Origin of the sequence: Streptomyces alfalfae, assembly GCF_004127445.1 — a bacterium.
Classification (GTDB): domain Bacteria; phylum Actinomycetota; class Actinomycetes; order Streptomycetales; family Streptomycetaceae; genus Streptomyces; species Streptomyces alfalfae.
In genome coordinates, this window is the sequence record NZ_QEXM01000043.1 from 172,199 (window position 1) to 229,253 (window position 57,055).

The 57,055-nt window shown below is 72.9% G+C and carries 48 protein-coding genes and 1 tRNA gene (2 of these 49 cut by a window edge); 20 read left to right on the forward strand and 29 right to left on the reverse strand.

Features of this window, described 5'->3' with window-relative positions; translation table 11 throughout:
• Positions 1-1,159 carry the 3' portion of a glycoside hydrolase family 3 protein gene (locus DCW30_RS23720; RefSeq protein WP_076683325.1) on the forward strand. 353 nt of this gene lie to the left of the window's left edge, so 1,159 of the gene's 1,512 nt are visible here — the last part of the coding sequence; the start codon falls outside the window, past its left edge; its stop codon occupies positions 1,157-1,159.
• Positions 1,160-1,173: 14 nt separating this feature from the next.
• Here the strand turns inward: DCW30_RS23720 and DCW30_RS23725 are convergent, their stop codons facing one another.
• Positions 1,174-3,504, reverse strand: a complete 2,331-nt coding sequence (locus DCW30_RS23725; RefSeq protein WP_076683327.1) for a collagenase — start codon at positions 3,502-3,504, stop codon at positions 1,174-1,176.
• A gap of 250 nt (positions 3,505-3,754) precedes the next feature.
• Positions 3,755-4,894, reverse strand: a complete 1,140-nt coding sequence (locus tag DCW30_RS23730; RefSeq protein WP_076688621.1) for an MFS transporter — start codon at positions 4,892-4,894, stop codon at positions 3,755-3,757.
• A 416-nt stretch (positions 4,895-5,310) separates the two neighbouring features.
• Between DCW30_RS23730 and DCW30_RS23740 the strand changes: the two genes are divergently transcribed.
• The 7 genes from DCW30_RS23740 to DCW30_RS23770 all read left to right on the forward strand — a co-directional run bounded on the left by DCW30_RS23740 (position 5,311) and on the right by DCW30_RS23770 (position 12,004).
• The gene (locus tag DCW30_RS23740) at positions 5,311-6,069 is read left to right on the forward strand and encodes a helix-turn-helix transcriptional regulator (protein ID WP_076683331.1); all 759 of its coding nucleotides are present in this window, start codon (positions 5,311-5,313) and stop codon (positions 6,067-6,069) included.
• 75 nt (positions 6,070-6,144) lie between these two features.
• A complete protein-coding gene (locus DCW30_RS23745; protein ID WP_076683333.1) occupies positions 6,145-7,332 on the forward strand; it encodes an NAD(P)/FAD-dependent oxidoreductase in 1,188 nt (395 codons plus the stop codon).
• 71 nt (positions 7,333-7,403) lie between these two features.
• A complete protein-coding gene (locus DCW30_RS23750) occupies positions 7,404-7,724 on the forward strand; it encodes a (2Fe-2S)-binding protein (protein WP_076683335.1) in 321 nt (106 codons plus the stop codon).
• Positions 7,708-9,204, forward strand: coding sequence for an NAD(P)/FAD-dependent oxidoreductase (locus DCW30_RS23755; RefSeq protein WP_076683337.1), 1,497 nt, complete (start codon positions 7,708-7,710; stop codon positions 9,202-9,204). Before DCW30_RS23750 ends, DCW30_RS23755 begins: the two co-directional genes overlap by 17 nt.
• Positions 9,201-10,124 (forward strand): dihydrodipicolinate synthase family protein, encoded by a 924-nt coding sequence (locus DCW30_RS23760; RefSeq protein WP_076683339.1) that lies wholly within the window; start codon positions 9,201-9,203, stop codon positions 10,122-10,124. The genes DCW30_RS23755 and DCW30_RS23760 overlap by 4 nt, the downstream gene beginning before the upstream one ends.
• Before the next feature lie 46 nt (positions 10,125-10,170).
• Positions 10,171-11,175, forward strand: coding sequence for a proline racemase family protein (locus tag DCW30_RS23765; RefSeq protein WP_076683341.1), 1,005 nt, complete (start codon positions 10,171-10,173; stop codon positions 11,173-11,175).
• Positions 11,176-11,326: 151 nt separating this feature from the next.
• Entirely contained in the window at positions 11,327-12,004 is a 678-nt protein-coding gene (locus DCW30_RS23770; protein WP_076688623.1) for a GntR family transcriptional regulator, read from the forward strand.
• 64 nt (positions 12,005-12,068) lie between these two features.
• Here the strand turns inward: DCW30_RS23770 and DCW30_RS23775 are convergent.
• From DCW30_RS23775 to DCW30_RS23860, 18 genes are all read right to left on the reverse strand, one after another.
• Positions 12,069-12,156 (reverse strand) — tRNA-Leu (locus tag DCW30_RS23775).
• Between the two features lie 153 nt (positions 12,157-12,309).
• Positions 12,310-13,350 carry a sugar phosphate isomerase/epimerase family protein gene (locus tag DCW30_RS23780; protein ID WP_076683343.1) on the reverse strand — a complete coding sequence of 347 codons (1,041 nt, stop codon included), beginning with the start codon at positions 13,348-13,350 and terminating at the stop codon, positions 12,310-12,312.
• 208 nt (positions 13,351-13,558) lie between these two features.
• Positions 13,559-14,962 carry an alkaline phosphatase family protein gene (locus DCW30_RS23785; RefSeq protein WP_076683345.1) on the reverse strand — a complete coding sequence of 468 codons (1,404 nt, stop codon included), beginning with the start codon at positions 14,960-14,962 and terminating at the stop codon, positions 13,559-13,561.
• Entirely contained in the window at positions 14,959-16,128 is a 1,170-nt protein-coding gene (gene eboE / locus DCW30_RS23790; RefSeq protein WP_076683347.1) for a metabolite traffic protein EboE, read from the reverse strand. The genes DCW30_RS23785 and eboE overlap by 4 nt, the downstream gene beginning before the upstream one ends.
• Positions 16,129-16,131: 3 nt before the next feature.
• Positions 16,132-16,980, reverse strand: a complete 849-nt coding sequence (locus tag DCW30_RS23795; protein ID WP_076683349.1) for a TatD family hydrolase — start codon at positions 16,978-16,980, stop codon at positions 16,132-16,134.
• 8 nt (positions 16,981-16,988) lie between these two features.
• Entirely contained in the window at positions 16,989-17,672 is a 684-nt protein-coding gene (locus tag DCW30_RS23800; protein ID WP_076683351.1) for an EboA domain-containing protein, read from the reverse strand.
• On the reverse strand, positions 17,669-18,781 hold the full coding sequence (locus DCW30_RS23805) for a sugar phosphate isomerase/epimerase family protein (protein WP_237283330.1): 1,113 nt from the start codon (positions 18,779-18,781) through the stop codon (positions 17,669-17,671). Before DCW30_RS23805 ends, DCW30_RS23800 begins: the two co-directional genes overlap by 4 nt.
• Complete coding sequence (locus DCW30_RS23810; protein WP_076683353.1) at positions 18,778-19,692, reverse strand: SCO3242 family prenyltransferase; 915 nt, start codon at positions 19,690-19,692, stop codon at positions 18,778-18,780. The genes DCW30_RS23805 and DCW30_RS23810 overlap by 4 nt, the downstream gene beginning before the upstream one ends.
• Positions 19,689-20,987, reverse strand: coding sequence for an inositol-3-phosphate synthase (locus tag DCW30_RS23815; protein ID WP_076683355.1), 1,299 nt, complete (start codon positions 20,985-20,987; stop codon positions 19,689-19,691). The genes DCW30_RS23810 and DCW30_RS23815 overlap by 4 nt, the downstream gene beginning before the upstream one ends.
• A gap of 267 nt (positions 20,988-21,254) precedes the next feature.
• Positions 21,255-22,691 carry a ThuA domain-containing protein gene (locus tag DCW30_RS23820; protein ID WP_076688627.1) on the reverse strand — a complete coding sequence of 479 codons (1,437 nt, stop codon included), beginning with the start codon at positions 22,689-22,691 and terminating at the stop codon, positions 21,255-21,257.
• A 16-nt stretch (positions 22,692-22,707) separates the two neighbouring features.
• Entirely contained in the window at positions 22,708-25,215 is a 2,508-nt protein-coding gene (locus DCW30_RS23825; protein ID WP_076683357.1) for a PQQ-dependent sugar dehydrogenase, read from the reverse strand.
• A gap of 192 nt (positions 25,216-25,407) precedes the next feature.
• Positions 25,408-26,412: a sugar phosphate isomerase/epimerase family protein gene (locus DCW30_RS23830; protein WP_076683359.1), complete on the reverse strand. Its 1,005-nt coding sequence runs from the start codon at positions 26,410-26,412 to the stop codon at positions 25,408-25,410.
• A 111-nt stretch (positions 26,413-26,523) separates the two neighbouring features.
• Positions 26,524-27,750: a Gfo/Idh/MocA family protein gene (locus DCW30_RS23835; protein WP_076683361.1), complete on the reverse strand. Its 1,227-nt coding sequence runs from the start codon at positions 27,748-27,750 to the stop codon at positions 26,524-26,526.
• Between the two features lie 48 nt (positions 27,751-27,798).
• The gene (locus DCW30_RS23840; RefSeq protein ID WP_076683363.1) at positions 27,799-28,839 is read right to left on the reverse strand and encodes a substrate-binding domain-containing protein; all 1,041 of its coding nucleotides are present in this window, start codon (positions 28,837-28,839) and stop codon (positions 27,799-27,801) included.
• Positions 28,840-28,854: 15 nt separating this feature from the next.
• Entirely contained in the window at positions 28,855-29,874 is a 1,020-nt protein-coding gene (locus tag DCW30_RS23845; RefSeq protein WP_076683365.1) for an ABC transporter permease, read from the reverse strand.
• A complete protein-coding gene (locus DCW30_RS23850) occupies positions 29,871-31,388 on the reverse strand; it encodes a sugar ABC transporter ATP-binding protein (RefSeq protein WP_076683367.1) in 1,518 nt (505 codons plus the stop codon). Before DCW30_RS23850 ends, DCW30_RS23845 begins: the two co-directional genes overlap by 4 nt.
• A gap of 293 nt (positions 31,389-31,681) precedes the next feature.
• Entirely contained in the window at positions 31,682-32,863 is a 1,182-nt protein-coding gene (locus tag DCW30_RS23855) for an ROK family transcriptional regulator (protein WP_076683369.1), read from the reverse strand.
• A gap of 212 nt (positions 32,864-33,075) precedes the next feature.
• Positions 33,076-33,672 (reverse strand): GNAT family N-acetyltransferase, encoded by a 597-nt coding sequence (locus DCW30_RS23860; RefSeq protein ID WP_062777568.1) that lies wholly within the window; start codon positions 33,670-33,672, stop codon positions 33,076-33,078.
• 108 nt (positions 33,673-33,780) lie between these two features.
• Between DCW30_RS23860 and DCW30_RS23865 the strand changes: the two genes are divergently transcribed.
• Positions 33,781-34,206 carry a PaaI family thioesterase gene (locus DCW30_RS23865; RefSeq protein WP_062777570.1) on the forward strand — a complete coding sequence of 142 codons (426 nt, stop codon included), beginning with the start codon at positions 33,781-33,783 and terminating at the stop codon, positions 34,204-34,206.
• Between the two features lie 8 nt (positions 34,207-34,214).
• Here the strand turns inward: DCW30_RS23865 and DCW30_RS23870 are convergent, their stop codons facing one another.
• Positions 34,215-35,162: a beta-ketoacyl-ACP synthase III gene (locus DCW30_RS23870; protein WP_076683371.1), complete on the reverse strand. Its 948-nt coding sequence runs from the start codon at positions 35,160-35,162 to the stop codon at positions 34,215-34,217.
• 365 nt (positions 35,163-35,527) lie between these two features.
• Between DCW30_RS23870 and fdhD the strand changes: the two genes are divergently transcribed.
• From fdhD to DCW30_RS23885, 3 genes are all read left to right on the forward strand, one after another.
• Positions 35,528-36,376, forward strand: coding sequence for a formate dehydrogenase accessory sulfurtransferase FdhD (fdhD, locus tag DCW30_RS23875; RefSeq protein ID WP_076683373.1), 849 nt, complete (start codon positions 35,528-35,530; stop codon positions 36,374-36,376).
• 251 nt (positions 36,377-36,627) lie between these two features.
• Positions 36,628-38,523, forward strand: coding sequence for a sialidase family protein (locus DCW30_RS23880; RefSeq protein WP_076683375.1), 1,896 nt, complete (start codon positions 36,628-36,630; stop codon positions 38,521-38,523).
• Positions 38,524-38,533: 10 nt separating this feature from the next.
• A complete protein-coding gene (locus DCW30_RS23885; protein ID WP_076683377.1) occupies positions 38,534-39,787 on the forward strand; it encodes a DUF4185 domain-containing protein in 1,254 nt (417 codons plus the stop codon).
• On the opposite strand, the gene DCW30_RS23890 is transcribed toward DCW30_RS23885, so the two are convergent.
• Positions 39,723-40,772 (reverse strand): bile acid:sodium symporter family protein, encoded by a 1,050-nt coding sequence (locus DCW30_RS23890; RefSeq protein ID WP_076688629.1) that lies wholly within the window; start codon positions 40,770-40,772, stop codon positions 39,723-39,725. The genes DCW30_RS23885 and DCW30_RS23890 overlap by 65 nt on opposite strands.
• Before the next feature lie 162 nt (positions 40,773-40,934).
• Here DCW30_RS23890 and DCW30_RS23895 point away from each other — a divergent pair, with 162 nt between their 5' ends.
• Both DCW30_RS23895 and DCW30_RS23900 read left to right on the forward strand, forming a co-directional pair.
• Complete coding sequence (locus DCW30_RS23895; RefSeq protein WP_076683379.1) at positions 40,935-41,804, forward strand: LysR substrate-binding domain-containing protein; 870 nt, start codon at positions 40,935-40,937, stop codon at positions 41,802-41,804.
• Positions 41,805-42,125: 321 nt separating this feature from the next.
• Complete coding sequence (locus DCW30_RS23900) at positions 42,126-43,925, forward strand: AMP-dependent synthetase/ligase (protein WP_076683380.1); 1,800 nt, start codon at positions 42,126-42,128, stop codon at positions 43,923-43,925.
• Positions 43,926-43,963: 38 nt separating this feature from the next.
• Here DCW30_RS23900 and DCW30_RS23905 read toward each other — a convergent pair whose 3' ends face one another.
• Entirely contained in the window at positions 43,964-44,617 is a 654-nt protein-coding gene (locus tag DCW30_RS23905) for a maleylpyruvate isomerase N-terminal domain-containing protein (RefSeq protein ID WP_076683382.1), read from the reverse strand.
• 213 nt (positions 44,618-44,830) lie between these two features.
• On the opposite strand from DCW30_RS23905, the gene DCW30_RS23910 reads away from it, so the two are divergent.
• Entirely contained in the window at positions 44,831-45,622 is a 792-nt protein-coding gene (locus DCW30_RS23910; RefSeq protein WP_076688631.1) for an aldo/keto reductase, read from the forward strand.
• A gap of 58 nt (positions 45,623-45,680) precedes the next feature.
• Here DCW30_RS23910 and DCW30_RS23915 read toward each other — a convergent pair whose 3' ends face one another.
• From DCW30_RS23915 to DCW30_RS23930, 4 genes are all read right to left on the reverse strand, one after another.
• Positions 45,681-46,079 carry a CU044_2847 family protein gene (locus DCW30_RS23915; protein ID WP_232626926.1) on the reverse strand — a complete coding sequence of 133 codons (399 nt, stop codon included), beginning with the start codon at positions 46,077-46,079 and terminating at the stop codon, positions 45,681-45,683.
• Between the two features lie 100 nt (positions 46,080-46,179).
• Positions 46,180-47,157 carry a class I SAM-dependent methyltransferase gene (locus tag DCW30_RS23920; protein ID WP_119271202.1) on the reverse strand — a complete coding sequence of 326 codons (978 nt, stop codon included), beginning with the start codon at positions 47,155-47,157 and terminating at the stop codon, positions 46,180-46,182.
• Between the two features lie 143 nt (positions 47,158-47,300).
• Positions 47,301-48,056, reverse strand: a complete 756-nt coding sequence (locus DCW30_RS23925) for a class I SAM-dependent methyltransferase (protein ID WP_076683384.1) — start codon at positions 48,054-48,056, stop codon at positions 47,301-47,303.
• Positions 48,057-48,065: 9 nt separating this feature from the next.
• On the reverse strand, positions 48,066-48,371 hold the full coding sequence (locus tag DCW30_RS23930) for a 4a-hydroxytetrahydrobiopterin dehydratase (protein ID WP_076683386.1): 306 nt from the start codon (positions 48,369-48,371) through the stop codon (positions 48,066-48,068).
• Positions 48,372-48,459: 88 nt separating this feature from the next.
• Here DCW30_RS23930 and DCW30_RS23935 point away from each other — a divergent pair, with 88 nt between their 5' ends.
• Complete coding sequence (locus DCW30_RS23935) at positions 48,460-49,314, forward strand: helix-turn-helix domain-containing protein (protein WP_079249913.1); 855 nt, start codon at positions 48,460-48,462, stop codon at positions 49,312-49,314.
• 53 nt (positions 49,315-49,367) lie between these two features.
• On the opposite strand, the gene DCW30_RS23940 is transcribed toward DCW30_RS23935, so the two are convergent.
• Entirely contained in the window at positions 49,368-49,799 is a 432-nt protein-coding gene (locus DCW30_RS23940; protein ID WP_062777593.1) for a hypothetical protein, read from the reverse strand.
• 259 nt (positions 49,800-50,058) lie between these two features.
• Here DCW30_RS23940 and DCW30_RS23945 point away from each other — a divergent pair, with 259 nt between their 5' ends.
• Genes DCW30_RS23945 through narI form a run of 4 tightly spaced genes read left to right on the forward strand, consistent with a single transcriptional unit; the run spans position 50,059 to position 56,696 of the window.
• Positions 50,059-53,742: a nitrate reductase subunit alpha gene (locus DCW30_RS23945; RefSeq protein WP_076683388.1), complete on the forward strand. Its 3,684-nt coding sequence runs from the start codon at positions 50,059-50,061 to the stop codon at positions 53,740-53,742.
• 1 nt (position 53,743) lies between these two features.
• Positions 53,744-55,402 (forward strand): nitrate reductase subunit beta, encoded by a 1,659-nt coding sequence (gene narH, locus DCW30_RS23950; protein ID WP_076683390.1) that lies wholly within the window; start codon positions 53,744-53,746, stop codon positions 55,400-55,402.
• A complete protein-coding gene (gene narJ, locus DCW30_RS23955) occupies positions 55,399-55,974 on the forward strand; it encodes a nitrate reductase molybdenum cofactor assembly chaperone (protein ID WP_076683391.1) in 576 nt (191 codons plus the stop codon). The genes narH and narJ overlap by 4 nt, the downstream gene beginning before the upstream one ends.
• On the forward strand, positions 55,974-56,696 hold the full coding sequence (gene narI, locus DCW30_RS23960) for a respiratory nitrate reductase subunit gamma (RefSeq protein WP_076683393.1): 723 nt from the start codon (positions 55,974-55,976) through the stop codon (positions 56,694-56,696). The genes narJ and narI overlap by 1 nt, the downstream gene beginning before the upstream one ends.
• Here narI and dnaK read toward each other — a convergent pair.
• Positions 56,693-57,055: the final stretch of a molecular chaperone DnaK gene (gene dnaK / locus DCW30_RS23965; RefSeq protein WP_076683395.1), read on the reverse strand. 1,512 nt of this gene lie beyond the right edge of the window; 363 of the gene's 1,875 nt are visible here — the last part of the coding sequence; its start codon lies beyond the right edge, outside the window; its stop codon occupies positions 56,693-56,695. The genes narI and dnaK overlap by 4 nt on opposite strands.

The following is a 57,055-nucleotide window of genomic DNA, read 5'->3' on the forward strand; positions in this document are numbered from 1 at the left end:
GGCGGGTGTCTCGCTCAACTTCGCGCCGAGCGCCGACGTCAACTCCAACCCGCTCAACCCGGTGATCGGCGTCCGCTCGTTCGGCTCCCGCACCGACATCGTCTCCCGCCACACGGCCGCCTGGGTGCGCGGCCTCCAGGGGGCGGGCGTCGCGGCCTGCGCCAAGCACTTCCCCGGCCACGGCGACACGGTCGTGGACTCGCACTACGGCCTGCCGCAGGTGCAGGGCTCGGCGGAGGAGATCGCGCTCACCGCGCTGCCGCCGTTCATCGCGGCGATGGAGGCGGGCGTCCGCGCGGTGATGACCGCCCATCTCCTCGCCCCCGCCTACGACCCGGACCTGCCCGCGACCCTCAGCCACCGCATCCTGGTGGACCTGCTGCGCGGCGAACTCCGCTTCGACGGGCTCCTCGTCACCGACGGCATCGAGATGGGCGCCGTCACCGACCGCTACGGCATCGACGGCGCCACCGTACGGGCGCTCGCGGGCGGCGTCGACGCGGTGTGCGTGGGCGGCGAGAGCGCCGACGAGGCCACGGCCGACCTGCTCTCCACCGCCCTGGTGAAGGCGGTCCACGAGGGCACGCTCCCCGAGGAACGCCTCGCCGAGGCGAGCGGGCGCGTACGGGAGTTCGCGGCCTGGTCCGGCGAGCGGTCGCGGGCCGTGGCGCGGGCCGCGGAGGACTCCGGGATCGGCCTGGTCGCGGCGCGCCGCGCGATCCGCGTACGGGACCGCGCGGCGGCGGCGCTGCCCCTGACCGGCGCACCGCACGTGGTGGAGCTCTCCCCCACCATGAACCTCGCGGTGGACGGCCGCACCCCCTGGGGCGTCGCCGAACCCCTGCGCGACCTGCGCCCCGGCACCACGTCCGTCCGTCTGACGGAGCCGGAGGTGGCCCACGCCGGTGATCTCCTGGACCGCGAGGTCCTGACCCCGGCGGCGGGCCGCGCCCTGGTGGTCGTGGTCCGCGACGCGGCCCGCCACCGCTGGATGACGGACACGCTGACCCGGCTCCTGCGCAGCCGCCCCGACGCCCTGGTCGTCGAGATGGGGGTACCGGCGGGCGACTCGCTGGGAGCCGCCCACCTGATCACACACGGGGCGACCCGCGTCTCGGGCATCGCGGCGGCCGAGCTCCTCGTGGGCGCGACCGCCTGACAGGGGCTGCCGGGTCAGCTCCGCAACGGACCCTCGCAGGCGAAGTCCGCGCTGCCGGCCCGGCCGTCGCTCCAGACGTCCACCTCGCCGAACGAGCAGTTCATGTCGGTGAGGTTGTTGTGCCGCCCACCCGCGGCGGCCCGGTCGAGCAGGTAGTGGTCGACCGTCTCGGACATGTCCTCGAAGACGGCGTCCGGGTCGTCGGAGGCGCTGAGGTTCGCGGTGACGCGGCCGCCGCAGAGGTAACGCGGCCGGTCCGGCGCCCCGTTGGAGCGGCACTCGGGCGTGACACCCGTCGCCGACCTGAACGAGGTGCGGACCTGGGCGGCGGTGCTGTCCCGCAGCTCGCCGACCGGGACGTACGTCGTGTCCGGCACGAAGAGGTCGTCGACGTGCGCGATCTGCTCGTCGAGGAAGGCGTCGTACGCGCGCTGCACCGCGCCGTCCCCGCCGAGCCGGTCGCGCCAGGCGTCGAAGGCCGCCGGGTCGTCGGCGCGCAGGTGCCGGTACATCTCCTTCAGCAGGCTCGGCCGCTCCGCCCACAGGAACTCGAAGAACGTCCCCGCGTAGTCGTAGAAGCGGAAGCCGTCGCCGTCGTACGTGGCGTGCAGGATCTGCCGGACGGTCATCCGGGGACCGCCGTTCGCCGTGTCGTCGATGATGCCCCGCACCAGCGCCTTGCGGACCTTCACGCCGTCGTCGCGCGTCGCTCCGGCGAAGAACTCGGCCGTCCCCTCGTCCATGGCGGTGGTCCGGTCGTTCTCGTACCAGGGGCCCTCGCCGAAGAAGCCGGGGACCGCCCAGCGGCCGTTGAGGTAGTGGGTGTACTCGTGGCGGAAGAGTTCCTCCAGCGTGAGCGTGGAGTCCTGGGGCACGCGCCGCTGGTAGGTGTAGAAGGTCGCGCCCCGCTCGATGTACACGCCTCCGTTGTCGGTGCCCATGCCGGTGAGCAGGGGGTGGTAGTTCTCGTAGTCGGCGCGGGAGGCGTAGAGCACGGTCGTCAGGCCGGTGTTGGGGTCGCCCGCCAGTGGCTCATCGGCGCCGAGGACGCGGTGGAACTGCGCCTTGACCTGCTTGCTCGCGTAGTAGAGCTGGTCGACGGCGCCCCGGCCCAGCGCCGTGCGGACCTTCATGCCGCCCTTGTCGTAGGTGTACGTGTGCGGGAAGATGCGGCGCTCGATGTCCGCCCGGCAGACGCCGTACGGCGCGCAGGCGTCGTACTCGTTCAGCCAGGTCGCGACCTTCACCCAGGGCCCGCTGCCCTCGCCGAAGTCGCGTGCGGTCACGGCGACGAGGCCGCCGAGACCGCTGACGGTCTCGCTCCTGACCCCGTCGATCTGCCCGAACCTGCCGTACTCACTGAGCGCGTCCCGCACCACCGAGGCGTTGCCCGTGCCCTTGAGATGGGTGTGCCCGGCGAACGCCTTGAAGGCCGCGCGGTAAGCCGGGTCCGCCTTGGCCGCCGCGTGGAAGGCGGTGTCCCGGTTGCCGGGGTAGACGCCGAGGTAGTTCAGGGAGAGCGCGGCGAGCGCGGACCCGCCCCAGGCGGCGTCCTTCGCGGTGCCGGGGTGGTCGGCGTCCATGGTCGCCAGGACCTTCTTGACGAGCGGCAGTTGGTGCTGCCGCAGCCCCGGAGCGCTCGCCGCGTACAGCGCCTCGCGCAGGCAGTCGGCGTTGGCGCCGGTCGCGTCGAACGTGCGGGGCGCCGCGCCGAAGGCGGCGACGGCGCGGCGCATGGCGTCGACGGTGGGGCCGTCGGTGACGTCGATCTCGTCGTGCGAGAAGTCCTGGTAGGCGACGGCGTGCAGGTAGGTGAGCAGTTCCAGGAGGTTGGTGCCGTTCCTGCCGTCGTGCGTGGCGGCGAGCCGGCTGACGCGTCCGGACACCGCCTGGACGTGGGCGTCCGACATCACGGGGGCGAGCCGCCGGTCCCAGGTCCATATGAGGGTCCGCAGACAGCCTTCCGCGGTGACGGCGGGATCGGCGAGGAAGTCGGCGAACGCCTCGGGCCCGAGCGAGGTGACGCCGTCGAGAGTGCAGGGCGCGGTCGCGGGCCCGTCCTGGCCCTTGGCCCGCTGCTCGGCCTTCGGCTTCGGCGTACGGGGCCCGGGGACCTGCCCCTTCTTGAGGCGACCGGGCGCGGCCAGCGCGCGGGCGGCCGGATCGGGGGCGGACGCCCTGCGCTCGACGACGTCACGGGAGTCGGGCTCGGCAGCCGTCGCACGGGCGGGGGCGGCGCTGTCGGCCGCGTGGGCGGAGAGGGGCGCGGCCGTGACGCAGAGGCTCGCGGCGAGAACGCCGGCGAGGACGGATCTGCGCAGGGTTCTTGGGCGTAACCGGAACATCGGGGCTCCTGTGTGGGAGGTGTGGGGTGTGACGGCCCGAGGGCGCACAACTGCCGCGCCGGGCAGCACGTTTGGCGGCTCCGGGACGGCGGCCTCGCGAGGACCCGTCCGGGCCATGTGATGCGTAACGTAGTAATGTGAAATTGCACTGACAACCCCTCAGACACCGAATTCGCTGGGGCGCGAGGTCCTTGCGGTGCTTCGGGGGCGGGGACCGAAAGGGTCCGCGCTTCAGGCGCGACGCGGGGCTTCAGGCGCGACGCGGGGCTTCGCCGTCCGGTTCGCGCAGTGTGCGCAGGAGGAGCCAACCGAGCGCGGGCAGCGCGATGAGCGGCGCCAGGGCGGTCCGCAGGGACGTGGCGTCGGCGAGGGCGCCGATCAGCGGGCTCGCGAGGCCGCCCACGCTCACGGTGAGGCCGAGTGTGACGCCACCCGCGGTGCCCACCCTGCGCGGCAGGAAGTCCTGGCCGAGGGTGATGTGCAGGGAGAACGGCACGTAGAGCCCGGCCGAGGTGAGCAGGACGAAGACGTGGAACAAGGGTCCGGGTACGAGGACGACGCCGGCCACCGCGGGGACCGTCAGGGCGTACGACCACCGCACCACCGGGACGCGCCCGAACAGCGCGGCGAGCCTGCCGCCCGCGACGGTGCCGAGGGCGCCGCCGATGTAGAGCACGAACAGGGCGGCCGTGCCCGCGGCTTCGCCGCCCCCGGTGCGCTGGCGCGCGTACAGCGAGATGAAGGCGCCGAGCCCGACGAAGACGATCGAGCGGCAGACGATGGCCCCGGAGAGCCGGAGGAAGGAGGGCCAGTCGTCGGCGCCGGGCTCCCGGTGGACCCCCTTGGGCGTCGCCGCCTCGACGGCCTTCACGCCCCGCAGCGCGGCGACGCAGAGCACGGCCCCGGCGAGGGCGGGCACCACGAGGAGCGGTGAGGCGCCGAGGCCGCCGGAGGCGGCGATGGCGGAGACCAGCAGCGGAGCGGTCGCGAAGCCGAGGTTGCCGCCGAGGGAGAACCAGCTCATGGCCGCGTGGCTGCCGCGGCTCGCCCGCCGGGCCACGCGGGCCGCCTCGGGGTGGTACGCGGCCACGCCGATGCCGGAGAGGCCGACGACCGCGAGCGTCAGGGCGTAGCTGCCGGTGAGCCCGGCGAGGGCGACGCCTATGCCGCCCACCAGCGTGCTCACGGGCAGCAGCCAGGGCATGGCCCACCGGTCGGTGAGCGCCCCGAACACCGGCTGCACCACGGAGGAGAGCAGCGAGGCGGCGAGGACGACGCCGGAGGCGGCGGCGTAGGTGTAGGCGCGCTCGGCCACGAAGAAGGGGACGAGGGCGGCGACGGCGCCTTGGTAGAGGTCCACGCAGGCGTGGGCCAGGGCGAGGAGGACGATGGGGCGACGGGCCGGCGGGGCCTTGCCCTCGGGAGGCGTGGGGGCCTCGGTGCCGGGAGCGGCCGAGGCTCCGGTTGCCGCCACGGCCGGGGCCGGCCTCGTATCCTCCGGGTGAGTGCACGTGCCGACCTCCGGGCGAAGGGCCTTGTCGGCCTCCGGGCGAGGGCCCTTATCGGCCGCCGGGCGAGGGCGCGTGCCGGACTCCGGGCGAGGGCGCGTGCCGGACTCCGGGTGAGTGCGCGTGTCGGCCGCCGGGCGAGGGCGCGTGCCGGACTCCGGGCGAGGGCGCGTGCCGGACTCCGGGCGACGGGCCTTGTCGGCCTCCGGGCAGGGCAGTTCGCTCGTGGGTTCCATCGTTGACATCACTCCATCGTCGCCACGCGACCCCTGGCGCGCTTCCGATAAAGTGCCGACCCATGCCGGAAAACCGCCGCACGATCCGCCACACCCCCGAGGCCCCCACGGACACCCGGTCACTGGCGCCCGGCGAGTCCATCGACGCGCACCGCCACGACAACCACCAGATCATCTACGCGGGTTCCGGCGTCGTGGCCGTCACCACCGACGCCGGAACCTGGTTCGCGCCGGGCACCCGGGCCATCTGGGTCCCCGCGGGCTGCGTCCACGCGCACCGCGCCCACGGCCACCTCGCCCTGCACCTGCTCGGCCTGCCCGCCGACGCCAACCCGCTCGGCCTTGACGCCCCGGCCGTCCTCACCGTCAGCCCGCTGCTGCGCGAACTGATCCTCGCCTGCACGCGTGCCCCGCACGAGGACACCCCGGAGCGCCGGCGCCTGCGCGCGGTGCTCCTCGACCAGCTCCGCGTCTCCCCGCAGCAGCCCGTCCAGCTGCCCACCCCCAAGGACCCCCGCCTCGCCGCCGTCTGCGGGCAACTGCACCGCGACCCCGCCGACCCGCGCGGCCTCGCCGAACTGGCCGCAACCGCCGGAGCGGGTGAGCGCACCCTCAGCCGCCTCTTCCGCCGCGAGCTCGGCATGACCTTCCCCCAGTGGCGCACCCAGCTCCGCCTCTACCACGCCCTGCGCATGCTGGCCGACGGCGTGGCCGTCACCACGGTCGCGCACCGCTGCGGCTGGGCGTCGGCCAGCGCGTTCATCGACGTGTTCCGCCGCTCGCTCGGTTACACCCCGGGCGCCCACCAGCGCGGCGACTGAAGCGACCGCCAGACCCCAACTCCTCGTGGCGCACGCCCTCTTGGCAGCCTTAGTGCCATGTGAAATATTACTGCTGTGCTCACGAGACACCCCTCCGGACCACCGGATTTCTCGGACGTCATCGTCGTGGGAGCAGGGATGATCGGCGCCGCCTGCGCCCACTACGCCTCCCGCGCCGGCCTCCACGTCACCGTCGTCGACCGCGGCCCCGTCGCGGGCGGCACCACGGGCGCGGGTGAGGGCAACCTCCTCGTGTCCGACAAGGAACCGGGCCCCGAGCTGCGACTCGCGCTGCTCTCCACCCGGCTGTGGACCGAACTCGCCGCCGAGTCCCCGCCGGACATCGAGTACGAGCGGAAGGGCGGCCTGGTCGTGGCCTCGACGGAGGCGGAACTGACCGCCCTGCGGGCCCTCGCGGCGGAGCAGCGGCGCGCGGGCGTGACGGCGGCCGACGTCCCCGCCGACCGCCTCGCCGACCACGAACCCCACCTCGCGCCCGATCTCACCGGCGGCTGCCACTACCCGCAGGACGCGCAGGTGCAGCCGGCCCTGGCCGCGGCCCACCTGCTGCGCGCCGCGGTCGGCACGGGACGCCTGTCGCTGCGGCTCGGCGAGGAGGTCACGGCGGTGCTGACGGAGAAGGGCGGCGCGGTGCGCGGCGTCCGGACCGCGAAGGGCGAGATCCGAGCCCCCCACGTGGTCAACGCGACCGGCGCCTGGGGCGGTCGACTGGCCCGCATGGCGGGCGTGGAGCTGCCGATACGCCCCCGCCGCGGCTTCGTCCTGGTCACCGAACCCCTGCCGCGCCTGGTGCGGCACAAGGTGTACTCCGCGGAGTACGTCGCCGACGTGGCGAGCGGGTCGGCAGCCCTGCAGACGTCCGCCGTGGTGGAGGGCACCCAGGCGGGCCCGGTGCTGATCGGGGCGAGCAGGGAACGGGTCGGCTTCGACCGCGCGCTCTCGGTGGAGGCGCTGCGGCGCCTGGCGTCCCAGGCGACCCGGCTGTTCCCGGCCCTCGCCCGGGCCCGCGCGCTCCGCGCCTACGCGGGCTTCCGCCCCTACCTCCCCGACCACCTCCCCGCCATCGGCCCCGACCCCCGGGTCCCCGGGCTGCTGCACGCGTGCGGCCACGAGGGCGCGGGAATCGGCCTCGCCCCGGCGACCGGCCTGCTGATCACCGGTTTCCTGACGGAAGCCGAGCCCCCGCTCGATCCGTCGCCCTTCGCCCCGGAACGCTTCGCCCGCGAGCCGGCGCCGCCGTGAGGCGGCTCCGGGAGACGAGCACGCCATGGCCGCCACAGCGGGGAAGCCGCCGCATGAGAGGAGCCGCCCCCATGGGGCAAGCCGACAGGACGACGCCCGCGGACCTCGTGGGCGCGACCGACGCCACCCACTTCTTCACCTTCGACGGCCGCCGCGTCGCGGCCCGGCCGGGCCAGTCCATCGCCGCCGCTCTCTGGACGGCGGGCATCCTCGCCTGGCGGGAGACCCGGGGCGCCGCCCGGCCGCGCGGAGCCTTCTGCGGGATCGGCCAGTGCCACGACTGCCTGGCCACCGTCAACGGCCGCCCCAACCGCCGCGCCTGCCTGGTGACCGCCCGGCCCGGCGACGAGGTCACCACGCAGAAGGGCCACGGCCATGCCGAGCCCCGGTGACCCGTACGACGTGGCGGTCCTCGGCGCGGGGCCGGCAGGCCTCGCCGCGGCGGTCACGGCCGCCGAACAGGGCCTGACCGTGGCCCTGTTGGACGCCGCCCAGCAGCCCGGCGGCCAGTACTACCGGCATCCGGCCCCGGCCGCGCGCGCCACCCGCCCCGACGCGCTGCACCACGACTGGCGCGTCTTCGCCGGCCTCCGCGAACGCCTGGACGCCGCGGAGGGCGTCACCCGGCTCTACGGTCACCACGTCTGGTCGATGACGCGCGAGGCGCCGGGCTCCCCGTGGTCCCTCCACGCCCTGACCGGCGAGGGGGACGATGACGACGCGAGCGCCCCGGGGACGGGTACGACGGTCCAGGCGCGCGCGATGCTCCTGGCCACCGGCTCCCACGAACGACACCTCCCCTTCCCCGGCTGGACCCTCCCCGGCGTCGTCAGCGCGGGCGGCGCCCAGGCCATGCTGAAGTCCGGCCTGGCCCTGCCCGGCACACGTGTGGTCGTGGCGGGCAGCGGCCCGCTCCTGCTCGCCGCGGCCACCTCGCTCGCCGCCGCCGGAGCCGACGTCCCCGAGGTGATCGAGGCCTCCGGCTACCTCGGCTACGCCCGCCACCCGGCCGCCCTCGCCGCCAACCCCGGAAAGCTGACGGAAGCCGCCCGCCACGGCGCGGCCCTGCTGCGCCACCGTGTGCGCCCGCGCACCCGCAGCGCGGTCACCGAGGCACACGGCGCCGACCGCGTCGAGGCGGTGACGGTCTCCCGCCTCGGCCGCGACTGGCGCCCGGTCCCCGGCTCGGAACGCCGCGTCGCCTGCGACGCCCTGGCCGTCGGGCACGGCCTGGTCCCGCGGACCGAACTGGCGACCACCCTCGGCTGCGCAACCCGCCGCGCCGCCGACGGCACGTACGCCCTGGAACTGGGCCCGCTCCAGGAGACCTCGCTGCGCGGCCTGTGGGCGGCGGGCGAGACGTCCGGCGTCGGCGGGGCGCAAGCGGCGCTCGTGGAGGGCGAGTTGGCGGCCCTGGCGATCACCGCCAGGCTGACGGGGCGGCGGCCTGCCCCGGCCCGCCGCCTGCGCGCCCTGCGCCGCCGCCGCGACCACCTGCGCGCCTTCGCCGACGCCATGGCCGCCGCGCACGCGCCGGGCCCGGGCTGGACACGGTGGCTCGGCGACGACACGGAGGTGTGCCGCTGCGAGGAGGTGACGGCGGCCCGGGTCCGCGAGGCGGTGGCGGACTACGGCGCCCGCGACCCCCGTAGCGTCAAACTCCTCACGCGCGCCGGCATGGGCTGGTGCCAGGGCCGCGTGTGCGGCACGGCCGTGGCCTGCCTGGCCGCCGCCGCGCCCGACGCCACCCCCGCGCCGCCGGACCGCCGCCTCCTCGCCACGCCCGTCCCTCTGGGCACTCTCGCCTCACTCACCCCAGCGGACCCACCACCCGCAGCTCCCGACGACCCCTCGGAAGGGCACCCTTCATGACGACGACGCACCCCCTGACCGCCGCGTGGTCCCCGTCCCGCCCCTGGCGCGGCATCATGGTCGCCACCGCGCTCCCCCTGCGCGATGACCTCTCCGTCGACTACGACGCGTACGCCGCACATGTCGCCCACCTCCTCGCCAACGGCTGCGACGGCGTGGTCCCCAACGGCTCCCTCGGCGAGTACCAGACCCTCACCGACGACGAGCGCGAGCGCGTCGTGCGGACCGCCGTCGAGGCGGCGGGCGACGGGGCCCGCGTCATGCCGGGCGTCTCCGCCTACGGCAGTGCCGAGTCCCGCCGCTGGGCCGAGCAGGCGGCCGACGCGGGCTGCGGTTCCGTGCTGCTGCTGCCGCCGAACGCCTACCGCGCCGACGAGCGGGCCGTACGCGCCCACTACACCGAGGTCGCCGGGGCCGGCGTGCCCGTGGTCGCGTACAACAACCCCCTGGACACCAGGGTCGACCTCACGCCGGAGCTGCTGGCCCGGCTCCACGGCGACGGAGCCGTCGTGGCGGTGAAGGACTTCAGCGGCGACGTGCGCAGGGCGTACGAGACGGCCGAACTCGTCCCGGATCTCGACCTCCTCGTCGGCGCCGACGACGTGCTCCTCGAACTGGCCCTCGCGGGCGCGGTCGGCTGGATCGCCGGTTACCCGAACGCCTTCCCCGCCGCCTGCGCGGAGCTCTACCGCGCGGCCTGCGCCCACGACCTGGAGACGGCGCTGCCTCTCTACCGGGCCCTGCACCCGCTGCTGCGCCAGGACTCCGGGACCGAGTTCGTGCAGTCCATCAAGCTCTCGATGGACCTGGCGGGCCGCCGCGGCGGGCCCACCCGACCGCCGCGCCTCCCGCTCGGCGGACCCGCGGAAGCACTGGTGCGCGCGGCCACCGAGAAGGCCCTGGCGGCAGGCCACCGCTGAGCCGGCCGAGACCCCCGGCGCTCCCACCGACCGACGAAGGAGCCGTATGCGCACCCGTCACGTCTTCCACGCCGTCGATTCGCACACCGAGGGCATGCCCACACGCGTGATCACCGGCGGCGTCGGGGTGATCCCCGGCGCCACCATGGCCGACCGCAGGCTGCACTTCATCGAGCACCTGGATCACCTGCGCACCCTTCTGATGCACGAGCCGCGCGGCCACTCCGCGATGAGCGGCGCGCTGCTCCAGCCGCCGACCCGCCCCGACGCCGACTACGGGGTCCTCTACATCGAGGTGTCCGGCGTGCTGCCCATGTGCGGGCACGGCACCATCGGCGTGGCCACGGTCCTGGTGGAGACCGGCATGGTCCCGGTCACCGAGCCGGTCACGACGGTCCGCCTCGACACCCCCGCCGGACTGATCCGGGTCGACGTGAGCGTCACCGACGGCGCGGCGACCTCGGCCACGCTGACCAACGTCCCCGCGTTCTGCGTCGCCCTCGACCGCAAGATCGACGTGCCGGGACACGGCACGGTCACCTACGACCTGGCCTTCGGCGGCAACTTCTACGCCTTCGCGCACCTCGACGCCCTGGGGCTGCCGTTCACCCGCGACCGCAAGGACGACCTGCTCGCGGCGGGCCTCGCCGTCATGGCGGCGATCAACGCCTCACCCGACCGCCCGGTCCACCCCGAGCAGCCCGACATCGCCGGACTCAAGCACGTCTACCTGATCGCGCCCGGTTCGGACGCCCACCGCTCCCGGCACGCGATGGCGATCCACCCCGGCTGGTTCGACCGCTCCCCCTGCGGCACGGGCACCTCGGCCCGCATGGCACAACTGCACGCCCGCGGCGAACTCCCGCTGGAGCGCGACTTCGTCAACGAGTCCTTCATCGGCACGGAGTTCACGGGGCGGCTCATCGGCCGGACCGAGGTGGCGGGCCTGCCCGCGGTCGTGCCACGGATCACCGGACGGGCCTGGCTCACCGGCACGGCCCAGTACTTCCTCGACCCCGACGACCCCTTCCCGGCCGGCTTCGCCCTCTGAGCCGCCCGCCGGGCCCTCTCCCGCGGCCCGTCCCCGCGCCCTGTCCCGGGCCCTGCCCCAACTGACAACGTGACATTGTACGTTGGTGCTCCGCGCGGGCACGGGCACAGGCGCAGGCACCACGGGCGCGGGCATCACCGGAGGGGACACCATGGGCCATCTGAAGCAGAAGAACCTGATCACCGCCAGGGAGCGGCTGCGCGACCAGGTCGCCCACGCCTTGCGCGCCGCCCTGATCTCCGGCGAGCTGCGCCCCGGCGAGATCTACTCCGCACCCGGCCTCGCGGAGGACTTCGGCATCTCGGCGACGCCCGTGCGCGAGGCGATGCTCGACCTGGCGCGGGAAGGCCTGGTCGAGCCGGTCCGCAACAAGGGGTTCCGCGTGACCGAGGTGAACGAGCGCGACCTCGACCAGTACACGGAGATCCGCCTCCTGATCGAGGTGCCCATGATCGGCAGGATCACCCGCACCGCCGCCCGCGAGGACCTGGAGGTGCTGCGCCCGATCGCCGACGAGATCGTACGGGCCGCCCGCGAGCACGACCTCATCGGCTACCTGGAGGCCGACCGCCGCTTCCACCTCTCGCTGCTCGCCCTCTCGGGCAACGACCGCCTGGTCGAGACGGTCGGCGACCTCCGCAAGCGCTCCCGCCTCTACGGCCTGACGACCCTCGACGCCCGCGACCAGCTCACCCCGTCCGCCGAGGAGCACGGAGAACTCCTCGACCTGATGCTGACGGGCGACGCGAACGCGGCGGAGGAGTGCATGGCGCGCCACCTCGGACACGTACGGTCACTGTGGGCGCAGGGCGCGGCAGAAGGAGCGTAAAACACAGAAGACCCCTGGTGAACAGGGGCCTCAGCTGAGCTCCAGCGGTCTTGCCGCTGGTTGCTGGTGTCCGAGGGGGGACTTGAACCCCCACGCCCGATAAAGGGCACTAGCACCTCAAGCTAGCGCGTCTGCCATTCCGCCACCCGGACCAGGTGTCTGCCGCCTCGCGGGGTGTTCCCCGCGGCGACATGGACAACAATACCAAGGTTTCGGAGTGCCTTTCACCTGCGTATCCGTCCACCGGCGGCGCCCGGGCACGGAGGGGCCCCAGGCCCTGCCCCTCCGCGCCCGGGCGCGCGGGGTCAGTCCCCGCAGCGTCCGGAGCGCAGCGAGTGCAGGTGCTCGCTGGACTTCCGGGCGAAGGCGAGGGAGTCGACCGGGTTGTCGTGCTCGGTCTGCCAGTGGTGGTAGCGCCGCCCCTGGGGGGTGCGTGCCGTCACCTTCGACAGGAACCTCTTGTAGTCGATGTCGCCGTCCCCGACGTCGCTCATGCGGTAGCCGTCACGGGTCGTCTCGTCGCGGACGCCGTCCTTGACGTGGAAGAGGGGGTAGCGGTGCGGCTGCTTGAGCACGTAGTCCAGGGGGTCGAGACGCGCCGGCCTGCCGTCGGGGCGCTTGCTGAAGCGGAACTGGGCGCAGAAGGCCCAGTAGATGTCCATCTCCAGGTACACGAAGTCGGGGTCGGTCTCGGCGAGCAGCACGTCGTAGAGGCGGACCTTGGGCTTGTCCGTGGCGAAGGAGAACTCTTCGGCGTGGTTGTGCTGGTAGAACTTCATGCCGCGCTTGCGGGCCGCCTCACCGTACGTGTTGAAGTCCTCGGCGGCGCGCTTCCACCCGTCCACCGTCGAGCCGTAGCGGAAGGGTCCCGACGCGGTCCCGATGTGCTTGAGGCCGAGCGCCTCGGCGTCGTCGAGGACCTTGTCCAGGTTTTGCGCGAAGGTGTACGCGCCGGGGTTGTTGTCGTCGTAGTAGCCCACGTGGGACCCGATGGGGTGCAGGCCGTGGTCGCGGGCGAGCGCCTTGAGCTGGGCGAGGGTGATGGCGCCCGCGGAGCCCTGGGTGTAGCCGGCGAACTCGATCTCGTCGTAGCCGTACTTCTCCAGCTCGGCGAAGACGGGGGCGAAGCCGAGGGTCGAGATCTTGTCGCGCAGGCTGTAGAGCTGGATGCCGAGCCGTCCGGGCGGCAGGACGGGGCGGCCCCGGCCCTTCTCCCCCGCGGCGGCCGGGGCGGCGGCGCCGCCGACGAGGGCGGCTGCGGTGGCGCCCGCCGCGACACCGAGCATGCCGCGCCGGCTGAGTCTGTGTGCGAGCTCGGGGTCGGCGGACGTCGTCTTGCGGTTCATGCGGTTCTCCTCGGCCAGGTCAAGGGTTTGTCAGGGGCGCGTCAGGTCACGTCGGTGGTGGGTCGGGGTGGGGTCGGGGTCGTGTCGGGGATGGGTCGGGGATGGGTTCGAAGAACGCATCAGGGATCACTCGGGGCCGGACCCTGATGGCAGGGCCCGGACCCTCTGGTTCAGTGGGAACCAGGTGACTTCAGCGACGCGCGGCCTCTCACTGCAGGCCCGCGAGGTGGAGCAGGAGCGATTTCACATCGGTGGCCGCGACGCGGCCGGCGACGGCGCGGGGGGTGGAGCACAGGATGAGCGGACTTTCGTCCTCGTTCGTGGGGAGGCGGCCGTGGCTGCCGCGAATAGGTGAGGGGTCCAGGGGCACGACCGCCATGCGGTAGCGCATGCCGAGTTTCTTGCGGGCCAGCGCGCTCGCCGCCCTCACGCGGACGTAGGGGTCCTCGGGGTCCATGAAGAGTTCGACGGGGTCGTAGCCGGGTTTGCGGTGGATCTCGACGAGCTGCGCGAAGTCGGGCGCACGGTCGTCGTCGAGCCAGTAGTAGTACGTGAACCAGGCGTCGGGCTCCGCGACGGCGACGAGCTCGCCGGCGCGGGGGTGGTCGAGCTGATGCGCCTTCTTGCCCTCGTCGTCCAGGAGCCGCTCGATGCCGGGCACGTCGGCGAGTGCGGCGCGGGTGGCTTCGAGGTCCTCGGGGCGGCGGACGTAAACGTGGGCGATCTGGTGGTCGGCGACGGCGAAGGCGCGGGAGGCCATCGGGTCGAGGTATTCCATGCCGTCCTGGGTGTGCACGTCGAGCAGCCCGGCGCGGCGCAGCACGCGGTTGATGTCGACGGAGCGGTTCACCCGCGTGATGCCGTACTCGGAGAGGGCGACCACGGTGCGGCCCTCGGCCCGGGCGTCGTCGAGGAGTGGGGCGAGGGTCGCGTCCAGGTCGGCGGCGGCCCGGAAGGAGCGTGGGTCGTCGGGGCCGAAGCGCTGCAGGTCGTAGTCGAGGTGGGGGAGGTAGCACAGGGCCAGGTCGGGGTCGCGGGTGTCGATGATGTGCCGGGTCGCGTCCACGATCCACCGGCTGGACACGAGGTCGGCGCCGGGGCCCCAGAAGTGGAAGAGCGGGAAGGTGCCGAGCTTGTCCGTCAGCTCGTCGTGGAGCTCGGGGGGCCGGGTGTAGCAGTCGGGTTCCTTGCGGCCGTCGGCGTAGTAGACGGGGCGGGGGGTGACGGTGTAGTCGGTGTCCGCCCCCATCGCGTACCACCAGCAGATGTTGGCGACGGTGTAGCCGGGATGCGCGCGGCGGGCGGCGTCCCACAGCTTGTCGCCGGCGACCAGGCCGTTGTGCTGGCGCCACAGCAGTACGTCGCCGAGTTCGCGGAAGTACCAGCCGTTGCCGACGATGCCGTGCTCGGAGGGGGTGGTGCCGGTGAGGAAGGTGGACTGGGCGGCGCAGGTGACGGCGGGCAGGACGGTGCCGAGCGGCGCCCGGGAGCCGGACTGGCCGAGCGCCTTCAGATGCGGCATGTGGTCGAGGAGACGCGGGGTGAGGCCGACGACGTCCAGGACGAGAAGGGGGGTGGGCCGACCGTGCCGGCCGTGGGTGAGCTGGCTCATGGGAGTTCCTTCAGGCCGAGGTCCGTCAGGAGGTCGCGGGCGAGGGTGAGCTCCGCGGCGATGCCCTCGGCGAGCTGGGAGCGGCCGCGGGGGCGGAGCGCGGGCGGCAGGGCCTGCCAGGTGTAGGTCTCGACCTCCAGGTGGCGGGTGAGGGGTGCGGGCCCGCCGACGAGCCGGGCGAGGGCGTCCCGCAGTACGGGGAGTGTGGAGGTGAGCGGCGCGGCGGGGGCCGCGTGGAGCGGGACGTGGAAGTGGGCGCGCCAGGGGCCCGTGTCGGGCAGCGCGCCGGAGGACAGGGCCTCGCCGAGGTCGTCGGTGCCGCGCAGGCCGGTGGCGGTCAGGGTGCGGGTCTGGTGGAGGAAGCGGGGCTCGTCGAAGGCGGCGAGTGCCTCGCGCACCTCGGGGAGGTGGGGGTGTTCGGCGTGCAGGGCGGCGGAGAGCTGGGATTTGACGACGGGGACGCCCGCAGTGGTCAGGGCGTCGAGGGCGGTGGCGGGATCTTCGAAGGAGGTGGCGAGGTGGCAGGTGTCGACGCACACGCCGATGCGGTCGTGCCCGACAGCGGCGAGGGGGGCGATGGCGTCGGCGGTCGTCTCGACGGTGCAGCCCGGCTCGGGTTCGAGTCCGACGCGGATGGAGCGGCCGGTCAGCTCCGCGAGGGCGTCGAGGCGCTGCGCGAGCGCGGTGAGGGCGGTGCGGGCGGACTCGGCGCGGCCGGCGTCGAAGGGCGTCCGCCAGGCGAGCGGAAGGGTGGAGATGGTGCCTTCGGTGACGTCGTCGGGGAGCAGGGAGGCGAGCAGCCGGGCGAGGTCCGTGGTGTGGGTGAGCCGTTCGGGGTCGGTCCAGTCCGGCTTGTAGACGCGGTATTTGACCTCGTCGTCGCCGAAGCCCTCATACGGGAAACCGTTGAGGGTGACGACTTCGAGGCCGCGCCGGTCGAGTTCGGTGCGCAGGCCGCGCAGCGCCGACGGGTCGGTGACGAGGGCGCGGGCGGCGTCCTTGGCGAGCCACAGTCCGATGCCGATGCGGTCCCTGCCGAGCCTCTTGCGCACGGGTTCGCAGTGGTCGCGGAGCTGGGCGACGACTCCGTCCAGGGTCTCGGCCGGATGGACGTTGGTGCAGTACGCGAGGTGGACGGTGGAGCCGTCGGGGTGCCGGAAGCGCATGGTTCACGCACCGCCGCGCAGGATGGAGTTGCCCTCGTGGGTGGCGTCGGTGCCGGTGACGTCGAGGGCGAGGCGGCCGCTGAGCCCGTAGAAGGCGACGGGGTTGCGCCACAGCACCAGGTCGACGTCGTCCTCGTCGTAGCCCACCGCGAGCATGGCGTCGGCGACCTTGCGGGTCTTGAGGGGGTCGCTCTTGCCCCAGTCCGCGGCGGAGTTGACCAGGACCCGTTCGGGCCCGAAGTCCCGGAGGATGGCGACCATCCTGTCCTCGTCCATCTTGGTGTCGGGGTAGACGGAGAAGCCGAGCCAGCAGCCGCTGTCCTTGGCCTCCTTCACAGTGGTCTCGTTGAGGTGGTCGATCAGGACGCGGTCCAGCGGCAGGGCGGACTCCCGCACGACGTCGATGGTGCGCCGCAGGCCCGTGAGCTTGTCCCGGTGCGGAGTGTGCACGAGAGCGGGCAGCTCGTGATCGGCCGCGAGCTGCAGCTGGGTCGCGAGCGCGGTGTCCTCGGCCGGCGTCATGGAGTCGTAGCCGATCTCGCCCACGGCGACGACGTTGTCCTTGACGAGATAGCGCGGCAGTTCGTCGAGGACCGGTGTGCAGCGCGGGTCGTTCGCCTCTTTGGGGTTGAGGGCGATCGTGCAGTGGTGGGCGATGCCGTACTGGGCGGCGCGGAAGGGTTCCCAGCCGAGGAGGGAGTCGAAGTAGTCGAAGAAGGAGGCGGGGGAGGTGCGGGGCTGGCCGAGCCAGAAGGCCGGTTCCACCACCGCGCGGACGCCCGCCGCGTACATCGCCTCGTAGTCGTCGGTGGTGCGGGACGTCATGTGGATGTGGGGGTCGAAGATGCGCATCGGGGCTCTTACTCCTCGCCGGTCGAAGGGGCCACAGGGCCGGAGGGCGCGGTCGGGGCCGCAGCGCCCGCCGGGTCGGTGAGGGACAGCACGCGGCGCAGGTCGTCGGGTACGGCGCGCCCGGCCGCGGTGCGTTCACCCGCGAAGTCGGTGAGCATGCGGGCGAGCTCCCTGTCGCCTCGGGCCCGCCGGGGAAGATCGGCGACGGCGTCCACGGGGACACCGGTGAACAGGCACTTCAGGACGGCGTGGCGCCAGTCGTGCGGAGCCAGGTGCCGCGCGGCGTACGGGCCCACGGCCGCCGCGACGAGCCGTGTGTCATTGGTCCGCAGGGCGTCCTCGACCAGCGGCAGGGCTTCGGGCCCCGGCACCAGGTGCGGCAGGGCGCGGAGCACGGCACGACGCTCGGGGGCGGTGCCCTGACCGTAGACGCGGGCGAGGGTGGCCGGGTCCGCGGACGCCGCGTGCAGGAGCAGGACGCGGGCGGCGTCGGCGTGGTCGGCCCCGCAGCGCCGCCCGGCTTCGGCGAGCCGCAGCTCCCACGTGGGCATCGGCCCCCGCGTCGGCTGCTCCGGACGCCGGGCGTGGGCCGCGGCTTCGGCGACTGCCTGGTCGAGCCAGGCACGGGCGGCTCCGCCGAGGTCGGCTTCGAGACGCGTGCGGAGGGCGGCGACCCCGGGGGTGTCGGTCACGGTGTTCCTCCTTCGGCCGAGGCGAGAACCCCGTTTCGTCGCCCCGGGGCCACGGCCTCGCGCAGGAACGCGATGGACTCCGTGGCGAGCTGCGGCCCGGCGTGGGAGTGGCGGGGCAGTTCGACGACCGTCAGGCCTCGGTAGCCGGTGGCGGCCAGGGCTTCGAGGACGGGCGGGAAGTCGATCTCCCCATCGCCGAAGGGCAGGTGCTCGTGGACGCCGCGGCGCATGTCCTCGATCTGGACGTGGTGCAGCCAGGGAGCGGCGGCGCGTACGCAGTCGGCGGGGGGGAGCGGTTCGAGGCACTGGCAGTGGCCGATGTCGAGGGTGAGGCCGAGGAGGCCGGGGTCGGGGGCGCCGAGTTCGGTTCGGAGTCGGTGGAAGTCGGCGAGCGAGGAGAGGAGGTGGCCGGGCTCGGGTTCGACGGCGAGCGGGACGCCTGCGGTGGCGGCGGCGTCCAGGACGGGGCCGAGGGCGTCGGCCAGCCGCTGCCATGCGGTGTCGTCGGACGTGTGGGCGGGGGTGATGCCGCTGAAGCAGTGCACGGCGTGGGCGTTCAGGTCGGCGGCGACCTGGACGGCACGGATCAGCAGCCGGACGCGTTGGGCTCGGCGGTCCGGATCGGGGTCGAGGAGGGAGGGGCCGTGTTTGCGGCGCGGGTCGAGGACGTAGCGGGCGCCGGTCTCGACGGTGGCGGTCAGACCGCGGCGGTCGAGGCTGCGGGCCACGTGACGGGTGCGGTCGGCGAGGCCGGGGGCGAGGGGGTCGAGGTGCATGTGGTCGAGGGTGAGTCCGACACCCTCGTAGCCGAGGTCGGCGAGGAGGCCGAGGGCGTCGTCGAGACGAAGGTCGGTGAGGCCGTTGGTGCCATAGCCGAAGCGGATCCCGCCGGGACGGCCGTCGGTGGGGCGGTCGCCGGTGGGACGGCCGTCGGTGGGGCGGTCGTCGGTGGGACGGCCGTCGGTGGGTCCGGCGGGACGGCCGTCGACGGGCCCGGCGAGACGGCCACCGGCAGGACCAGCGGAACGGCCATCGGCAGGCCCGGCGAGACGGCCACCGGCAGGACCGGCGAGACGGCCGTCGGGCGGGCGGGGGTCGGTGTCGCTCATGTGACGCTCACCTTCCGTGCGAACCTGCGGGCGGCCGGGGCGAGGGCGGCGGTGAACAGGGCGGTTCCCACGGCTCCGGACCGGGCGGCGAGCGCCGCCTGGAGCGGGATCATGGCGCGGATACCACCGCCGACGGCCCGTTGGGTGAGCGGAGGTGAGGGGTTGAGCGCCGCGTGGAAGAGAGGCTTGGCGGCGGTGCCGACGTAGGCCAGGGCGAGGGCGGCGCGCAGGGCTCGGCGTGGCGTGACGCGAGTGCCGGTGTCGGCGCCGGGCGCGCGGGTGCGGAGGCCTCCCCCGCTCACGAGGCGGCCCACCGTCCCGGCGACCGCCAGCGCGGCGAGGGGGGCGGTCGATGAGCCGCCCTGGGCCTCGCGGCGGGAGACCACCGTGACCGCGAGGGTGTGCGTGGCGAGGGCCGTGGCGGAGGGCAGCGCCGCCGTGGCCCGTCGGCGGTCGTCCGGGCCTGCCGTGGCGGTCGCGCCGAGGAGGAGGTCCAGTCCTCGGGCGGCGGCCATGGCTGCCGGGCCGGCGGGAGTGTGCTTCAGGCCCAGGTCGTAGGCCCAGACGGTGCCCGCGAGGGCGCCCGCCACCGCGAGGGCCGGGCGGCCGGCGCGGGCGGCGGCGGTGAGGCCCGCGGCGGTGAGCGCGGTGGCCGCAGCCAGGGCCGCGGGCGGGGCGATGCGGCCGGAGGGCAGCGGGCGTTCGGGGCGTTCGACGGCGTCCTCCGCCCGGTCGGCCCAGTCGTTGAGGGCCATGCCGGCTTCGTACAGGCAGAGGGAGGAGGTGAGGGCGAGGAGGGTGCGGTGGTTGGGCGCCAGGCCGGTCGTCGCCGCGCCGGCGAAGGCGTCGCCGGGGACGGTGAACAGGGCGGGGAGGCGGAGCAGTTCGGCCCAGTCGCGGGCGGCGGTCACCGGGCGTCCCGGAAGCGGTCGGCGAGGCCGAGCAGGGCCGTGTGCTGCTCGCCCAGGGCCGCGGGCGCACCGGCGTCCGGGTCCTTGAAGTAGAAGGCCAGCTCCGGCAGGGGCCCTGCGACGCCGCATTCGTGGGCTCGGGCGGTCAGGCGGGCCAGGTCGAGGATCAGGGGTGCCGCGAGGGCGGAGTCACAGCCCTGCCAGGTGGTCTGCAACACCATGCGGGCGCCGAGGAAGCCGTCGAAGGCGATGTGGTCCCAGGCGGTCTTCCAGTCACCGAGAGAGGGGACGTCGTCGATGTGGACCTGGCCTTCGGGGGCGGCGCCGAGGGTGTCGGCGAGTACGCGTTCCTTGCCGGCGTTCTTGGCCGCCGCGGCGGCGGGGTCGGCGAGGGCGGCGCCGTCACCGCCGCCGAGGAGGTTGGTGCCGGACCAGGCGCGTACGGCGAGCGCGCGTTGGGCGAACATCGGGCCGAGCACCGACCGCAGCAGGGTCTGGCCCGTCTTGCCGTCACGTCCGGCGTGGGGCAGCCCGGCGGCGAGTGCCGCCTCGGCCAGGCCGGGATGGTGCAGGCCCGTGGAGGGGGTGAAGTTCACGTAGGGGCAGTCGGCCCTGAGCGCCGCCGCCGCATAGAGCGAGCTGGCGGGCAGCCGCCGCCTCGCCCCGCCCCCGTCGCCCGCCCCGCCCACGCCGCCGTCGCCGTCGCCGGAACCTCCCGCCGAGTACTCACCCCCGCCGCGAGATCCCACGCCCCGATCAGCCGAGGCCACACCCCCCCTCGAAGCCGCAGCCCCGGCCCGGCCACCACCAGTCCCGTCAACCCCACCAGCCCCGGCGCCCAGCGGTTCCGTGGAAGCCACGTTCACCACGACCGTGCGTGCCAGGCCCCGGCGGTGGGTGAAGTCGCGCAGGTCGTGCGCGAAGGCGGTGATCAGTTCCTCGTCGGTGCGGGTGTCGCCCGGCAGGGGGCCGCCGGGGCGTATCTCGGCGTCGGCGGCGGTGAGTTCGGCGCGGACGGCCGCGGGGAGGCCGTGCGGCAGGACGCCGCCCGCGGCGAGTTCCTCGGCGCGCTTGGGCAGGGGGCAGTTCGCGGTGTCGTGGCCGCCGAAGACCAGTGACGACAACGTTGGCAGGCCGCAGTCCGCGAAAGGCGGGGTCTCCGTGACCATGCCGACGGGTGGGTGCAGACCGGCGGCCACGGCCGCGCACCCCGCGACGGCGGTGGTCGCTACCGAGCCGCGGGCGCCGATCAGCCAGACGCCGACGGGAGAGGGGGAGAGCGCGGAAGTGGACATGGATGCCTCCTGCCATGACGCGAGGAACACGCGACGTGAGGTACAGATGACGTAGAGGTACAGATGGTGTAGGGGACACGGAGAGAGGCCCAGGGGATACGGAGAGGGGTCCAGGGGACGCGGAGAGAGGTCAGTGAGGTGGAGGGGCCCGGGGCCCGGCCCGGAACCGCCCGTCGCCGGAACCGCTCCGTCGCCGGGACCGCCCGTCGCCGGAACCGCCGGGTCAAGACGGCGGGCGGAGGTCCGGCGTCCTCCGCCCGCCGTCGTCTAGCGGCCCCCTCCCGAGCCGGGCTTCGGGGCGGAGGGAGCGGGAGCCGGCGCGGAGGGCAGGTCCTTCACGCGGATGTCGCGGAAGGAGACCTCATCGGAGTCACCGTGGTTCTGGATGCCGATGTGGCCCTGGCGCAGGCTGCGCGCCGGATCGGTGTTGGTGAAATCGTTGATCTTGACACCGTTGAGGTAGACGCGAAGGCGTTCGCCCTCGACGCGGATCTCGTAGGTGTTCCACTCCCCCGGCGGGTTCAGCGCCTTGTCGCGCTTCTTGAGGTCGGCGGAGCGGAAGCCGTAGACGGAGCCCGTCGTCTTCTCGGGGACGTCCGTGGCGTCGATCTGGATCTCGTAGCCGTTGTCGACGGCCGACCAGGGGTCGTCGGAGGACGGGAAGCCGACGAAGATGCCGGAGTTGTCGTCCCCGGCCATCCGCCAGTCGAGCTTGAGCGAGTACGAACCCAGCTCGCGCCGGTCGTACCAGAGCATGCCCATACCGCCGACCGTCGACAGCGTGCCGTCGTCCTCCTTCAGGGCGAAGGAGCCGGGGCCCGCCTGTTTCCAGCCGTCCAGTGAGGCCGCCGTTCCGTCGAAGATCGGCGTGTAGCCCTTCTCGGGCCGGCAGTCCGCCTGGGCGGCGCCGACCGCCCAGCGGATGCCGCCGAGGAGGTGCCGGCGGAAGGCCGGTTCGGCGTAGGACTCCTTGGTGTGGCCGCCGCCCGTGTAGAAGGAACGGCCACCCTGGTAGTCCTGGCACCAGGCGATCGGGTGGTCGCCCGACATGCTGCCGCCGCTGTACGACGACTCGTCGAGGGTGGCCAGGACGCGGGCCCGGTCACGCGGGTTGGAGCGGTAGTTGTACCACTCGTCGGTGCGCTCCCAGGCGCCGCTGCCCAGATGGGCGGTGGCCGGGTGGGCGTGGTCCTCGACGTGGACCTCGGCCCGCTGGATCGCGGGGTGCGACTGGAAGTACGCGCCCGCGAGCCCACCGTAGAAGGGCCAGTCGTACTCGGTGTCGGCAGCGGCGTGCACGCCGACGTAGGCGCCGCCGCCCCGGACGTACCGCTCGAAGGCGCGCTGCTGGGTGGCGTCGAGGACGTCGCCGGTGGTGGAGAGCCAGACGACGGCGTCGTAGCGGCTGAGGTTCTTGCCGGTGAAGGCCCTGGCGTCCTCGGTGGCGTCGACGGTGAAGCCGTTCTCCGCGCCGAGTTCCTTGACGGTCTCGACGCCGGTCGGGATCGAGTCGTGCCGGAAGCCCGCCGTCTTGGAGAAGACGAGCACCCGTTCACCCGCCTTGCCGCCGTGCCCCCGCTCCTGCTCCTTTCCCGTTCCCGTTCCCGTCGTCCGGCTGGGCTCGGAGGCCGCCGGGCCCGACACGCATCCGATGAGCAGAGCGGCCGCCGCCGTTGCGGTGAGAAGCCGAGCTCGTCCGCGCATGGTGGTCACTCCCCTCTCAGTCGGAAGCCTTGCCGGGGGCGGCCTTGGTCGTGGCGGCCGTCGTGAAGGTGAAGTCGTCGACGTCGTAGAGCGCCCCGGAGCCCTTGCCCCTGAAGACCAGGTAGAGCGTGGTCGTCTTGGTGGGCGGACGCTTGATCGTGGTGCTGACGTCGGCGTACGTCTCCCATCCGCCGGTCGGCGTGACCTTGGCGGTGCCGAGCAGCCTGCCCTTCACGGAGCCGCTGCGGACCTCCAGGGTGCCGCCGGCGCCGTCGGACGCGACCCGGGCGGTCAGCTTGGTGGCGTTGCCGAGGATGTACGGCTCGAAGCTGATCCAGTCGCCGTTGTGGATGTCACCGACCGTCTTGCCGCCGTGAGCGGGGGTGTGGTTGGTGACGGTGACGCCCTTGGAGTCGTTGTAGTGCTCGCCCTGGCGGTGCTTGGGCTGGACGACGTTCTGGTCGTGGGTGGTCAGCGCGGGCTGGCCGTTGGCGCCCTTGTCGGTGTACTCGGCGTCGAAGACCCCGAAGATGTTGGCGTTCGGGTCGTGCTCACCGTCCGCGGAGGTCTGGATGGTGCCCGAGCAGCCGTTGGCGGAGGTGACGGGGTGGCCGTGGCTGTCGTGGCCGAGGATGTGAGTGACCTTGACCTTGGCGCAGTCGATGGGGCCGGAGGCGCCGTCCTCGGGATCGGTGACCTTCACCTTGAAGGGCACCTTGTCGCCGAAGGTGAACAGCTGGCCGTCACCGGGAAGCTCCAGGGTGACCTTGGGCGCGGTGTTGCCGACGGTGATGTGCGCGCTGGCGGAGCCGGTGCGTCCGGTGGAGTCCTTGACGGTCACCGTGGCGGTGTGGACACCGTTCTTCTTGTACGTGTGGGTGGGGTTCTGCTGGGTGGACTTGCCGCCGTCGCCGAAGTCCCAGGCGTAGGTCAGGGCGCCGCCGTCGGCGTCCGTGGCCTTGGCCGTGAACCTGGTGCGCAGCGGGGCCTGGCCGCTGGTCTTCGACGCGCTCGCCTCGACGACCGGTGAGTGGCCGTCGGTGGCGTTCTCGATGCGGAAGAGCCCGGAGTTCTCGTCGCCGCCGAACCAGGCGGTGCCGTAGTCGAGGACGTAGAGCGCGCCGTCGGGGCCGAACTCCATGTCCATCACCTGGGTTCCCGTCCACGGGAAGGGGTTGATGGACTGCACGGCGCCGTCCGAGCCGTGCTCGATGCGCTTGATCCAGCGGCGGCCGAACTCGCCGGCGAAGAAGTCGCCGTCGTAGGCCTCGGGGAACTTCACGGGCGAGGTGTTGTCGGCGTCGTAGCGGTAGACCGGGCCGCCCATGGGGGACTCGGAGCCCGTGCCGAGCTCGGGGACGGAGCCGCCGTCATACGGAATCCACGCTTCCTGGGCGGGCGGCAGCTCGGTGAGGCCGGTGTTGTGCGGCGAGTCGTTCTTCGGGGCCGCGCAGTCGAAGGTCTCACCGGAGGCGCCGCTGGCGAAGTCGTAGTCGACGTAAGGGTCGTTCTTGCCGGTGCAGAAGGGCCAGCCGAAGTTGCCGGGCTTGGTCACGCGGGCGAACTCGACCTGTCCGGCGGGGCCGCGCTTGGGGTCGGCGGCGCCCGCGTCGGGGCCGTAGTCACCGACGTAGACGATGCCGGTCGGCTTGTCGACGCTCATCCGGAACGGGTTGCGGAAGCCCATCGCGTAGATCTCGGGGCGGGTCTTCGCGGTGCCCTCGGCGAAGAGGTTGCCGTCGGGGATGGTGTAGCTGCCGTCCTCGGCGACCTTCACGCGCAGGATCTTGCCGCGCAGGTCGTTGGTGTTGCCCGCGCTGCGCCGGGCGTCGAAGGCCGGGTTGCGGGTGGGGCGCTCGTCGATGGGCGTGAAGCCGTCGGAGGCGAAGGGGTTGGAGTCGTCGCCGGTCGACAGGTAGAGGTTGCCGTCCTTGTCGAAGTCGATGTCGCCGCCGACGTGGCAGCAGGTGCCGCGGCTCGCGGGGACGTCGAGGACCTTCTTCTCGCTGGCGTTGTCCAGGGTGCCGTCGGCCTTGAGGACGAAGCGGGAGAGCCGGTTGACGCCGTCGAACTTCTTGAAGTCCTCGGCCGTGCCGTTCTCCGGGGCATCACCGGCCGGGGTGTCGAGCGGTGGCGCGTAGTAGAGGAAGATCGCCCGGTTGTCCTTGAAGTCCGGGTCGATGCCGACGCCCTGGAGGCCCTCCTCGTCGTGCGAGTAGACCGGTATCTTGCCCGCGATCTTGGTGTTGCCCGCGGAGTCGGTCAGGCGCAGCGTCCCGTCGCGGGAGGTGTGCAGGACCGAGCGGTCGGGGAGCACGGCGAGCGTCATCGGCTCGCCCGTCTCCGCCTCGCCCTTGGCGAGGGTGACCTGCTGGAAGTCCTCGGCGGCGGGTGCGGCCGCCGCGGCCGGCTCCGCGGGGGCGGCACCGGCTTGCGGTACGGCGATGGCCAGTGAGGCGCCGGTGAGCAGCGTGCCGGTGACCAGGGCGAGGGTTGTGCGGAGTCTCAGGCGTTTCCTGTGCACGGAAGTTCCTCCGGAATGGGGGACGGTCGTACGCGGGTGCTTGCGCCGTGCTCCGGGGTGCGCCGTCACCCCGGTCAGTTCATGTCCTGTACATCTCAGGGACGGTAGCCACGTTTGTCCCGGGCGGAAAGCCCTTGCGCAGCATTGAAGTTGAACTTTTTCCCTTCGCTGGACAAACCACACGCGGGCCGGTCAGTCGGAGCCGCCGAACGCCGCGTCGAAGGACGCCGTCGGGGCGTCGAAGTCGTACGCCTTGAGGCGCTTGAGGGCCTCGGGGGCGCCCTGGAGGCGGTCCATGCCCGCGTCCTCCCACTCCACCGAGACCGGCCCCTCGTACGCGATGGAGCGCAGCATGCGGAAGACGTCCTCCCACGGCACGTCCCCGTGTCCGGCCGACACGAAGTCCCAGCCGCGCCGCGGGTCGCCCCACGGCAGGTGGGAGCCGAGGCGGCCGTTGCGGCCGTCCAGGCGGCGCCGGGCCTCCTTGCAGTCGACGTGGTAGATGCGGTCCCGGAAGTCATAGAGGAACCCGACCGGGTCGAGGTCCTGCCAGACGAAGTGCGAGGGATCGAAGTTGAGGCCGAAGGCGGCGCGGTGGTTGACCGCCTCCAGGGCCTTCTTGGTGGTCCAGTAGTCGTAGGCGATCTCGGAGGGGTGCACCTCGTGGGCGAAGCGCACGCCGTGCTGGTCGAAGACGTCCAGGATGGGGTTCCAGCGCTCGGCGAAGTCCTCGTAGCCCCGTTCGATCATGGACTCCGGGGCCGGCGGGAACATCGCGACCAGATGCCAGATCGAGGAACCGGTGAAGCCCACGACGGTGTCGACGCCGAAGGCGGCGGCGGCCCGTGCCGTGTCCTCCATCTCGGCGGCGGCCCGCTGCCGCACGCCCTCCGCCTCGCCGTCGCCCCAGACGCGGGCGGGCAGGATCGCTTGGTGCCGCTCGTCGATGATCGCGTCGCAGACGGCCTGGCCGACGAGGTGGTTGGAGATGGCCCAGCACTTGAGCCCGTACTTGTCGAGCAGGGCGTGCCTGCCGTCCAGGTAGGCGGGGTCGGCGATCGCCTTGTCGACCTCGAAGTGGTCGCCCCAGCAGGCGAGTTCGAGGCCGTCGTAGCCGAAGTCGCGGGCGAGGCCGCACACCTCTTCGAGCGGCAGATCGGCCCACTGACCGGTGAAGAGCGTGAACCTACGGGGCATGACCGGGGCCTCCTCGGGCGGGAATCGGGCGGGGATCAGCGGAAGGCGTGCAGGGCGTACGGGATGTGCGGGACGTGCGCGGGTGACCGGACCGGCGTGCGGGCCCGGCCCTCAGACCGGCACCTTCGTGTACACGGAGTTCTTCGCCGCGCTCTCCTCGACCGCCGCGAGGACGCGCTGCACGGAGAGCCCGTCGGCGAAGGAGGGTGCGGGACCCGCCCCCGAGGCGACGGCGAGCAGCAGGTCGCGGGCCTGGTGCACGAAGGTGTGCTCGTAGCCGAGGCCGTGCCCCGGCGGCCACCAGGCCTGAAGGTAGGGGTGGTCGGGCTCGGTCACCAGGATGCGGCGGAAGCCGGAGGAGGCGGCGGGTTCGGTGTGGTCGTGGAAGGAGAGCTCGTTGAGGCGCTCCAGGTCGAAGGCGAGTGATCCTTCGGCGCCGTTCAGCTCCAGCCGCAGCGCGTTCTTGCGGCCCGCGGCGAAGCGCGTCGCCTCGAAGCTGGCCAGCGCCCCCGAGGGGAACCTGCCGGTGAAGACCGCCGCGTCGTCCACCGTGACCGTGCCGCGCCGCCCGCCGCCCGCCGCGGTGAGCCCGCTGGACGCCCCGTCGAGGAGGGGCCGCTCCCGTACGAAGGTCTCGGTGAGCGCGGAGACCCCCGCCACCTGCTCCCCCACCAGGAACTGCGCGAGGTCGACGATGTGCGCCCCCAGGTCGCCGAGCGCCCCGGACCCCGCGCGGTCCTTCCGCAGCCGCCAGGTGAGCGGGAACTCCGGGTCCACCAGCCAGTCCTGCAAGTATGTCAGGCGTACGTGGCGCAGCGCGCCGAGCCGTCCTTCGGCGACCATCCGCCGGGCGAGCGCGAGGGCGGGCACCCGGCGGTAGTTGAAGCCGACCATCGCCACCTGCCCGCGGGCACGGGCCCGTTCGGCGGCGTCGACCATGGCCTCGGCCTCGTCGACGGTGTTGGCGAGGGGTTTCTCGCACAGCACGTGCTTGCCCGCGTCGAGCGCGGCGATGGCGATCTCCGCGTGGCTGTCGCCGGGGGTGCAGATGTCGACGAGGTCGACGTCGTCCCTGGCGATCAGGGCCCGCCAGTCGGTCTCGGCGGCGGCCCAGCCGAGCCGGTCGGCGGCGGCGCGGACGGCGTCGGCGTCACGGCCGCAGACGGCCGCGAGCGCCGGCTCGACCGGCAGGTCGAAGACGCGCCCCACGGTGCGCCAGCCCTGGGAGTGGGCGGCGCCCATGAAGGCGTATCCGACCATGCCCACCCCCAGCGGCCGCTTCCCTGCCGCGGGGTCGGGCCCGCCCTGCTCGGAACCACGCGAATCGCGCTCACGCATGCGGTAATCCTCCTGATCGACGCTCGGTGGGGGGTACGGACGCGCGTGTCACTTGAAGCCGGTCGACATGTACTGGTCGACGTTGTCCTTGTCGACGACGGCCGAGTAGCAGGTGACGAAGGACGGGATCTCGAACTCCGCCATGCCGCTGACGCCCTTGCTCTGCCCGAGGGCGCGCGCGAGGTCGATCGCGGAAGCGGCCATGGTGGGCGGGTAGAGGACGGTGGCCTTCAGGACGCTGTTGTCGGCCTCGATGGCCTGGAAGGCGGAGAGCGCGCCGGCCCCGCCGACCATGAGGAAGTCGTCGCGCCCGGCCTGCTTGATGGCGCGCAGGGCGCCCACGCCCTGGTCGTCGTCGTGGTTCCACAGGGCGTCGAAGTTCTTCTGCGCCTGGAGGAGCTGGGACATCTTCGACTGGCCGGACTCGACGGTGAAGTCGGCGGCCTGCCGCGCGACCTTCTCGATGTTCGAGTAGTTCTTCAGGGCGTCGTCGAAGCCCTTGCTGCGCTGCTTGGTGAGTTCGAGGTTGTCGAGCCCGGCGAGCTCCACCACGCGTGCGTTCTTCTTGTCCTTCAGCTTCTCGCCGATGTAGTGACCGGCGCTGAGGCCCATGCCGTAGTTGTCGCCGCCGATCCAGCAGCGGTAGGCCTGCGGGGTGGCGAAGACGCGGTCCAGGTTGACGACGGGGATGCCGGCCTTCATCGCCTTCAGGCCGACCTGGGTGAGCGCCTTGCCGTCGGCCGGCAGGACGACCAGGACGTCGACCTTCTTGTTGATGAGCGTCTCGACCTGGCCGATCTGGGCCGCGGTGTCGTTGGAGCCCTCGGTGGCCTCCAGGGTGACGTCGGAGTACTTCTCCGCCCGCTTCTTGGCCTGGTCGTTGATCGCGTTGAGCCAGCCGTGGTCGGCCTGCGGGCCCGCGAAGCCGATGGTGACCTTCTTGCCGGGCTTGTCGTCGGCGACCTGCTGTTCCTTGTCGTCCGAGCCCTCGTCCTTCGGCTCGTTGCTGGTGCATCCGGCGATCAGGGCCCCGGAGGACAGCGCGGCGGCTCCGAACAGGAGCCCTCTGCGGCTCGTGTGGGTTGGCATGGTGAACCCCTCAGCTCAGTGGTTGTTGGCCGTACGACGTTGGACGAGCACCGCGGCGACGATGATCGCGCCCTTGGCGATCTGCTGGGTCGCGGTCTCCAGGTTGTTGAGCGCGAAGATGTTGGTGATCGTGGTGAAGATCAGCACGCCGAGCACGGAGCCGACGATGGTGCCCCGGCCGCCGCTGAGCAGGGTCCCGCCGATGATCGCGGCGGCGATGGCGTCGAGTTCGTAGAGGTTGCCGTTGGTGTTCTGTCCCGAACCGGCGAGGACGATCAGCAGGAACGCCGCGATGCCGCAGCAGAGCCCGGAGAGCAGGTACAGGTAGAGCCGCTGCCTGCGGACGTCGATGCCGGCCAGGCGCGCCGCCTCGGCGTTGCCGCCGACCGCGACGGAGCGCCGCCCGAAGGTGGTGCGGTTGAGCAGCAGCCAGCCGACGACGGTGACGGCGGCGAAGACGAGGACGAGCGGCGGGATGCCGAGGACGTAGGAGTCGCGCTCACCGAGCCTGAGCACGCCGTCGACGGTGACCATCTGCGTCTTGCCGTCGGTGATCTGGAGGGCCAGGCCGCGGCCCGACGCCAGCATGGCGAGGGTGGCGATGAACGGCACCATCCCGCCGTACGCGATGAGCAGGCCGTTCACCAGGCCGCACCCCATGCCGACGACGACGGCGGTGAAGAGGATGCCCGCGAAGCCGTACTCCTGGGTGGCGACGGTGGTGGCCCAGACCGAGGCGAGGGCGACGATCGCGCCGACGGACAGGTCGATGCCGCCGGAGATGATCACGAAGGTCATGCCGACGGTGACGACACCGATGACGGACGCCTGGGTGAGGATCAGCTGGAGGTTGTCGGTGTCGAGGAACGAGTCGGGCTGGGTGACGCCGCCGATCAGGATCAGCGCGGCGAGCACGCCGAGCAGCGAGAGCGTGCGCACGTCGGCGCGGGCCAGCGTGGCGCGCCAGGGGCTGCCGCCGTCGGCGGGGGCGGTCTTGTGGGCGGCGGCCTCGGCCGCCGGGGCGGGCTGGGTCATGACGCCGGGCTCCCTTCGAGGACGAGGTCGAGTACACGGTGTTCATCGAGGTCACGGGCGGGTGCGCGGTGCACGACGCGGCCTTCGCGCAGGACGAGGACGCGGTCGGCGAGGCCGAGCACCTCGGGCACCTCGCTGGAGACGAGGAGGACGGCGAGGCCGTCGTCGGCGAGCCGGCGGATCACCGCGTACAGCTCGGCGCGGGCGCCGACGTCGACGCCGCGGGTGGGCTCGTCGAGCAGCAGGACGCGGCAGCCGCGGAGCAGCCAGCGGGCGAGGACCGCCTTCTGCTGGTTGCCGCCGGAGAGGGTGCGCACGGGGACGTGCGGCTGGTCGGGGCGGAGCGACAGCTCGCGGGTGGCGGCGCGCGCGGCCCGCAGTTCGGCGCCCCGGTCGACCCAGCCGCCGCGCGAGAAGCGGGACATGGTGGAGACCGACACGTTGCGGGTGACGGACTCCAGCATCAGCAGGGCCTGTGCCTTGCGCTCCTCGGGGGCGAGGCCGAGGCCCGCGCGGACGGCGGCGCGGACGCTGCCGGGGCGCAGGGTCTCCCCGCCCACGCTCACCTGTCCTGCGCTCGCCTTGCGGGCTCCGTAGATCGTCTCCAGGATCTCGGAGCGTCCCGAGCCGACGAGTCCGGCGAGGCCGACGATCTCGCCGGGGCGCAGGTCGAGGTCGAGGGGTTCGAACTCGCCGTGGCGGGTGAGTCCCCGTACGGTCAGCACCGGTTCGGCGGCGGGGGGGCCGGTCGGCCGGTCCGGGAAGACGTACTCCAGGTTGCGGCCCGTCATCAGGGCCACGAGGTCCTTGGTGGGCGTGTCCTTCGCGGGCAGGCCGCCCGCGACGGCGCGTCCGTCCTTCAGGACGGTGACGCGGTCGCCGATGCGGCGGATCTCCTCCAGGCGGTGGGAGATGTAGACGACGGCGACGCCGTCGGCGGTGAGGTCGCCGACGATGCGGAAGAGGTTGTCGACCTCGTCCGGGTCGAGGGCGGCGGACGGCTCGTCCATGACGATGAGGCGCACCTCGTGGGAGAGCGCGCGGGCCATCGAGACGATCTGCTGCTGGGCGGCGGAGAGCTCCCCGACGAGCCGCCCGGGGTCGATCTCGCCGTGCCCGAGCCGTTTGAGCAGGGCGGCGGTCGAGGCCTTGGCGTCGCGGGCGCGGACGACGAAGCCGGCGGTGGTCGGCTCGTGTCCGAGGTGGACGTTCTCGGCGACGGACAGGTGCTCCACCAGGTCGAGTTCCTGGTAGATGGTGGCGACGCCCAGGCGCATGGCGGCGATCGGCGACTTGAGCGCGGTGCGTTCGCCGCGCCAGGTGATCTCGCCGCCGTCGGGCTGGTGGGCGCCGGCGAGGACCTTGATGAGCGTGGACTTCCCGGCGCCGTTCTGGCCGAGGAGGCAGTGCACTTCCCCGGCCTGCACCTGGAGGTCGACGCCGTCGAGCGCGCGGACGCCGGGGAACGACTTGGTGATGCCGGACATGGTGAGCAGCGGTGGTTCTGGTGCCATGACGGTTCCCATCGGCGGCGGCCGCAGCAGGGCAGGGCGGAGCTGGGCAGGACGGATTCAGGGCAGGGCGGAGCGAGGCGGGGCGGAGCGGGGTGATCGCGGGCAGGGCGGAGCAGGGCGCTGTGCTGGGTGAGGTGTTCCCACGTGCGGTGACGCGCAGGTGCGTGCGGTACATGCCATACGTGCCGCACGTGCCGTACGTACCGCACGTGCCGTGCTTTGCCGGTCGGCCGGTGGCCCTGGTGGGGCCGTGGTCCGGTGCCGGTCGAACCGGTGGTTCGGGTGGGTCGGGGTCAGGCCGGTGAGAACACGTGGTCGCTGATGAGCCGGGCGCCGCCGATGACTCCGGCGGTGGGTCCCAGCTCACCGAGGACGATCGGGAGGTTGCCGGTCGCCAGGGGCAGCGACTGGCGGTAGACCTGGGTGCGGATCGCGGCGAGCAGCGTGTGGCCGAGCCCGGTCACACCGCCGCCGATCACCACGAGGCCGGGGTTGAAGAAGCTGACCAGGCCGGCGATGACCTGGCCGGTGCGGTTGCCGCCCTCGCGGATGAGGTCGAGGGCGGTGGGGTCGCCGGCGGCGGCCGCCGCCGCGACGTCGACGGCGCTGAGCCGCCCCGTCTCGTCGAGCCGTGTGGCGAGCTCCGCCGAACGCCCCTCCCTGGCCGCCTCCTCGGCGTCGCGGGCGAGTGCCGCGCCGCTGAAGTATGCCTCCAGGCAGCCCCGGTTGCCGCAGGCGCAGGGGCGTCCGTCCGGCTCGGCCTGGATGTGGCCGATGTCGCCGGCGCTGCCCGTCGTCCCGCGGTACACCTCACCGCCGACAACGATGCCGCAGCCGATGCCGGTACCGATCTTGACGCAGAGGAAGTCGCCCACGGAACGGGCCACGCCCGCGTGCTGCTCCCCCATCGCCATGAGGTTCACGTCGTTGTCGACCATGACGGGGCAGCCGAGTTCCTGGCTGAGGGCCTCCCGTACGGGGAAGCCGTCCCAGCCGGGCATGATCGGCGGCGCGACCGGCACGCCTTCGGGGAAGCGGACGGGCCCGGGGACGCCGATCCCGGCGCCGTCGAACCCTTCCGCGAGCCCGGAGGCCTTCAGCTTGGCCGCCATGGCGAGGACCTGCTCGAAGACCGCGACCGGGCCCTCGCGCACGTCCATGGGCTGGTTGATGTGACCGAGTACCTCCAGCTCGGCGTTGGTGACCGCGACGTCGACCGAGGTCGCGCCGATGTCCACGCCGAGGAAGCGGAGGGCCGGGGCCAGACGGATGTTGTGGGAGCGGCGGCCGCCGCGCGAGGCGGCGAGTCCGTCGGCCACCACGAGGCCGGTCTCCAGGAGCCGGTCGACCTCGACGGCCAGCTTGGACCGTGAGAGGTCGACCTGATCGCCCAGTTGCGCACGGGAGTTGGGACCCCCGTCGCGCAACAGTCTGAGCAGTCGCGCCTGGTGACCGTTGGCGGGTCGAGCCGTCATACGTCTCACGCGCCCCTCCCCGCCTCTTCGGGCTTCCCATGCCGTTGCCCTCCGGCGGTCGGTATGCGAGCCGCCGTCCACGGGCTTCCTTCAAGCTTTCGAGGGGAACGTAGCAGTGCCTGCCGAGAGTGGGAAGAACTTGAGCGCGAATTACCCATGACTTTCTCCAGTCACAGGACAAAGGGCGCCGCAGGCCTTGGCGGCGTGGCGTCTCAGGCGGCGGGCTCCCGCAGCATGCACCAGGTCCGCGGGCCGCCGTCCGGCAGCGTCACCTCGGCGGTGACGGCGAAGCCGAGCCGCTCGTAGAACCGCACGTTGCGCTCGGTCGACGTCTCCAGGAAGGCCGGGTGGCCCGCCCGGTCGGCGGCTTCGAGCCCCGGCCCGAGCACGGCCGCGCCGAGCCCCCGCCCCTGCGCCCGCGGATCGACGCCGACCGTGGCGAGGAACCACCCGGGGCGCTGGGGCCGGAAGGAGCCAAGGGCCTGGTCTGCCGACTCGAAGAACGCCGCGCGGTCCCCGGCGAGTTCACCGATGCGGGGTCCGACCTCGGCGAAGCCGGGGCCGGGGTCGCGCTCCGGGGTGGTCCACACGGCGACGGCCCGCCCCTCCTCCGCCACCCAGACCTGCCCGTACTCCATGCCGATCCGGGTCAGGAACAGCTCCTGGAGGCCGCGCACCCGCTCCCGGTGGTCGTCGGCCGCGACGACGTGCCGCGTGAAGGGATAGTCGGCGAAGGCGTCGGCCAGGGTGTCGACGGCCACCGGCAGGTCTTCCCGGCGCGCGGGGCGTACGAGGTGGTTGTCGGTCATGTGGGTGTCTCCGGATCTCGCGGTGGCTTACCTCTGAGGTAATCGACCTCCCCGGTGGTGGTGCCGCACGATGGTGCTCCGCCACGCCCCCCAGTGGAAGGTCCCCCCATGCCGGACACCCTGCCGCAGGACGACCCCCGTGCCCAACTGCTTTCCGCCGTCCCCTTCGCCGGGCACCTCGGGATCACCTTCGACGAGGCGGGCCCCGACCGGGTGGAGGGCACCCTGCCGTGGTCCGCGGAGCTGTGCACGGCGGGCGGCGTGCTGCACGGCGGCGCCGTGATGTCGCTGACCGACACGGTCGGCGCGGTCTGCGCGTTCCTCAACCTGCCCGACGGCGCCATCACCTCGACGATCGAGTCCAAGACGAACTTCCTGCGCGCCGTCCGCTCCGGCACGGCCCGCGCCGTGGCCCGGCCGCTGCACGTCGGCGGCTCCTTCATCGTCGTGCAGACCGAGGTGTACGACGATCAGGGGCGCCTCGCCGGGCAGACCACGCAGACGCAGGCGGTCCTCGCCGCGCGGAACACGTAGGCGCCGCGCTACGGACAGCGCACGACCTGGCCCGCGTACGAGAGGTTTCCGCCGAAGCCGAAGAGCAGGACCGGGTCGCCGGAACGGAGTTCCCCCCGTTCGACCAGCTTGGACAGGGCCATCGGGATGCTCGCGGCCGAGGTGTTGCCGGACTCGATGACATCGCGGGCGACGACCGCGTGCGTCGCGCCGATGCGCTCGGCGAGCGGCTCGATGATCCGCAGATTGGCCTGGTGCAGGACGACTCCGGCCAGGTCGGCGGGGGTGAGCCCGGCGCGCTCGCAGGCCTCGCGGGCGAGCGGCGGCAGCCGGGTGGTCGCCCAGCGGTAGACGCTCTGGCCCTCCTGGGCGAAGCGGGGAGGGGTGCCCTCGATGCGTACGGCGTTGCCCATCTCGGGCACCGAGCCCCACAGGACGGGGCCGATGCCGGGCTCCTCGCCGGGCGGGCACGCCTCGATGACGGTGGCGCCCGCGCCGTCCCCGGTCAGCACGCAGGTCGTGCGGTCCGTCCAGTCGGTGACCTCGGACATCTTGTCCGCGCCGATGACGAGGGCGCGGGTCGCGGCGCCCGCGCGGACGGTGTGGTCGGCGGTGGCGAGGGCGTGTGTGAAGCCGGCGCAGACGACGTTGACGTCCATGGCGCAGGGCGAGGGGATGCCGAGGCGCGCGGCGACCCGGGCGGCCATGTTGGGCGAGCGGTCGATCGCCGTGGAGGTCGCGACGAGGACCAGGTCGATCGCATCGGCGGTCAGCCCGGCGGCGGCCAGGGCCTTGCCGCCGGCGTGCGCGGCCAGCTCGTCGACCGGCTCCTCGGGGCCCGCGATGTGACGGGTGCGGATGCCCACCCGGGAGCGGATCCACTCGTCGCTCGTGTCGACCAGCTCCGCCAGGTCCTCGTTGGTGAGGGTTCTGGCGGGCTGATAGTGGCCGACGGCGACGATGCGTGAGCCGTGCATGGGCGGGTCCCCCTTGTTGCCGGAGATGCGGGACCCTCCAGTCTGGTCAGCGACTGACGAGTAACGGTGCAGGTAAAGCGACAGGAAAGCCGCTTCCGCTTTGGATGCTTCTCATGATCCGTTCACCCTCCGATGAGGCGGGTGACCGAGTGTGCGAGTCCGCACGCGGAGTGACGGTCCGTGCGCGGAGCCATGGCCGGTCCGGCGGCGGGTAGGGGGACGAGTCGCCTGCGGGCGCGGGCCTCCATGTGCAGGACAATGAGACCGTGGTCGCCCGCCGCACGGCGGACCGGGTGATCCGCCATCACCTCTGCTTCAAGGGCCGATTCGGCCACCAGCACGGACAGAACCGGGACTGACAAGCCATGGGACGAGTCACCGAGCGACGCAAGGTCATCCGCATCCGCGACGGGCACGTCTCCGAGCGGCCCGACACGCTCGTCGCCGAGGAGCCGCTGGAGATCCGGCTGAACGGCAAGCCGCTCGCCATCACCATGCGCACGCCGGGCGACGACTTCGCGCTGGCCGCCGGGTTCCTGGTCAGCGAGGGTGTGCTCGGCGGCGCCGACGACCTCCAGTCGATCGTCTACTGCGCGGGGGCGACCGCCGAGGGCGTCAACACGTACAACGTCGTGGACGTGCGGACCGCCCCCGGCGTCGTGCTCCCCGACATCACGCTCGAACGCAACGTGTACACGACCTCCTCCTGCGGTCTGTGCGGCAAGGCGAGCCTGGACGCGGTCCGCACCACGGCCCGCTTCCCGATCGCCGACGCTCCCCCGGTCCGGCTCGGCGTCGACGTGCTGGCGGGCCTGCCCGACCGGCTGCGCGAGTCCCAGCGGGTCTTCGACCGCACGGGGGGCCTGCACGCGGCGGCGCTCTTCTCCGAGGAGGGCGAACTGCTCGACATACGGGAGGACGTGGGGCGGCACAACGCCGTCGACAAGCTCGTCGGGCGTGCGCTCCGGGACGGGCGGCTCCCGCTGTCCCGCTCGGTCCTCCTCGTCTCCGGGCGCGCCTCCTTCGAGCTCGCCCAGAAGGCGGTGATGGCCGGCATCCCGGTCCTCGCCGCGGTCTCGGCCCCGTCCTCACTCGCCGTGGACCTGGCCACCGAGAGCGACCTCACCCTGATCGGCTTCCTCCGGGGCCCCTCCATGAACATCTACGCGGGCGGACACCGGGTCGCCCTGGGGGCGACGGCCGACCGGGGGTGATCCGTACGCCTTCCCCGCGCGGCGGGCGGAGGCCGTGCCGATCCCCTGAACGGGTTCCGTTGATTCCGCGGGCGCGCGGTTCTTGTGGGGCGCGTGGCGGCGCCAGTAGCGTCGGTGGCGCGAACGTCGGACGTGGGATGTCAGGATGTCCTGTCGTCTGCAACCCCGTGTGCGCCGCAGCATCCCGAGCACCCCCGCACCGTCATCGCCATGAGTCGCCGTCGCCGTCGCCACGAAAGGCGGGCCGCACCATGTCATCGCGTCTCCGTTCACGTCTCAGACCCTTCCGCGCCGCCACCGCCGTCCTGACCGCCGTCGCCGTCGGCGCCCTGCTGCCCGCGCCCGCCGCGCGGGCCGCCGAGAGGGCGCCCGCCTTCGAGCAGCAGGTACTGTTCAAGGCCTCCCAGGACCCCGGTTACGCCTGCTTCCGCATCCCCGCCGTCGTGCGGACGGTCAAGGGCACCCTGCTCGCCTTCGCCGAGGGGCGGGTGGACAACTGCGGGGACGCGGGCGACATAGACCTCGTCCTCAAGCGGTCGCACGACGGCGGCCGCACCTGGGGCCCGCTCCAGGTCGTCAACGAGGGCGCGGGCGACACCCACGGCAACCCCGCGCCGGTCGTCGACCGCGAGAGCGGCCGGATCCTCCTCGCCGAGACGTACAACACCGGTCGCACGGACGCCGGGAACTGCGACATACCGTGCGACCGGACACCTCACCTCCAGCACAGCGACGACGACGGCCGCACCTGGTCCCGGCCGCGCGACCTGAGCGACGAGATCCTGCCGGAGGAGTGGAACTCCTGGTACGCGACGGGCCCCGTGCACGGCATCCAGCTCACCCGCGGCCGGCACGCGGGCCGGCTGGCCTTCGCTGTCAACGCGGAGTCCTACGAGCACGGCCGCATCTCCGCCAACCACGCCGCGCTGATCGTCAGCGACGACGGCGGCGACCACTGGAAGATCGGCGCCAAGGACTCGTATCCGGTCGCCGACGACGGCACGTTCCGTCAGAAGCCCTCGGAGATGACGCTCACCGAGCGGCCCGACGGAGCCGTCTACGTCAGCGCGCGGGAACAGGACGGCACCGACCTCGGGCACCGCAGCCACGCGGTGAGCCGGGACGGCGGGGACTCCTTCGCCGCGCCCTTCCGAGCGATCCCCGACCTGTACACGCCGCAGGTGCAGGGGTCCGTGCTGCGGTTCGGCGGGCGGATGCTGCTCGCCTGCCCCGCCGACCCCGACCGCCGCCGCACCATGCAGGTCCGCTCCTCCTACGACGGCGGGCGCACCTGGGACAGCGTCGACCGGGGCACGACGGTGACCACCGACTGGTCGGGCTACTCCGACATGGTGCACGCCGACAGCCGGCACGTCGGGCTGCTGTACGAGGGCGGCGCCGTCGACGCGCGCGACGAGATCCGCTTCGCGCGCTTCACCGAGGACTGGCTGAAGCCGCGCCGCGGTCCCGACCCCACCACACCCGACCACGCACCGGGCGCCCGCGCCGCCGCCGTGCTCGGCGGGGCCGGTAGGACCGAGGGGCGGTTCGGCGGCGCGCTCGCCCTCGACGGCTCGGACGACGCGGTACGGCTGCCCTTCCGCACCCGGCTGCCGCGCGGGGCGGGCGACTTCACCGCCTCCCTGTGGTTCCGCTACTCCGCGACCAGCGGCGAGCAGCCGCTGCTGTGGATGGGCGGCATAGGGAACAACCAGCCGCAGGTGTGGCTGCGCGGCGAGCCCGCGAGCGACCGGATCACCGGCCTGATGACGACGCGGCAGGGCTCCACCCCGCCGAGGTCCGCCTCGGTGCGCACGACGGGCGCGTACAACGACGGCCAGTGGCACCACATCGTGCTGCGCCGGGAGCGGGAGGCGGGTGAGGGCCGCCTGACGCTCTTCCTGGACGGGAACCCCGTCTCCGTCGCCGACGTCCCCGGCTCCGTCAGCCGCACCTCGCCCTTCGGCGTCCACGTCGGCCAGCGGCTCGACAGCCGCGCCCACTTCACCGGGGCGATCGACGAAGTGCGGCTGTACGGAAGGGCGTTGAGCGAAGCCGAGGTGGCCGACCTGGGCGCCGGGGGTTCCGCTGTGAAACGGGACACCGTCGTCAGACTCCCCATGGACCGTGTGCACGGCAGCAACTAACGTCCCGGGAGTGTCGGTCCGAGAACGCCCCGGCCGGACGGGCCGCGGGACCTGGTTGGTCCTGCTGCTCGTCCTGGCCTGCGCCGCCGTCCTGCTCATCGCCCTGCCGGAGGACGAGCGGCAGGGCGCAGCGGCATGCCGGCCCCGCACCGTCGGCGCCTGGTCGGCCGCCGACGGGGTCACCGGGGAGTTCGCGCGCTACGGCGACGACATGGCGCGCACCGACGACTGGACCGGCGGCGACGGCACCCACTCGGTGCGGCTCCCCGACGGGCGGGTCCTGTGGCTGTTCTCCGACACCTTCCTCGGCCGGGTGCACGCCCCGCCCAACCCGGCGGGCCAGCCCCACACCTGGCGGGACGACAGCGCCCCGATGGTCCGCAACTCCGCCGTGGTGATGTCCCGCTCCGGCACCCTGCGGCGCACCCTGGCCGCCCCGCTCTTCCCCGACCCGGCGCCCCAGCAGTGGCGCTGGCCGGTGGCGGCACGCGTCGAGCCGCGCTCGCCGGACGCGGAGGAGAAGGTCGTACGCGTCCTGCTGTGGAGCCGGATGGCGAGCCAGGGGCCCTGGATCTACGGCGTCCCGATGGCTACCGAGGTCGCCACGCTCTCCCTGCCCGACCTGCGCGTGGAGTCCATCGTGAAGGTCTCCGACCAGCAGGGCGTGGCGGACCCGGAGAAGCGGGTCCTGTACGGCACCACCACCGTCGACGGCGACGGCTGGACGTACGTCTTCGGCGGCACGGACGCGCAGGCCGCCTCGCGCCCCACCTCCCACGCCCACCTGGCGCGCGTCCCGCACGGCAGGCTCGCCGACGCCTCCGCGTGGGAGTACTGGGACGGCGAGGAGTGGGGGCGTGCGGGCGCGTCGCGGCCGGTTCTCGGCGACGGCGGGCAGAAGGGGGTGGGCAGCGCCTTCACCGTGGTGCGCGAGAAGGGCACGTACGTGCTGTTCACGATGGCGGCCGGGGCGAAGGGCCTGACCGACGTCACGTCGTACTGGGCCTGCTCGCCGACCGGGCCCTGGCACGGCCCCGCCAAGGCCTTCGAGGCGCCCCTGCCGAAGGACGGCGCGGCCCGGCAGGACACGGCCGCCTACAACCCGCAGGCCCATCCGGCGCTCGGGAAGGACGGCCGGGTGGTGCTGAGCTACGACGTCAACTGGCTCGACCCGGTGCCCGCGAGCGCCCAGGCGAACATCAACCGGAACGTGTCGCTGTACCGGCCGCGGTTCGTGACCCTGCGGCTGTCCGAACGCCGCTGACGGGCCAGGACTCGTCGTGGGTGTCGCGCGAGCGGCGCTTGGCGATGACCGCGCAGACCATGAGCTGCATCTGGTGGAAGAGCATCAGCGGCAGCACGGCGAGGGAGGCGTCGGCGCCGAACAGCACGGTCGCCATCGGCAGCCCGGCCGCGAGGGACTTCTTGGAACCGGCGAACTGGATCGCGACACGGTCCGCGCGGCCGAAGCCGAGCCTCTTGGCGCCATACCAGGTCAGCGCCAGCATCGCGGCGAGCAGCACCGCTTCGACGCCGAGCAGCGCGAGCAGCCGCCACGGGGTCACCTGGCGCCAGATGCCCTCCACCATGCCCTCGCTGAACGCGGTGTAGACGACGAGCAGGATCGCCCCCCGGTCGACGTGTCCGAGGGCCTTCTTGTGCCGGGTGACGAAGCCGCCGACCCAGCGGCGCAGCGCCTGCCCGGCGACGAACGGCACGAGCAGGTGCAACACGATCTCCACGACGGAGTCCGCCGAGAAGCCGCCGCCGCTGTCGCCGAGCAGCGCGGCGGCGAGCAGCGGGGTGAGCACGATGCCGGCCAGCGAGGAGAAGGAGCCGGCGCAGATCGCCGCGGGGACGTTGCCGCGGGCCATGGAGGTGAAGGCGATGGACGACTGGATCGTCGAGGGCACGAGGGTGAGGAAGAGGAAGCCGCTGTACAGGGCGGGGGTGAGGAGCCACGGCACGAGCCCCTTGCCCGCGAGGCCGAGCAGCGGGAAGACGACGAACGTACTGGCGAGGACGGTGACGTGCAGCCGCCAGTGCTTGAGCCCGTCGAGCGCCTCGCGGGTGGAGAGCCGCGCGCCGTAGAGGAAGAACAGGAAGGAGACGGCCGCGGTGGACGCCCCTGACGCGATGTCGGCACCGGTGCCGCGCGCGGGGAGGAGGGCGGCGATCCCGACGGTCGCGAGCAGCGCCGCGATGTAGGGGTCGACCGGCATCCAGGACGGCCACTTCAGGCGTTTCACGGTGTTCACTGCTCCACTGGCGTTCGGAGCCGCCCCGCATCGGTCTCGGCGAGGGGCGGCGGTACGGCCCCCATGATGCTCCTGACCAGGGACATCGGGAATCCCGTATACCGCTCTGACTGTCATCGCGGTTCATGATGGGCGGCGCTAGGATGGCTCGGTGTGTACGACCCCTCGCAGCTCCGCACGTTCCTCGCGGTCGCCCAGACGCTGAGTTTCACGCAGGCCGCCCGGCGCCTCGGCCTGCGGCAGTCCACGGTGAGCCAGCACGTGCGCCGCCTGGAGGACGCCACGGGCCGGCAGCTGTTCACCCGCGACACCCACTCCGTGGAGCTGACGGAGGACGGCGACGCGATGCTCGTCTTCGCGCGCCGCATCCTCACGGCGCACGAGCAGGCGGCGGCGTTCTTCGCCGGGACGCGGCTCGGCGGGCGGCTGCGGTTCGGGGCGTCGGAGGACTTCGTCCTGACGCGGCTCACCGACATCCTGGAGACCTTCCGGCACGACCACCCCGACGTGGACCTGGAGCTGACCGTCGAGCTGTCCGGCACGCTCCACGAGCGGCTCGCCGCGGGCAAGCTCGACCTCGTGCTCGCCAAGCGACGCCCGGAGGACCCGCGCGGGGAGCTGGTCTGGCAGGACGACCTGGTGTGGATCGGCTCCGAGCGGCTGCGCCTCGACCCCGAGCGCCCGGTCCCGCTGATCGTCTACCCGCCGCCCGGCATCACCCGCGCCCTCGCCTTCGAGGCGCTGGAGCGGCGCGGCCGCGCGTGGCGCGTGGCCTGTACGAGCGGCAGCCTGAACGGCCTGGTGGCGGCGGCCCGCGCGGGCCTCGGCGTCATGGCGCACTCACGGGGCCTGATCCCGCCGGGCCTGGCCCAGGTCCCCGACCGGGCGGGCCTGCCGGAGCTGGGCCGGGTCGACTTCGTGCTGCTGCACGGCGAACGCCGCGCGGACGCGCAGGACGCCGCCGACGCGCTGGCGGCGTCGATCCTGGCGGGCGGCGACCGACTGCACAGGACCCGCCGCTGACCGGGCACCCGGCAGGGGTCGGCCCAGCGGCCCGGAAAGGCGGGCCGCGGCGTGAGCCGTGGCCGGCCGGCACAGATTCGCCGGGGGCCGTGGCCCCCGCGTACAGATTCGGTGGAGATTGCGGATCCGAAACTTACTCCAGCGTAAGTAGTTCTGTCCCGCCCTTCCCCTTGTCACCCCATTTTCCGGGGCTGACCTGTGCCGATGGTCCATACCGGACGCCCGGCTGCCCCCTCCCGGAGGCGCGCGCCGTGGGGTACGGTCACGGCGCTGTGCGGAGCGCCACAAGGAGCATCATTGCGCGAGTTCTCGAATCCTCCGATGGCATCGGCGCCGCTGGTGGGCGGCCTCGCCGACGCCGTGTTCGACCACGCCGTCGAGGACCCGCTGCGCATCGCCTTCGGCCGCAAGGCCGACGGGCGGTGGGCCGACGTCACCTCGGGCGCGTTCCGCGACGAGGTGCTGGCCCTCGCCAAGGGCCTGATCGCGCAGGGCGTCCGGTTCGGCGACCGCGTGGCCATCATGTCCCGCACCCGCTACGAGTGGACGCTCTTCGACTTCGCGCTCTGGGCCATCGGCGCCCAGGTGGTGCCGGTCTATCCGACGTCCTCCGCCGAACAGGTCCTCTGGATGCTGCACGACGCGCAGGTCACGGCCGCGATGGTGGAGCACGAGGACCACGCGATGACGGTCGGCTCGGTCATCGACCGGCTGCCGCGGCTGCGCAGGCTCTGGCAGCTCGACGTCGACGCCGTCGGCGAGCTGAACGCGGCCGGCCGTGACATCGACGACGAGGTGGTGCACCGCCACCGCCGCGCCGTCACACCGGACTCCATCGCCACGATCATCTACACCTCGGGCACCACGGGCCGCCCCAAGGGCTGTCTGATCTCCCACGGGAACTTCATGTTCGAGGCGGACACGATGGTCGGCCGATGGGAGCCGGTCTTCCACTCCAAGCGGGGCGACGAGGCGACCACGCTGCTCTTCCTGCCCCTGGCGCACGTCTTCGGCCGCATGGTGCAGATCGCGGCGGTGCGCGGCCGGGTCAGGATGGGCCACCAGCCGAACCTCAACGCGGCGGCGCTCCTGCCCGACCTCGCGGCGTTCCGGCCCTCGTTCATCCTGGCCGTGCCGTACATCTTCGAGAAGGTCTTCAACGCGGCGCGGCGCAAGGCGGAGCGGGACGGCAAGGCGGGCGCGTTCGACAAGGCCGTCGAGTGCGCCGTGCGGTACGCCGACGCGATGGAGGCCAGGGCCTTCGGCACGGGCCCCGGGCCCTCGGCCGCGCTGCGCGTGCAGCACCAGCTCTTCGACAAGCTCGTCTACTCCAAGGTGCGCGAGGCGATGGGCGGCCGGGTGCGGCACGCGATGTCGGGCGGCTCGGGCATGGACCGCAGGCTCGGCCTGTTCTTCGCGGGCGCGGGCGTGACGATCTACGAGGGCTACGGGCTCACCGAGTCATCGGCGGCGGCGACCGCCAACCCGCCCGAGCGCACCCGGTACGGCACGGTGGGCCAGGCCATCCCGGGCACCACCGTGCGCATCGCGGACGACGGCGAGGTCTGGCTGCACGGCGGCAACATCTTCCAGGGCTACCACAACGACCCCAGGTCCACCGGCGCGAGCCTGCGCGACGGCTGGCTCGCCACCGGTGACCTGGGCGCGCTCGACGAGGACGGCTACCTCACGATCACCGGGCGCAAGAAGGAGATCCTGGTGACGTCCGGCGGCAAGAGCGTCTCGCCGGCCCGGCTGGAGGAGCGGGTGCGCGACCACCCGCTGGTCGCTCAGTGCATCCTCGTGGGCAACGACCGCCCGTACATCGCCGCGCTCGTCACGCTGGACGCGGAGGCCGTGGAGCACTGGATGGCCATGCGCCGCAAGCCGATGCTGCCGCCCGGCGAGCTGGTGCGCGACCCGGACCTGGAGACCGAGGTGCGCCGGGCCGTGGTCGCCGCCAACACCCTCGTCTCCCAGGCCGAGTCGATCAGGACGTTCCGGATACTGGCGCACCAGTTCAGCGAGGAGCACGGACTGCTCACACCGTCCCTGAAGCTGAAGCGCAAGGCGATCGAGACGGCGTACGAGGCCGAGGTCGAGGCGCTGTACAACACCTAGGCCGGGCCTCCCGCCGCCGGGGTGCCGCGTCCGGCGGCTCAGCCGACGACGAACGGCAGCCGTCCGGCCGTCTCCCCGAGGGCCGCCGTCTCCGCCTCGGTCGGCGGGCGGCGCCCGGTGCCCACGAGCAGCGCGTCGGTGTCCGAGAGCGCGCCGGGGAACCGGACGCCCGCGATCCGCTCCAGCAGGGCGCGCGCCGCCGCGAGGCTCTCGGCGGACGGCCCGGCGACCGCGGGCAGGTGCGCGATCAGGTCCACGTGGTGCAGGGTCCACTCCAGGACGTACGCGGAGAGGTAGTCGCCGACGGTCAGGACCTGGTCCTTGGTGCTCACGCGGGCCGCCGGGTCGGCGAGAGCGGCGGCCCGCCCCGCGGCCGCACCGACGTCGTCGAGGTGGAACTTCAGCAGCCACGGCTCGCCGTAGGCGGCGGCGAGGCGCGGCGTCAGGGCGTCGAGCGGGTCGTCGCCGGTCGGCGGCTCGACCAGCTCCCAGTAGGTGGCCGCGTCCGCGGTCGGCTCGGAGCCGGCGGGCGTGACCAGGGTGATCAGGACGTCCTGGGCGTCGATGACCAGGTGGCACGCCAGGTCGCGGACGAGCCATCCGGCACATCCCGAAGGCCGTGCGAAGTCCTCGTCGGGCAGCTCGGCGACCGCGGTGCGCAGCGCCGTCCAGGAGTGTGAGAAGAGATCCACCCGGGCACGGTATGCCGCACAGGACCGATGGACAACCGATCGGGGCGCGTCATCCGGGCGCGTCCCGTGGAAGAAAGTGGAAGGTGTGCCCCCGCTCAGGAATGCGGCATCGCCACTGATCGTTGACCATGGAAGTACCACCCGACGAACCCAACGAAGGATCGAGAGCTCGTGAGCAAGGTCCCCCCGATCATCCTGAACGACGGCGTCGAGATGCCCCAGCTCGGTTTCGGCGTCTGGCAGGTGCCGGACGACGAGGCCGAGACGGCGGTCACGACGGCCCTGGAGGCCGGGTACCGCAGCATCGACACCGCGGCCATCTACGAGAACGAGAGGGGCACGGGCAAGGCCATCGCCGCCTCCGGCGTGGCCCGTGAGGAACTGTTCGTCACCACGAAGCTCTGGAACAGCGACCAGGGCTACGACGCGACGCTCCGCGCCTTCGACAGCTCCCTGGAGAAGCTCGGCCTGGAGTACGTGGACCTGTACCTGATCCACTGGCCCCTGCCGTCCAAGGGCCTCGCGATCGACACGTACAAGGCGTTCGAGAAGATCCGGGCCGACGGCCGCGCCAAGTCCATCGGCGTCTCGAACTTCCTGCCCGAGCACCTGGAGAAGCTGATCTCCGAGACGTCGGTCGTCCCCGCCGTCAACCAGATCGAACTCCACCCGCACCTGCAGCAGCGCGCCTCCCGCGAGTTCCACGCCGAGCAGGGCATCGCCACCGAGGCGTGGTCGCCGCTCGGCCAGGGCAAGGGCCTCCTGGAAGTACCCGCGATCGTCGCGATCGCCCAGAAGCACGGGCGCACGCCCGCCCAGGTCGTGCTGCGCTGGCACATCCAGCTCGGCAACGTGGTGATCCCCAAGTCCGTGACCCCGTCCCGGATCAAGGAGAACATCGACGTCTTCGGTTTCGAGCTCGACCCCGAGGACATGGCGGCGATCTCCGCCCTGAACGAGGACCGCAGGCTGGGTCCGGACCCGGCCACGTTCGACGTGGCGTAGGCCCCGCCCTCGCCTTGTGGCGTCCTCACCCTTCCGTGAGGGTCCCGGCCCGGTGGTTTCAGGGGTTGCGCTCCTGCCGCCGGGCCGCTTCCGTGCGGTCGGCGACGGCCGCGGCCTCGTCGTCGCCGGGCGGCGGCGTCCGCCGGGTCCAGCTGAGCCGGACCGTCAGGTGGCCCTCCGCCGCCGTCCTGGCGATGACCGCCCCCGCCGCCGCGCTCAGCTTGACGCCGAATTCGAGTTCGATGGCGTCGGGGTCGAGGGACCGTTCGCGGAAGGTGCGCAGGGCGGACATCGCGGCTCCGCGTACGTTGTGCAGGGCCGATTCGAAGCGGCCCTCGACGTCGTGGATCTCGTCGTGCTCGCCGCGCCGCGACACCGACCTGACGCCGGGGTCCCCGGAGTCCACCTCGACCACGACGGGCCCCTCGTCGGACTCCCAGCGCATCAGCTCGGTCACGTGGCGGTCCTCCCTCGCCGGGCCGCCGGGGCCCTCGCGGCCTCCGGCGCTCCCCTCGACGTTACGTCAACGGGGCCCGTATGAGCGGTGGTTGACGCGGTCAGCCGCTCTTGACCGCCACATGAGCGGTCTGGGCCGTCAGCAGGAAGAGGTCGGAGCGGTGGTGCAGGCTCCGCGGGTCGTCCTCGTCCAGGAGGCGGTCGACGGTGGCGAGGTCGTCGGCGTCGAGGCGGTCCTCGTGCATCTCGCGGCGGCGCGTGAACTCCTGCACCACATGGGCGCGGGCCTTCTCGGAGACCGGGGCCGGCAGGTCGAGGAGAAAGCTGCGCGTGGCGACGTGGCGCAGGCCCGCGGCGGTCAGGAGCGCGGGCCAGTCCTCCGCGGCGTCCTGTGAGCCCGGCAGGCCGGAGCGCATCTCGGCGAACCACTTCTCGTCCGACGCCTCCAGGCGGGACAGCAGCCCCGGGCGGCCGAAGCCGATGTCGCGGGGCAGGTAGCGGGCGCTCAGGCCGCCCTCCAGGAGCGCGATCACCCCGCCGGGCGCCAGGCGCCCGGCGAGGGCCTTGAGCGCCGCGCCCTGGTCGCCGACGTGGTGCAGGGACTTGCAGAGCCACAGGAGGTCGGCGGTCGGCACGTCGTCGATGGCGTCGGGCAGGGCCGCGCGCACCGTGCCGAAGCGGTCGGTGAGGCCTTCGCGGGCGGCGCGTTCACGGGCCCGTTCCAGGAGGGGTTCCTCGGGGTCGGCGGCGACGATCCGCGCCTTCGGGAACGCCTCGGCCAGCAGGAAGGAGATGGCGCCGGGTCCGCTGCCGACGTCCACCACCACGCCGGGCTCCGGCGCCCAGCGGCGCAGCCAGCCGGCGGTCTCGCCGTACATCGGCGCGGCGATCTCGGCGTAGCGCTCCAGCATCTCGCCCATCGCCGCCCAGTCCATGTCACCGCCGTGGCCGTGGCCGTGCCCGTGTCCGTGGCCGTGGCCGTGGCCGTGGCCGTGGCCGTGGCCGTGGCCGTGCGGGCGTCCCTCGCCGTCGCCCCGACCGATTCCGTGCCCCTGCCCGTGCCCGTGGGAGTGCCCCATGTGCCTGCCGCCTCTCGGTTCCGCCGTGTTCGTGGATGGACGGCTCCAGCCTGCGACTCATTCCCGGTTTCCGACAACTCACCTTGCCGTTCCGGCAAACTGGCCGCCCCGAAAGGGCCACTTCCCCTACGGGCACGCCCTTCTCATCCCCCGCCCCCGCGGGCCCGCTTGCGGAACGCCCGCAGCGCGAACCACGGGTCGGGGCGCGCCACGTCCTGGTCCGGCAGCCTCGCGAGCGCCGCCGCGAACCGCTCGGCCAGCGGCCCGTCCGGCGGCACCTGGGTGAACCATCCCCGGCGCAGGTCGTCCACCGTGGAGCGCGGCGAGCGCCCCTGACCGTGGCCGGGGAAGCCCGCGCGGCCCGCCGGGGCCATGCCGTGCTCCGCCGCGTACGCCTCGACGGCCTCGGCGCGGTCGACCGCGGGCCGCACGGGGCGGGGCGCGAGCACGAGGTCGATGTCGCTGCCGACGTCGTGCGAGGCGGACTTGTCGACGGTGGTGACGTACATCCCGCCGGGCCGCAGCACGCGTGCGCACTCGGCGACGATCGAGGCCGCCTCCCCGGGGCCCGGCAGCAGATGCAGCAGCCACACCGTGCAGACCGCGTCGAACGAGGCGTCGGGGAAGGGCAGGCGCCGGCTGTCGCCGATGACCACGGCGCCCGGCAGCCGGGCCGCCGCCCTCTGCGCCATGCGGTGGGCCCGGTCCACGCCGGTCACCCGCAGCCCGGGGCGCTCCGCGAGCCGCCGGGTGACCAGGCCGGTGCCGCAGGCCACGTCGAGGAGGGTGCGGGCGTCGCCGGGCAGCAGGCCGAGGACGGCGCTCGCGGCGGCCGCCGCGCGGGGCTCACCGCCGCGTGAGGCGTCGTACCGGTCGGCTTCCTTGCTGTAGTCGAGCACGGCGGACGCCTACTCGGCCCCGTGGAGGGGGGCCAACTCCTCCACCCTGCGGGCGAGTTCGAAGTCCCTCTCCGTGACGACGCCGCCCGCGCCGTGGGTGTGCACGCTGAGGCTCACGGTGTCGTACCCGAGCGTCGTCTCGGCGTGGTGGTCCAGTTCGTCCTGGGTCCGCGCGATGTGGACGACCAGGGCGGCCGCCGCGAAGTGCGAGGCCAGACGGTACGAACGGGTGATCCTGTCGTCGTCGAGCGCCCAGCCGGGGAGTTCGGCGAGGCGGTCCTCGATCTCCTTGAGCGAGAGCGGTTCGGAGGTCATGGGCCCTGCTCCTTCCGCGGGGAAGTCCGCGAGATGTCCGGCGAGGTCGTCCCACCTTGCCACAACCGGCTTCGACTACCGTCTACGTATGACAACCGCCGCGCCCGCCAAGGGGAACACCAAAGGCAAGGCCAAGGCCGACCAGCACACCAAGGGGAACGCCACCGGAGTGGGGCCGCTGCTGCGCGGCTGGCGCGAGCGGCGCCGCGTCAGCCAGCTGGAGCTGGCCCTGCGCGCGGACTCCTCCGCACGGCACATCAGCTTCATCGAGACGGGCCGGGCGCGGCCGAGCGAGGAGCTGGTCCTGCGCCTGGCCGACCACCTCGACGTGCCGGTGCGCGACCGCAACTCCCTGCTGCTCGCCGCCGGTTACGCGCCCCGCTTCCGGGAGACCCCGCTGGAGGACCCCGCGATGGGGACGCTGCGCGAGGGCCTGGACCAGCTCCTGACGGGGTACGAGCCGTATCCCGCCCTGGTCGTCGACGCGGCGTACGACGTCATCGCGGCCAACCGCGGCGTCGCCATGCTCATGGAGGGCATCCCCGACGACCTCGCCAGTCCCGCGAACGCGATGCGGCTCACGCTGCACCCGCGGGGCCTCGCCCCCCGTATCCGCAACCTGCGGGAGTGGCGGGGCCATCTGCTGCACCAGATGGAGCGGCAGATCGCGCTCCAGCGCTCCGACGCCCTGCGCGCGGTGTACGAGGAGGTGGCCGCGTACCCGGTGGCGGACCCCGGGGTGGACGCCTTCGACGCGGGGACGGACGTGCCGTACTTCGCGCTGCCGCTGCGGATCGAGCACGACGGGCACGTGCTGTCCTTCATCTCGTCCATCTCGACGTTCAACACCCCGATGGACGTGACGGTCGCGGAACTGGCCATCGAGACCCTGCTCCCGGCCGACCCGGCGACGACGAAGTACCTCCAGACGCGCATGACCTAGCGGACCGGGGCCTCGGGGGCTCCCGGTCCGCCGGGTGGTGCGAGGCGGGCGGCTCAGGCGCCCTGCGACCGCTGCGCGCGCAGCGCCATGTACTGCAGGGCGGCGAAGCCGCCGACCGTCAGGGCCTGGAGCGGGATCCAGACCGTGCCCGCCGTGGTCGGCGAGAGCCAGACGGCGAGGGCGACGACGCTGAGCACCGCCCAGACGGTGTTGGCCTCGATCACCGCCCGCACCCCGAACGTCGGCGGGCTCTTGCGGGCGGCGAGGTAGCCGACGCCCGCGCCGAAGACGGCGAGGAAGACGCCGATCCCGAGCAGCAGCCCCGAGTCGACGCCGAGGAAGCGCCCGAGGGGTCCTGACGCGGCGGCGTAGGCGACACCGTTGCCGGCGGTCACGACCGCGTCGAGGGCGAGGAAGCGGCGCAGCATGGTGGTCGGGTCGGTGGTGCGGGCGAGGCCGGCGAGCGGGTACGTCGTTGCGGACATGGGGTGTGCCTCCAAGCGGCGGCGCTCCACGCGGCGGGAGCGGGCGGTCGTGGGTCCCGGGGCCGGTCCGGAGTGCGCCGGACCGGACCCGGTGAGACCACTGTGGCGGCCCGGCGCCGACCGGTCGATTACGTGTGAGGTAATGCCGCGGGCCCTGTCCCGGCCGCGCCCCCGCCCGCAACCCGTACGGCCCCCGCGGAGAGGTGCCCGCGCCCGGCCGCCCCTAGGTTCGGGACAAGGCAACCCAGGGAGCCCCACGGTGACAGAGACGACCGAACCCGCCGCCGCCCTGCTGCGGGCCGGCAGGTTCTTCCGGCGCGGCGACGCCGCCCCCGACCTGCACAGCGTGCGGCTGACCGGCGGCCGGGACGCGGACGTCTTCTACCGTGACCGGTGGAGCCACGACAAGGTCGTCAACTCCACGCACGGCGTGAACTGCACGGGCTCCTGCCGCTGGAAGGTGTACGTCAAGGACGGCATCATCACCTGGGAGACGCAGGCCACGGACTACCCGAGCGTCGGCCCCGACCGCCCCGAGTACGAGCCGCGCGGCTGCCCCCGGGGCGCCGCGTTCTCCTGGTACACCTACTCCCCCACCCGCGTCCGCTACCCGTATCTGCGCGGCGTGCTCCTGGAGATGTACCGCGAGGCGAAGGCGCGCCTGAAGGACCCGGTGCTGGCCTGGGCGGACATCCAGGGCGACCCGGAGCGCCGCCGCCGGTACCAGCGGGCGCGCGGCAAGGGCGGCCTGGTGCGGGCGACCTGGGACGAGGCCGTCGAGATCATCGCGGCGGCGCACGTGCACACGATCAAGACGTACGGGCCCGACCGCGTCGCCGGGTTCTCGCCCATCCCCGCGATGTCGATGGTGTCGCACGCCGCGGGGGCCCGTTTCATGGGGCTGATCGGCGCGCCGATGCTGTCCTTCTACGACTGGTACGCCGATCTGCCCGTCGCCTCGCCGCAGGTCTTCGGCGACCAGACCGACGTGCCGGAGTCGGGTGACTGGTGGGACGCCGCGTATCTGATGATGTGGGGCTCCAACGTGCCGGTGACGCGGACGCCGGACGCGCACTGGATGGCGGAGGCGCGCTACCGCGGGCAGAAGGTCGTGGTCGTGGCGCCCGACTACGCGGACAACGCGAAGTTCGCCGACGAGTGGCTGCACCCGCATCCCGGCACGGACGGGGCGCTCGCCATCGCGATGGGGCACGTCGTCCTGAAGGAGTTCTTCGTCGACCGCACCACGGAGTTCTTCACGGACTACGTGCGCAGATTCACGGACCTGCCCTTCCTGGTCACGCTGACCGAGCGCGACGGCGTCCACGTCCCCGCGAAGTTCCTGCGGGCCACCGACCTCGGCGAGGCGGGCGAGGGCGGTGACTGGAAGACGGCGGTGCTCGACGGGACGACCGGGCTGCCCGCGGTCCCCAACGGCTCGCTGGGCTTCCGCTGGACCGAGTCCGGCAAGGGCAGGTGGAACCTGGACCTCGGCGACATCGAGCCGCTCCTGACCCTCCAGGGCTCCGCCGTGGCCGCGGGCGTCGAGGTCGCGCTGCCCCGCTTCGACACCGAGGGCGGCCCGCACGGGCAGGGCCGCGGCGAGGTGGTGCGCAGGGGCGTGCCCGCGACCCGGCTCGGCGGACAGGACGGGCCGCTGGTCACCACGGTCTTCGACCTGCTGCTCGCGCAGTACGGGGTGGCGCGCGAGGGGCTGCCGGGTGAGTGGCCCGCCTCGTACGAGGACGCCTCGCAGCCCGGCACGCCCGCCTGGCAGGAGGGCCTGACCTCGGTGCCCGCGGGGAAGTGCGTGAAGATCGCCCGCGAGTTCGCGGCGACGGCGGAGAAGTCGCGCGGGCGCTGCATGATCCTGATGGGCGCCGGCACCAACCACTGGTTCCACTCCGAGACGATCTACCGCGCCTTCCTCGCCCTGCTCCAGCTCACCGGCTGCCAGGGCCGCAACGGCGGCGGCTGGGCGCACTACGTGGGCCAGGAGAAGTGCCGTCCCGTCACCGGCTGGGCGACGCTGGCCGGCGGCATCGACTGGAGCAGGCCGCCCCGGCAGATGATCGGCACGGCCTACTGGTTCCTCAACACCGACCAATGGCGTTACGACAGGTTCGCCGCGGACGTGCTCGCCTCGCCGCTGGGCGAGGGCCGCTTCGCGGGGATGACGGGGGCCGACTGCCTGGCCCTGTCGGCGCGCTCCGGGTGGATGCCCTCGTACCCGACGTTCGACCGCAACCCCCTCGACCTCGCCTCGTCCTCCGACGACCCCGTGGCGGACGCCGTCGAGGAGCTGAAGGCGGGCACGCTCAGGTTCGCCTGCGAGGACCCGGACGCCCCCGAGAACTGGCCGCGCGTCCTGACCCTGTGGCGCGCCAACCTCCTCGGCTCGTCCGCCAAGGGCGCCGAGTACTTCACCAAGCACCTGCTCGGCACGCACTCCGCGCTGCGCGCCGAGGAGGCCGCGCCCGGCGAGCGGCCCTCCACGGTGACCTGGCGCGAGGAGGCGCCCGAGGGGAAGCTGGACCTGCTGGTGTCGCTGGACTTCCGGCAGACGTCCTCCACGCTCCTGTCCGACGTGGTGCTCCCGGCGGCGACCTGGTACGAGAAGCACGACCTGTCCACCACCGACATGCACCCCTACGTGCACTCCTTCACCCCGGCCGTGGACCCGCCGTGGCAGGCGCGCACGGACTTCGACGCCTTCCGCGCCCTCGCGGACCGCCTCAGCGAGCTGGCGGTGGACCACCTGGGCGTGCGCAAGGACCTCGTGGCCACCGCGCTCCAGCACGACACCCCGGGCGAGACCGCGCAGCCCGGCGGGGTCGTCCTCGACTGGCGCAAGGGCGAGTGCGAGCCGGTGCCGGGCAGGACCCTGCCCAACCTGGCGGTCGTGGAGCGCGACTACACCGCGATCGGCGCGAAGTTCGCCGCGCTCGGCCCGCTGGTGGAGCGGCTCGGGCTGCCGGCCAAGGGCATCGCGCTCCACCCCGACCGGGAGGTCGAGGAGCTGCGGCAGCGCAACGGCGTCGTGCGCGGCGGCCCCGCCGACGGCCGCCCCGCCCTGGACACCGCCGTGAAGGCGGCCAACACGATCCTCGCCCTGTCGGGGACGACCAACGGACGCCTGGCGACGCAGGGCTTCCACACGCTGGAGGCCCGCACCGGGCAGGAGATGGCGCACCTCGCCGCCGAGCACGAGGGCAAGCGCGTCACGTACGCCGACACGCAGGCGGCGCCGGTGCCGGTGATCACCTCGCCGGAGTGGTCGGGCAGTGAGTCGGGCGGGCGGCGCTACACGGCGTTCACGCTCAACACCGAGCACCTCAAGCCCTGGCACACCCTCACCGGGCGCCAGCACTTCTTCATCGACCACGACTGGATGCACGAGCTGGGCGAGGCGCTGCCGGTCTACCGGCCGCCTCTGGACATGAACCGCCTCTTCGGGGAGCCACGGCTCGGGCCCGACGGCGAGCGGGAGGTGACGGTCCGCTACCTCACCCCGCACAACAAGTGGTCGATCCACTCCGAGTACCAGGACAACCTGTTCATGCTGTCGCTCTCGCGCGGCGGGCAGTCCATCTGGATGGCGCCGCAGGACGCGGAGGCGATCGGGGTGAGGGACAACGACTGGATCGAGGCGGTCAACCGCAACGGCGTCGTGGTGGCGCGGGCGATCGTCTCGCACCGCATGCCGGCCGGGACGGTCTACATGCACCACGCCCAGGAGCGCACGGTGAACGTCCCCAAGGCGGAGACGACCGGCAAGCGCGGCGGCATCCACAACTCCCTGACCCGGCTGATCCTCAAGCCGTCCCATCTCATCGGCGGCTACGCGCAGTTGTCCTGGGCGTTCAACTACCTCGGCCCGACGGGCAACCAGCGCGACGAGGTCACGGTCATCCGCCGCAGGTCGCAGAAGGTGGAGTACTGAGATGGCCCGAGCCGGGAGCGGCCGACGACGCGTCATGGCCCAGATCGCGATGGTGATGAACCTCGACAAGTGCATCGGCTGCCACACCTGTTCGGTCACCTGCAAGCAGGCGTGGACCAACCGCGACGGCATGGAGTACGTCTGGTTCAACAATGTCGAGACCCGCCCGGGGCAGGGCTATCCGCGCCGCTACGAGGACCAGGAGAAGTGGCGCGGCGGCTGGGAGCTGAACAAGCGCGGCGCCCTGAAGCTCAAGAACGGCGGCCGGATCAAATCGCTCCTGGAGATCTTCTCCAACCCCGAGCTGCCCGAGATCAAGGACTACTACGAGCCCTGGACGTACGAGTACAGGAACCTCACCGACGCACCGCTCGGTGACGACTACCCGGTGGCCGAGCCGCGCTCGCTGATCTCCGGCAAGCCGATGAAGATCGAGTGGTCGTCGAACTGGGACGACAACCTCGGCGGCGCCACCGAGCACGGCCACCTCGACCCCATGGTCGCCAAGGTCCGCAGCCAGGCCGCCGACAAGGTGAAGTTCGCCTTCGAGCAGACCTTCATGTTCTATCTGCCGCGCATCTGCGAGCACTGCCTCAACCCCTCGTGCGTGGCGTCCTGCCCGTCAGGGGCGATGTACAAGCGTGAGGAGGACGGCATCGTCCTCGTCGACCAGGACCACTGCCGGGGCTGGCGCAAGTGCGTGACGGGCTGCCCGTACAAGAAGGTCTACTTCAACCACCGCAGCGGCAAGGCCGAGAAGTGCACGATGTGCTACCCGCGCGTCGAGGTGGGTCTGCCCACCGTCTGCTCGGAGACCTGTGTGGGACGCCTGCGCTATCTCGGCGTGATCCTGTACGACCCCGACCAGGTGACGGCGGCGGCCTCCGAGCCCGACGACACGAAGCTGTACGAGGCGCAGCTCGGCGTCTTCCTCGACCCTGCCGACCCCGGGGTACGCGAGGACGCCGAACGGTCCGGCATCTCGTACGACTGGATCGAGGCGGCGCGCCGCTCCCCCGTGCACGCGCTGATCAGCCGGTACAAGGTGGCGCTCCCGCTGCACCCGGAGTACCGCACCCTGCCGATGGTCTGGTACGTCCCGCCGCTCTCACCGGTGGTGGACGCCCTCAACGAGACGGGGCACGACGGCGAGGACGCGTCGAACCTCTTCGGGGCGATCGACACCCTGCGCATCCCCCTCGAATACCTCGCGGAGATCTTCACCGCGGGGGACGTCGGCCCGGTCCGCGCCTCGCTGGAGAAGCTGGCGGCGATGCGGGCGCACATGCGGGCCATCAACCTCGGTGACGCGCCCGACGGGTCGGTGGCGGAGTCGGTGGGGATGACGGGGCCGGAGATCGAGGAGATGTACCGGCTGCTCGCCATCGCCAAGTACGAGGAGCGGTACGTCATCCCGACCGCCGCCGTCGCGGACGCCCGGCGCCTGGAGGAGTCGGCCGTGCCCGACACGTGCAGCCTCGACCACCAGGACGGTCCCGGGATGGGCGGCGACGGCCCGTTCGGCCAGGACTCCGGCGGCAGGAAGCGGCTGCCCCTCGTCACCGTCGAGAACTTCCACGTGCTGCGGAAGCGGCAGACCGCCGACGAGCAGCCGAGCGCCGCCGAGAAGGCGAACGCGGCGCCGGAGGAGGACCGGTGACCGGCCGTGACGCCGTGCTGCACCAGGCCGCCGGGCTCTGCCTCGCCTACCCCGACGCGGAGTTCCACGAGCGGCTGCCCCTGATCGAGGCCGCCGCTCCCCCGGAGCTGGCCGGCTTCCTCGCGTACGCCACCACGACCGAGCCCCGCGAGCTGGCGGCGCACTACGTGCAGGTCTTCGACTTCAAGAACCGGCACAGCCTGTACTTGAGCTGGTGGCGGGAGGGCGACACCCGGCGGCGCGGCATGGCCCTGGTCCGCTTCAAGGAGGCCTATCGGGCGCACGGCCTGGAGTTCACCGGCGAGGAACTGCCGGACTACCTCCCCGCGGTCCTTGAGTTCTCCGCGCTGGCGGGCCCAGAGCTGCTCCTGGAGCACCGCGGCGGCCTGGAACTGCTGCGCCTTGCGCTGCACGAGGCGCGGACGCCGTACGCCGACGTCCTGGAGGCGGTGTGCGCGAGCCTGCCGGGGCCCTCGCCCAGGGACCGCGCCGAGGCGCTCGCGCTCGCCAGGTCGGGGCCGCCGCGCGAGACCGTCGGCCTCGAACCCTTCGCACTCATCGGGGAGCACTGATGAAGACCCTGCTGTGGGGCGCCCTGCCGTACATCGCCTTCGTGCTGCTCGTCGCGGGCACCGTCTGGCGCTACCGCTACGACAAGTTCGGCTGGACGACCCGCTCCTCGCAGGTCTACGAGTCCAAGCTCCTGAACATCGCCTCGCCGATGTTCCACTACGGCATCCTGTTCGTCCTCGTCGGCCACCTCGTCGGCCTGTTCCTGCCCATGTCGTGGACGGAAGGGTTCGGCGTCGACGAGCACACCTACCACCTGTTCTCGCTGTACGGGGGCACGGCGGCCGGCGTCCTGCTCGTCCTCGGCATCCTGCTGCTGCTCTACCGGCGGCGGACCAACACGCCCGTCTTCCGCGCGACGACCGCCAACGACAAGCTGATGTACCTCGTGCTGTTCGCGGCGATCGTGCTCGGCATGGTCGCCAAGCTCACCCACACCTCGGGCGACGGCTACAACTACCGCGAGTCCATCGGCCCCTGGGCCCGCAGCCTGTTCACGCTGCGGCCCGACATCGACCGGATGACGGGCGTGCCGCTGCTGTACGAGATCCACGCGGTGGTGGGCATGGTGCTGTTCGCGCTGATCCCCTTCACCCGGCTCGTGCACATGTTCAGCGCGCCCGTGCAGTACCTGTTCCGGCCGTACGTGGTGTACCGGAGCAAGGACCCGAGCCGGGTGGGTGCGCGGCCTGAGCGGCGCGGCTGGGAGCGGACGGGGTCCTAGGCCCCCTTCGGGCCCTCCTCGTCCACGATCTCGGCGTCCACCACGCCCTCCTCGGCGGAGGAACCGGGGGCCGAGCCGGGGGGCGGCGGCTGTTCCTGGGACGTGCTTCCCGCGTTCGCGTAGAGCGCCTGGCCCAGCTTCTGGCTGACCGTCGCGAGTTTCTCGGCGCCGGCGCGCAGGGCCGCCGTGTCGTCCGCGTTGTCCTTGAGGGTGTCCTTCAGCTCGGCCGCCGCGGTCTCCACCTCGGTCCTCGTCTCCGCCGGGACGTTCGCCAGGTTCGCGGCGTTGTCCTTGAGGAACCGCTCCGTCTGGTACAGGAGCTGCTCGGCCTGGTTGCGGGCCTCGGCGGCCTCGCGCCG

Bases quoted from the DNA above. Each gene is read 5' to 3' on its own strand.
- DCW30_RS23725 (WP_076683327.1), bottom strand. From the start codon at position 3,504: ATGTTCCGGTTACGCCCAAGAACCCTGCGCAGATCCGTCCTCGCCGGC.
- DCW30_RS23740 (WP_076683331.1), top strand. From the start codon at position 5,311: ATGCCGGAAAACCGCCGCACGATCCGCCACACCCCCGAGGCCCCCACG.
- DCW30_RS23750 (WP_076683335.1), top strand. From the start codon at position 7,404: ATGGGGCAAGCCGACAGGACGACGCCCGCGGACCTCGTGGGCGCGACC.
- DCW30_RS23755 (WP_076683337.1), top strand. From the start codon at position 7,708: ATGCCGAGCCCCGGTGACCCGTACGACGTGGCGGTCCTCGGCGCGGGG.
- DCW30_RS23760 (WP_076683339.1), top strand. From the start codon at position 9,201: ATGACGACGACGCACCCCCTGACCGCCGCGTGGTCCCCGTCCCGCCCC.
- DCW30_RS23765 (WP_076683341.1), top strand. From the start codon at position 10,171: ATGCGCACCCGTCACGTCTTCCACGCCGTCGATTCGCACACCGAGGGC.
- DCW30_RS23770 (WP_076688623.1), top strand. From the start codon at position 11,327: ATGGGCCATCTGAAGCAGAAGAACCTGATCACCGCCAGGGAGCGGCTG.
- DCW30_RS23780 (WP_076683343.1), bottom strand. From the start codon at position 13,350: ATGAACCGCAAGACGACGTCCGCCGACCCCGAGCTCGCACACAGACTC.
- DCW30_RS23785 (WP_076683345.1), bottom strand. From the start codon at position 14,962: ATGAGCCAGCTCACCCACGGCCGGCACGGTCGGCCCACCCCCCTTCTC.
- eboE (WP_076683347.1), bottom strand. From the start codon at position 16,128: ATGCGCTTCCGGCACCCCGACGGCTCCACCGTCCACCTCGCGTACTGC.
- DCW30_RS23795 (WP_076683349.1), bottom strand. From the start codon at position 16,980: ATGCGCATCTTCGACCCCCACATCCACATGACGTCCCGCACCACCGAC.
- DCW30_RS23805 (WP_237283330.1), bottom strand. From the start codon at position 18,781: ATGAGCGACACCGACCCCCGCCCGCCCGACGGCCGTCTCGCCGGTCCT.
- DCW30_RS23815 (WP_076683355.1), bottom strand. From the start codon at position 20,987: ATGTCCACTTCCGCGCTCTCCCCCTCTCCCGTCGGCGTCTGGCTGATC.
- DCW30_RS23820 (WP_076688627.1), bottom strand. From the start codon at position 22,691: ATGCGCGGACGAGCTCGGCTTCTCACCGCAACGGCGGCGGCCGCTCTG.
- DCW30_RS23830 (WP_076683359.1), bottom strand. From the start codon at position 26,412: ATGCCCCGTAGGTTCACGCTCTTCACCGGTCAGTGGGCCGATCTGCCG.
- DCW30_RS23835 (WP_076683361.1), bottom strand. From the start codon at position 27,750: ATGCGTGAGCGCGATTCGCGTGGTTCCGAGCAGGGCGGGCCCGACCCC.
- DCW30_RS23840 (WP_076683363.1), bottom strand. From the start codon at position 28,839: ATGCCAACCCACACGAGCCGCAGAGGGCTCCTGTTCGGAGCCGCCGCG.
- DCW30_RS23845 (WP_076683365.1), bottom strand. From the start codon at position 29,874: ATGACCCAGCCCGCCCCGGCGGCCGAGGCCGCCGCCCACAAGACCGCC.
- DCW30_RS23850 (WP_076683367.1), bottom strand. From the start codon at position 31,388: ATGGCACCAGAACCACCGCTGCTCACCATGTCCGGCATCACCAAGTCG.
- DCW30_RS23855 (WP_076683369.1), bottom strand. From the start codon at position 32,863: ATGACGGCTCGACCCGCCAACGGTCACCAGGCGCGACTGCTCAGACTG.
- DCW30_RS23860 (WP_062777568.1), bottom strand. From the start codon at position 33,672: ATGACCGACAACCACCTCGTACGCCCCGCGCGCCGGGAAGACCTGCCG.
- DCW30_RS23865 (WP_062777570.1), top strand. From the start codon at position 33,781: ATGCCGGACACCCTGCCGCAGGACGACCCCCGTGCCCAACTGCTTTCC.
- DCW30_RS23870 (WP_076683371.1), bottom strand. From the start codon at position 35,162: ATGCACGGCTCACGCATCGTCGCCGTCGGCCACTATCAGCCCGCCAGA.
- fdhD (WP_076683373.1), top strand. From the start codon at position 35,528: ATGGGACGAGTCACCGAGCGACGCAAGGTCATCCGCATCCGCGACGGG.
- DCW30_RS23880 (WP_076683375.1), top strand. From the start codon at position 36,628: ATGTCATCGCGTCTCCGTTCACGTCTCAGACCCTTCCGCGCCGCCACC.
- DCW30_RS23900 (WP_076683380.1), top strand. From the start codon at position 42,126: ATGGCATCGGCGCCGCTGGTGGGCGGCCTCGCCGACGCCGTGTTCGAC.
- DCW30_RS23910 (WP_076688631.1), top strand. From the start codon at position 44,831: ATGCCCCAGCTCGGTTTCGGCGTCTGGCAGGTGCCGGACGACGAGGCC.
- DCW30_RS23920 (WP_119271202.1), bottom strand. From the start codon at position 47,157: ATGGGGCACTCCCACGGGCACGGGCAGGGGCACGGAATCGGTCGGGGC.
- DCW30_RS23930 (WP_076683386.1), bottom strand. From the start codon at position 48,371: ATGACCTCCGAACCGCTCTCGCTCAAGGAGATCGAGGACCGCCTCGCC.
- DCW30_RS23935 (WP_079249913.1), top strand. From the start codon at position 48,460: ATGACAACCGCCGCGCCCGCCAAGGGGAACACCAAAGGCAAGGCCAAG.
- DCW30_RS23940 (WP_062777593.1), bottom strand. From the start codon at position 49,799: ATGTCCGCAACGACGTACCCGCTCGCCGGCCTCGCCCGCACCACCGAC.
- narH (WP_076683390.1), top strand. From the start codon at position 53,744: ATGGCCCGAGCCGGGAGCGGCCGACGACGCGTCATGGCCCAGATCGCG.
- narI (WP_076683393.1), top strand. From the start codon at position 55,974: ATGAAGACCCTGCTGTGGGGCGCCCTGCCGTACATCGCCTTCGTGCTG.